Here is a 55,112-nt window from a genome sequence, read left to right on the forward strand (position 1 = left end):
GGCCGCCCGACCGAACCGCCGGCCGCGTATCCGCTCACCTCGTCCCACGAGATCGGCACACCGTCCGCCCGCAGTTTTCCGACGATCTTCTCGGCCCGCTGTTCCCGGTCCTCGCGGAGCCGGGCCAGTTCGCCGGCGAGGACCGGCTCGGCCGGGTCGAACAGGTAGGCGAGCAGGTGCAACGGGATGGCCGGCTCGGCTCCGTGCCAGCGGCAGGAGAGTTCGGCGCCCCGCATCAGGCGCAGGCCGGCGGGGCGGGCGGCGGCGGCCTCGTCCCAGCCGCCGGTGGTGTCGTGGTCGGTGATCGCCATGACCTCCAGCCCGGCGGCGGCTCCGGCCCGGACCAACTCGGCCGGGGTGAACGTGCCGTCGCTGGCGGTCGAATGACAGTGCAGGTCGATTCCGGTCACCGCTGCCACGCTACCGCCGACCGGCCGCTCAGGCGTCCTCTCCCTCGTCGTCCTTGCCGAGGCGGGCCTCCACGGCCTGCGGCTCGTACATCTCCTCGACCACCCGCAGGTACAGCTCGTTGGGGTTGGGCAGGTGCTTGACCTCGCGCAACGCCTGGTCCTGGCCGGCCGACTCGAGGACGAAGGTGCCGTAGCTGAGCATGCGCCCGAGAGCCGACTGTTCGTACTTCATGTCGGTCACCCGCAGGAGGGGCATCATCGCCACCTTCCGGGTGACGATGCCGTTGACCACCATCACCCGCTTGTTGGTGAGGATGAACCTGTCGAAATACCAGTCGAAGACCTTCCAGGCCACCCAGCTGATCACGCCGAGCCAGACCAGCACGGCGACGGTGACCAGACCGTCGAGGTCCTCCTGGCGGGTCAGGAAGCCGGCCAGGTAGCCGAGGGCGAGCGTGGCGGCCGCACCGATGCCGAGCGGCTTGGAGAGGTGGATCCAGTGTCGTTTCCACTCGCCGCGGTACCGCTCGGTGGGGAACAGGTAGCGCGCGACCAATGTGGTCGGTTCATCCTCCAGGGGGAGGAAGCGGCGCGGTCCGCCACCACGGTCGAGCCCTTCCAGCTCCTCGGCGGTGAAGCTGGGCGCCTCGTACTCCTCCGGCTCGTCGTAGACGTCGGAGGGTGAGCGGCGGCGCCCGTACGCCGGGTCGTCCTCGTAGAGGTCGCCCTCGGCGTAGTCGGAGTCGTCGTCGAAGGCCGGGTCGCGGTACCCGTAGCTCTCATCGTCATCCCGAGGGCGACGCGCGCCCTCGCCTCGCGGGTCGCGCGGCTCACCAGGATCCATGGAGAGATGCTATGCGACGAGGTCCGTGAAGAAAGTGCCGAAACCACGCGCGATGTCCGCGATCGTGCCTCCGAGTGACTCGAACACCGCCGCGGCCGAACTCGGGTTGAAGGCGATGAAGAAGATCAAGAATGCAATACCAAGCCAGGTGAGGACCTTCTTGACCATGGGGGCCTTCTCCTCCGGTGCGGGGTACGTTCTGCGCCGCGGCAGTACTGACGGTATCAGCTTCGTCGCTTCGTGTGAACAAAGTGGCCAGAAAGTCGATTGCCATAGCCGCAGGTCACACCTAAGAGTCAGGCACGACCGTGCAGGTACGGCGACGGCGCTCCGAACACGAGCTCGGACGGCACTCCCTCGGAGAGGTCGTGCAGGACGACATGCTCCGCGAGTAGATAGCCCGCGCTCGCGGGCCACGCTACCGCATAGAGCCACATTCCTTTGGCCTCACTCACGTAAGCGCTTCGATCTTCGGGTGACTTGACACACCACAGTGGAGTGGGATGCCCGGCCGCCTTGATCTTCGCATGTGGACCGGCGTGTCCACCCCGGTCGGCCAGCGCCTCGGAGAGCAGGTGACCCGGGTCGAGACCGGGTATGCCGGCGAACCTGGTGCCCAGACCGACACCGGGCTGCTCGGCGATCAGGGCGAGGTCCGCGGGCCCACCGCCGAGCGGCTCGGGACCGCTGCAGGTGAGCACGGTCGCCCGCACTCCGAAGCGCTCGTCGCCGGACCAGCCCACGCCGGTGACCATCCACCCGGAGGGCAGCGGCCAGGGACACCAGAGCGGAATCCGCTCGGCGCTCGTCGCCGACTCCCGCAGCACCGTTCCGACGATCTCCGCACTGATGTGCTCGGCCACATGGAACGGCGGAACGTCGCCACAGTTGTCGCACCGCCAGTTGCTGTGCATCAGGTCCGGCTTCCGAACCTGTGCACCACATCTGGGGCAACTCACCGTGACACCCACACTCCATACCGTGCTGCCCGGGGAAGCCCCCGTCAAGCGAATCGGCAGAAGACGGGCTGATCCGGGTCAGGCCGGAGGCGGGCCGGCGTGCGCCCGGATCCACGCGTGCATGGCGATGCCGCTGGCCACGCCGGCGTTGATCGAGCGGGTCGAGCCGTACTGGGCGATCGAGAAGAGCTGCGTGCACGCCGCCCGCGCCGGCTCGGACAGCCCGGGACCCTCCTGACCGAAGAGCAGGACGCAGCGGCGCGGCAGGGTGACCGTCTCCATCGGCCGCGAGCCGGGCAGGTTGTCGATGCCGATCACCGGCAGGTTCTCGCCCGCCGCCCACGCCACGAAGTCCTCGATCGCCGGGTGATGCCGGACGTGCTGGTAGCGGTCGGTCACCATGGCGCCCCGCCGGTTCCACCGGCGCTGCCCGACGATGTGGACCTCGGCGGCCAGGAACGCGTTGGCGTTGCGCACCACGGTGCCGATGTTGAAGTCGTGCTGCCAGTTCTCGATCGCGACATGGAAGTCGTGGCGCCGGGTGTCCAGGTCCGCGACCACGGCCTCCCGGCTCCAGTACCGGTACCGGTCCACCACGTTGCGGCGGTCGCCCTGCTCGAGCAACTCCGGATCCCAGTGCTCACCGGCCGGCCGCTCACCCGCCCAGGGACCGACTCCGACCTCGGTGGATATGTCCTCGCCCGCCGTCATGGGGCGATAGGCTACCGATTCCGCCGGGGGCGACTCACCCGGCAGGAGACGCAATGAGCGGCGGGGCCCTCCCCGGCACCCGCCGCCCACGCTCTGTTGGAAAAGAGTTTGCCTTACCGTCCGTATCCATGTGAAGGACTTTCAAATGTGAGCCAGCTCACATTTAAGTAACTTAACAGTTAATGCCCCGCCATGGCACCGCTCCCACAGGGCCTCCACAGGCAGGACAAACCACCCATCAAGCCTTGATCAGGTACGGAAACGTCAACACAATCGTGTCAGCAAACAGACACCGAGCGCCTACTTTCGGTTACGATAGGGCGCCCATGGTCGTTTGACGGTCCGGAACCCGAGGGTGCCGTACGCCACGTATGGCGGCGCACAACACGGGAATGACGGATGGGTGCCAGGAGTTCCACCCGACGAAAGCGATTTCCCGCAGACGGAGGCATCATGGCGACGGTTGCGCTGACCGCAGCGAACTTCGACGAGGTCACCAGCCAGGACGGCATCGTCCTGGTCGACTTCTGGGCCAGCTGGTGCGGGCCCTGCGTAAGCTTCGCGCCCACTTACGAGCGCTCCTCGGAGAAGCACCCGGAGATCACCTTCGGCAAGATCGACACCGAGGCCGAGCCGGCTCTGGCGCAGAAGTTCGACATCCGGTCCATCCCCACGATCATGGCGGTGCGCGACGGCATCGTCGTCTTCTCCCAGCCCGGCGCGCTCCCCGCGTCCGCCCTGGAGAGCCTGATCGAGAAGGTCGCGGAGCTGGACATGGACGAGGTGCGCGAACAGCTGGCCGCGCAGCGCAAGGCCAAGGACGCGACGGCCGCCGCGCGCGGCTGACCCGGCCCGACAAAGAAAGACCCGCGAACCGGTTCGGTTCGCGGGTCTTTTTTCGTACGCTCGTTCGAGCAAGGTCATGGACAGGCCCTAGAACGTGTGTTCGAATACCTGCCATGCGATGGTCCCACCTGTCGGCTCAGCCCGGTGACGGCTCGCTCCCGGACAGGGCGGCGCCGGCGGCCCCACCCCTGCCGCTGGCGCTGCCCGGCGCCACCGTGCGCCGGTTCGACACTCCCGGGTTCGCCGGGATGACGTTCTACGAGATCCAGGCGAAATCCCTGATCAACCGGGTGCCCGGCGCCTCACGGGTGCCGTTCGAGTGGACCGTCAACCCCTATCGCGGTTGTTCGCACGCGTGCACGTACTGCCTGGCCGGTGACACCCCGATCCTGCTCGCCGACGGCTCCACCCGGCCGCTGGCGCAGATCCGGCCCGGCGACGCGGTGATGGGCACGATGGGCGCCGGAGCACACCGGCGGTGTGTGCCCACCACGGTCCTCGACCACTGGGAGACCAGCAAGCCGGCGTTCCGGGTGACCCTGGCCGACGGGACCCGCCTGGTGGCGAGCGGCGACCACCGCTTCCTCACCGACCGCGGCTGGCGGCACGTCAGCCCGGCCGAGCCGCACCAGCCGGCGCTCGCCGTCGGGGACCTGATGTTCGGGGTGGGCCACTTCGCCGAGCCGCCCAAGGAGTCGCCCGACTACCAGTCCGGGTTCGTCTGCGGCCTGATCCGGGGTGACGCGTCCGGGCCCGGGGTGGCGGTCGAGGGCGACGCCTGGGTGCGGGCCGACGCCTACCTGGACGACGTCTCCCTCACCGAGGCGGTGCGCTGGCCCGAGCTGCCCAGCAGCGACTGGTTCCGCGGCTTCCTGGCCGGCGCCTTCGGTGCGGTCGGGCGGACCGATCGGCTGGCCGTGGTCCTGGAGAGCACCGACGTCGGCTATCTGCGGTGGATCGTGCACGCCCTGACCCATCTCGGCCTGGTGGCCCGGGGCCCGGGGCCGGTGCGGCCGGGCGCGACCGGCCGGGTGGAGACCGAGCGCCACCTCGACGCGGCACTGCGCTTCCGGCACCTGACCGGCGCCTCGATGGGCCCGCTGGACGCCTCCGGGGTCGGGGTCCGCGGGGAGCGGCGGCTGGCCGTCGCCGACATCGAGGAGCTCGGGCTCACCCTGCCGCTCTTCGACATCTCCACCGGGACCGGCGACTTCATCGCCGACGGGGTGGTCAGTCACAACTGCTTCGCCCGGAAGACGCACACCTATCTGGATCTCGACGCCGGCCACGACTTCGACAGCCGCGTCCTGGTGAAGGTGAACGCCGGTGAGGTGATCCGCCGGGAGCTGGCCGACCCGCGCTGGGCCGGGGCGCCGATCGCGATGGGCACCAACGTCGACGTCTACCAGCGGGCCGAGGGCCGCTACCGGCTCATGCCGGAGATCCTGGCGGCGCTGCGCGACCACGCCAACCCGTTCTCCATCCTCACCAAGGGCACCCTGATCCTGCGCGATCTCGATCTGCTGCGGCAGGCCGCCGAGGTGACCCGGGTGGGGCTGGCGGTCTCGGTCGGCTTCGTGGACGAGGCGGTCTGGCGCTCCGCCGAACCGGGCACGCCGAGCCCGGCCCGCCGGCTGGAGGTGGTCCGGCGGCTGACCGACGCCGGCTTCGCGGTCAACGTGCTGATGGCCCCGATCCTGCCCGGGCTCACCGACACCGACGAGTCGATCGACGAGACCGTGGCCGCGATCGCGGCGGCCGGGGCCGCCGGCGTGACCCCGCTGGCGCTGCATCTGCGCCCGGGCGCCCGCGAGTGGTTCGCGTCCTGGATCGGCCGGGAGCACCCGCACCTGCGGCCGCGCTACCGGGAGCTGTACGGCAACGGCAGCTACCTGCCCCGGGCCTACCAGGACGAGATCGCGGCCCGCGTGCGGATGGCGACCCGGCGGCACGGCCTGCACCGGCCGTCGGCTCCGGCCGGGGCCCATCGGCCGGCCGGTGAGGCACCCCCGGCCGGCCCGGTTCACGACCAGCTCACCCTGCTGTGACGCCCGGCCAGGGCCACGGTGCGGGGCCGGGGAAACCACCCGACCTCGCCCTACCGGACGTGGATAGAGTTCGGGTATGCGGAGCGCTCAGCAGATCCTGGCCGGGGCGAGTGTCATCGCGGTGGTGGGAGCCTCCCGTGATCCCTACAAACCGGCGCACACCATTCCGCTGCAGATGCTCCGGCACGGGTGGCGGATCATCCCGGTCAACCCGTTCGTCGACGAGCTGTTCGGCGTCCCGACCGTGCCCACGCTGGCCGAGATCGACGAGCCGGTCGACCTGGTGAACGTGTTCCGTCCCGCCCGGGACGCCGTCGACGTGGTCCGGCAGGCGGTGGCCGTGAAAGCGCCCGCCGTGTGGTTGCAGAGCGGCATCGTCTCGGCCGAGGCGCGGCGGATCGCCGAGGAGGCGGGGCTCGAGTATGTCGAGGACCGCTGTCTGGCCGTCGAACGGGCGCTGGGACAGCTCACCAGACGTCCCTGACCGGTGCGGGCCGACCGGTCCCGGACGCCGCCGGCGCCCTTCCGGACTTGGCGTGACAGGCCAAAATGGGAGGCCATCGGGTTCCGCGCGGATGGAAGCCGGTCTCACACGACTCCTCCCCGGCAGGTACGGTGCGAGGACTCAAGGAGGACCTCAGATGACCTATCCCCCGGCTGACGGCAACCCGGATCCTTACCAGCCGCCGCAGCCTCCGGCCAATGACCCGACTCTGCAGTACCCGCCGCCGTACTCGCCTCCGACGAGTCCCGCGCCGTCCAGTGGACCCGGTTACTCGCCGGCGCCGGGCTACAAGTCGGCGACGGACGGGACGGGATATCCGCCCGCGGGGGCCGGATATCCGCCGCCGTCGGCCGGGTACGGTCCTCCGCCCGGCTACGGGCCGCCCGGTGCGCCCGGCTACGGTGCGCCCGGCTACGGTGCGCCCTACCCGTACTACGGCGCTCCGCGGCCCACCAACGGCCTGGCCATCGCGTCGCTGATCTGCTCGCTCGCCGGTCTCGTGACGTGCATCAGCGCGCCGGTCGGCGTGGTGCTCGGGCACATCGCGAAGAAGCAGATCCGGCAGACCGGCGAGGCCGGCGAGGGCATGGCCACCGCGGGCCTGTGGGTCGGTTACATCCTCAGCGTGCTGAGCCTGATCGTCATCATCTTCTACGTGGTCGTGTTCGTCTGGGCGATCGCTGACGGCGCCGCGGGCAACACGACGTTCTGATCCGGTACGACACGGTGGACCGGTCCGGCGGACCGGTCCACCTCTGTGTACGGGTCAGCGGAACTGTGCCTCGCGGACGCTGTTGCCGCCGTCGACCACCAGCATCTGGCCGGTGATGTAGGACGCGGCCGGCGAGCAGAGGAAGCTGACCGCCGCGGCGACCTCGTCCGGGGTGCCCGGGCGGCCGATCGGGGTACCCAGACCCTGCTTGATCTCGGTCACCGTCGAGGCGGCCGTGTAGATCGTGCCGGGGGCCACGCAGTTGACGTTGACCCCGTCGGCGACCAGCTCCATGGCCAGCGCCCGGGTCAGGCCCACCACACCGGCCTTGGCGGCCGCGTACGCCGCCTCGGTGGGCAGCGCGTTCACCGGGCCGGCGGTGGCGGCCAGATTGACGATCCGCCCCCAGCCGCGCTCCGACATGCCGCCGACGAACGCCCGGCTGCACAGGAAGGCGGTGCTGAGGTTCCGGTCGATCTCGGCCTTCCACTCGTCGAAGGTGAGCTGGGCGACCGGCCGCAGCACCTCGGGGCTGGCCCGGCTCGCCAGGCCGGCGTTGTTGACCAGCACCTCGACGTCGCCGAGCTGGTCGGCGATCGCGTCGGCCAGGGCGCCGACCTCGGACTCGTCGGTGAGGTCGGCCACGAAGCCGGTCACGCCGAGCTCGGTGGCGCGGTCGTGGATGCGGCGGGTGGTGGACACGATCGCCACCCGGGCGCCGAGGTCACGCAGGCGGCGAGCCGTCGCGTACCCGATCCCGTCCGGGCTGCCGGCGCCCGTGACCAGGGCGACCTTCCCGTCCAGGCGGAGCGTCACCGGGGCGTCGCCGGAGGCCTCGATCTCCGCCTCGACGAGCTCCTGCATGTCGGTTCCGGTCGGGCGGTCGGCGGTTTCGCCGGGTGCGCCGGAGTTCGGTGGTCGGCCGTCGGCCGGGCGTGTGGTGTCGCGCCGGGACGGGCTGCCCCCGGTGGAACGGGCGTCGAAGACCATGCGGCGATCCTGCCTGCTCCAGCAGGCCGGGGCAAACATCGTGTCACTGTGGCGTTCCCCCGGCCGACCGCCCCAGCATCGCATCCGCCCTGGTAGTGACGGCTTTCCGACAGGACTCGAAAAGATCAGTCAGCGGGTCCTGGGGCGAGCGGGCGCACCGGCCCCTCCTCCACGAACACCAGGGGCGCGTCCGCTCCGTAGCGGGCCGGGAACTCCCGGCGGATCCGGTCGATGTCGCGGGTGCCGATCTCCACGCCCATGCCGTCGTGCCGGCTGCCCACGGTCACGATCCGGATGCCGCGGGAGTCCCAGTACGGCAGGTCGGCCACCACGCGGTCGTGCCAGTGGGTGAGCTCGGCGACGGCGTGCGCCGCGTCGCGCACCACGACACAGGTGTCCTCGGCGCTCTGCCGGATGAAGTCGTCGAAGACCTCCGACGGTACGCGGTACACGATCGCCCGTACCCGGAGCTGATCGACCTCGAGCCCCGCGAAGCTGTCGGCGAACCGCTCACGCCCGCCGCGGTCGATCCGCTCGATGGCGGCGGCGAGCCGCTGCGGAGTGACCGGCATGCTCCGCCCGCCGACCGTGCTGAACTGCGCCGGACGGCTGAACTGGCAGCCGGCCGTGCGCCAGCCGCCGGTCGGCCCGGAGTGCTCCCGCGGGTCGCCGCCGTCGATCTCGCCGCAGCCGGGCGCGGTCATGAGGAGCGCCCCGGCGAGCAGGAGCCGGACCAGCCGATCGCAATGCATCGCATCCCCCTTCACTATCGCGTTCCGGCCACCCTCCGCCAGGCGGGCGGCCGCGGCCGCCGAGGGAGGAGGGGCTTCGGCGGGGCCAACGACCGAGCTTCAAGTACTGAATCGGATGAAGGTTGCAATCAGCCCATATTTAGCTGGAAAGAGATTCGGTACGGACCACCCGGGCCGCACCCACGAGGAACACCGCGACCCCGGTCAGCAGCAGCGCCAGCCCCGGCAGGGAGCCCGCCCGCGGCACCTGCCCGAGCCACCACCAGGCGAGGAAGGCCGCGCCCGGCACCTCCAGCAGGATCAGGACGCTGACCGTGGTGGCCGACGTGTGCTGGAGCGCGTAGTTGAACATCGAGTGCCCCAGCAGCTGGGCGCCCGCCACGATGGCCAGGATCGCCGCCCAGGTGCGGCTGTCGTACCCGGTCAGGTCGACGCCGAAGAGCAGGCAGACGGCGAGCAGCACGACGGCGCACGTGCCATAGCAGATCCAGGTGTACGTGGTGGTGCTCAGCCGGGTCCGGGCCCGCTCGCCGAGGGCCGTGTAGACGGCCGCCGCGACCGCCCCGAGCAGTGCCAGCACGTCGGCGAGCACGGCCTGCCCGGACACCCCGACGTCGGCTCCGGTGGCCCAGGCGGCGCCGGCCACCGCCAGCCCGATACCGGTCCACCCGGCCGCCGAGGGCCGCCGGCCCTGCGCCGCCGCGATCAGGCCCTGCCAGACCGGCTGGGTGGCGACCAGCGCGGTCGCGGTGGCCACCGAGCCGAGCTGCACGCTCGGCATCCACGTCGCGAAGTGCAGGGCCAGCGCCAGGCCGGCGAGCACGCAGAGGATCCCGGCCGGGCCGGCGGCGGCCCGGCGCACCTCGGCCCGGCGCGGGCCGAGCGTGATCGGGGTGAGCACGAGCGCCGCGAGGCCGTTGCGCCAGAACGCGATGGCAAGGGCCGGCGCGGCCGCGAAGGCGATCAACGGGGCCGACGAGGAAACGGCCAGCACCGCCACGGTCAGTGCCAAGATCAGGCTCGCCGGTTGACCTGGTGAGCGCATATTCATCCCCGGCCGTCGCTTCTTGCGCAGTCGTCCTGGCGAGTTTGCCACTGTCTATTGGCGGACAGTGACGGAGTCGATACAGTCACCGGCGGTTCACTCCCTGTTTCCGCCCCCCATGTCCTGGAGGCCGATTCACATGCCCGCCTACCGTGCGGTCGTGTTTGACTTTTTCGGCACTTTGACCCGATCTGTCCAGCGCGGTCCTCAGCACGCCGCCATCGCCCGGTCTCTCGGCGCCGACCCGGATGCCGTGGTCGGCGTCCTTGACCGCACCTTCCGGGCCCGGGCCTGCGGCCGTTACGGCTCCGCCGAAGCCACCCTCCGCTGGGTGATCGAGCAGGCCGGTGGCCATCCGCACCCGGGCGCCATCCGCGCCGGGGTGCCGGCCCGGGTCGACGCGCTGCGCGCCGACACCCAGCTGCGGCCGGACGCGGTGAGCGCCCTCGCCGCCGTCCGCCGCCGCGGGGTACGCACCGCGGTGGTCAGCGACTGCACCCACGAACTCCCCGCCTTCCTGCCCGGCCTGCCGGTCGCACCGCTGCTGGACGCCCAGATCTACTCGGTCGAGATCGGCGTGTGCAAGCCCGACCCGGAGATCTATCTGGCCGCCTGCGACGCCCTCGGAGTCTTCCCGGAGGACTGCCTGTACGTCGGCGACGGCGGAAGCCACGAGTTGACCGGGGCGGCGGCGGTCGGCATGACACCGGTCCGGCTGGCCGCCCCCGACCTCGCCAACCATCTGGTCTTCGACGCGGACACCAACTTCGCTGGGCGTACGGTCCGGTCGCTCACCGAGGTGCTGACACTGCTCGACTCGGTGCCCGTACTGGTCTGACGCGGCGTGGGAGGATGGTCCGGTGAGCTCTGGCGTGCTGGAAGAGGCGATCAAGAAGGCCGCGATCGCCTGGATCTCGGTGGGTGACGGGCCGGCCTACGCGCTCTGGTGCATGCCGGTGGAGTCCTCGCTGGCCGTGGTGAGCGGGCCGGGCGAGCAGTTCGCGCCGGGGCTGGCCGAGGCGCAGCGGGCGACTGTGCGGCTCCGCGGCGACCACGGCGGGCTGATCGTGCAGGCCGAGGCCGAGGTGTCCCGGCTTGACCCGGGCTCCGCGGAGTGGGACGAGATCGCTCCCCAGCTGGCCGGCAAACGCCTCAACGCCTCCGGCCCGGCCGAGGAGGTGGTGGCCCGCTGGGCGGCCGACGGCTGCGCGCTGGTCCGCCTCACCCCGGCCGCCGACGCGGCGACCGGAGCCGCCGATCTCCCGGCCGAATCGCAGGCCGCGCCGCCCCGTGAGACCCCGGCCCGCGTCGAGACCCGCCGCCCCTTCCGCCTGCACCGGGTCAAAGGCGCTGACCGGGCCGGGAAACGCTGACCTGGTCAGCCGATGAAGGGCGGGACTGCTATCTCGCCTGAGGCGACCTGCCAGACGTGGCCGGTGACCGTGGCGGAGACGGCGGCGCCGCCGGAGGCCGTGACCGTGCACTCCAGGCGGGACGGGCGCTTCATCTCCACGCCCTGGTGGATGCGGTAGGACGAGACGCCCTCGCCGGGCAGCCGGCCCGCCGCCACCAGCCACACGCCGAGGGCCAGCGCCGCCGAGCCGGTCGCCGGATCCTCGGGCACGGCGCCGCCGGCCACGAAGACGCGGGCGTGCGCCTCGCCGTCAGCCCAGGAGAAGACGCTGATGTCGGTGACCCCGGCCCGTTCCGCCGCGGCCACGTCGACCCGGGCACGGGCGAGCGCTTCCCGGCATACCGGAAGAAGCACCCAGTCCAGGCCGCACCCGGCGGAACGTGGGGCAGCGAGATCGTCACCGGCGTGGTCGGAGGCCGTCAGGCCGACCGCCGCGAGCAGCGGCGCCGGATCGAGCGGCGCGCCGAGCCGGGGTTCGGCGCCGGTGAGCGTGGCCGTGCCCGCGGCCGTCACGGTGATCGGCAGCAGGCCCGCGCCGCACTCCTGGATCACTTCACCGGCCCGGAACATGCCCCGGCGCATCGCGGTGACCGCCACCCCGACGGAGGGATGGCCGGCGAACGGGATCTCGCCCTCCGGGGTGAAGATGCGGGCCCGGTACGTGGCCCCGGACGCCGTCGGAGGCAGCGGGAACACCGTCTCGGAGAGGTTGAACTCGCGGGCCAGGGCCTGCATCTGGGCGGTCGCGAGCCGCGCGCCACCGAACACCACGGCGAGTGGATTGCCGGCGAACGGCCGATCCGTGAACACGTCGACGATCTCGTACGCCAAGGTGGACATGTCCGGACCCTAACCTAGGCTGGGGTCGTGACCATGGGGACGAGGATTTATCTGGCTCGCCTCGCCGGTCTGCCGGTGTTCGACCCCAACGGCGACCGGGTGGGGCGGATTCGTGACGCGGTCGTCCGCCTGCGCACCACCAACCGCCCGCCGCAGATCGTCGGCCTGGTCGCCGAGATGGCGCTGCGGCGGCGCATCTTCCTGCCGATCGGCCGGGTCACCAGCATGGACGCGGAGGCGGTCGTGCTCGGCACGGGCACCCTCAACCTGCGCCGGTTCGAGAAGCGGCCGAACGAGCTGCTGATCCTGGAGGATCTGCTGGACCGCCGGGTGACCGTGGTGCCGGAGCACGGTGAGGGCCCCGTCCACCACGGGATCGTGGTCGACGTCGGCATGGACCTGAACCGGAACACCGAGTGGATCGTCACGCGGATCGCGGTCCGGGAGCTGACCGGGCGGCTGGCCCGGCGCGGGCACGTCTACCAGGCCGAGTACGACCGGGTCCGTGGCCTGGTCGGCCCCACCGACACCCAGGGGACCGCGAACCTGATGGCCGTGCTGGACCAGATGCGCCCCGCCGACATGGCGAACGCGCTGCAACATCTGCCGGACGCCCGCCGCAACGAGGTGGCCGCCGCCCTGGACGACCGGCGGCTGGCCGACGTGCTGGAGGAGCTGCCCGAGCACGACCAGGTGGAGATCCTGGTCGGGCTGGAACGGGAACGGGCCGCCGACGTGCTCGAGCGGATGGACCCGGACGACGCGGCCGACCTGCTCGCCGAGCTGCCGCACACCGAGCAGGCGGTGCTGCTCGACCTCATGGAGCCGGAGGAGGCCGCGCCGGTCCGGCAGCTGATGAGCTACCAGGCGGGCACCGCGGGCAGTGTGATGACCTCGGAGCCGGTGATCCTCACCCCGGACGCCACGGTCGCCGAGGCGCTCGCCCGGATCCGCAACCCCGACCTGTCGCCGGTGGTCGCCGCACAGGTCTTCGTGGCCCGGGCGCCGATGGCCACGCCGACGGGTAAGTACCTGGGCGTGGTGCACTTCCAGCGACTGCTACGGGAACCGCCGGCCGCGATCATGGGCGGGCTGGTGGACAGCGACATAGAGCCGTTACGGACCGAGACCGGGCTGGCCGAGATCACCCGGCGGATGGCGACGTACGACCTGGTGGCCATGCCGGTGGTGGACTCGGCGTACCGGCTGCTCGGCGCGGTGACCGTCGACGACGTGCTGGACCATCTGCTGCCACGCGACTGGCGGGAACATGACGTACACGTGGACGAGCAGGTGATCCCGTGATCGACAGCAGGCGAGGACTGGACCGGCCGCGCGACCCGGGACGGATGCAGTTGCCCCGGTTCGACCCGGAGGCGTTCGGCCGCTGGTCGGAGAGCATCGCGCGGTACATGGGCACGGCGAAGTTCATCGTCTACATGACCGTGCTGATCGCCGCCTGGTTCGCGTGGAACACGCTGGCGCCGGAGAACCTGCGCTTCGACCCGTACACGTTCACCTTCCTCACCCTGATCCTGTCGCTGCAGGCGTCGTACGCCGCGCCGTTGATCCTTCTGGCGCAGAACCGGCAGGCCGACCGCGACCGGCTCGCCATGGAGGAGGACCGGCGGCGGGCGGCGATGCAGAAGGCGGACACCGAGTTCCTGGCCCGCGAGATCGCCGCGCTGCGGATCGCCCTGGGCGACGTCGCGACCCGGGACTTCCTGCGGTCGGAGCTGACCCGTCTCGCGGACGAGCTGGACGAGGCCGCGATGCGCCGCGAGAAGCGCCGTACGGAGTGAGCCTCACCTCAGCGAGAACGGCTCTGACCTCGACGTAGCATGGGCTCCATGTCCGCTCCCGCCAACACGCTCGAGGATGCGATCCAGGCCGCTCTGGCGACCGTGGACGACCCCGAGATCCGCCGCCCGATCACCGACCTCGGCATGGTCTCGGGCTTCACCGTGAGCGACGGCCTGGTCAAGGTCGATCTGCTGCTCACCGTCGCCGGCTGCCCGCTGCGGGACAAGCTGACCAACGACATCACCGCCGCTCTCACGACGATCCCCGGCATCGACCGGGTCGAGATCAATTTCGGGGTGATGACCGACGAGCAGCGCAAGGCGCTGCAAACCACGCTGCGCGGTGGTGGCGCTTCGGCGGAACCGGTCATTCCCTTCGCTCAGCCCGGCTCCCGGACCAGGGTGTACGCGGTTGCCAGTGGAAAGGGTGGCGTCGGCAAGTCGAGCGTCACCGTGAACCTGGCCGCGGCCCTGGCCAAGCGGGGCCTGTCGGTCGGCGTGATCGACGCGGACATCTACGGCCACTCGGTGCCGCGGATGCTCGGTGTGGAGAGCCGTCCGACCCGGGTCGAGGAAATGATCATGCCGCCGCAGTCGCACGGCGTGAAGGTCATCTCGATCGGCATGTTCACGTCCGGCAACGCCGCGGTGGTCTGGCGTGGCCCGATGCTGCACCGCGCCCTGCAGCAGTTCCTCGCCGACGTCTACTGGGGCGACCTGGACGTGCTGCTGCTCGACCTGCCGCCGGGCACCGGTGACGTGGCCATCTCGCTGGCGCAGCTCCTGCCGAACGCGGAGATCCTGGTCGTCACCACCCCGCAGATGGCCGCCGCCGAGGTGGCCGAGCGGGCCGGGGCGATCGCCCTCCAGACCCATCAGCGCCTGGTCGGCGTGGTGGAGAACATGTCGTGGCTGGAGCTGCCGGACGGCTCCCGCATGGAGGTCTTCGGCGCGGGCGGCGGCCAGACCGTCGCCGATTCGCTGAGCACCACCATCGGCGCCCGGGTCGAGCTGCTCGGTCAGATCCCGCTGGACACCCGGGTCCGTGAGGCCGGCGACGGCGGCACCCCGATCGTGCTGGCCGAGCCGGACGCCCCGGCCGCCAAGGCCATCGACGGCGTGGCCGACAAGCTGGCCGTCCGCCGCGAGTCCCTCGTCGGCAAGCCCTTGGGCCTCATGGTGAATGCCAAGCGGGGCTAGACCTCAGGTCGCATCCAGGTCGTAATGCTGCGCCGGTCGAGGAGCCTCGGCCGGCGCGGTGCTTTTCGGGGCGCTCTTGAAGTCGGCCGCCGAGGCGACGTCGGAGAGCTCCGACTTGACCCCGTTGAGGTCCTGCTTCACGTCGTCGAAGAGGCTCTGCAACGGCTTGCGCAGCGCCTGCTCGTCCTCCTCGCTGAGCAGGTGCTTGCGGATGAACGCCTTCGGGTGCAGGTCTTCCAGCTGGATGTCGGTGCCAAGCTCGCGGCTCAGGTCGGACGTCGCGTTCTGCGCCATGTTGCGCAGGCCGCGCAGCATGCGCAGGCCGTCCCCGAGCACCTTGGGCAGGCGCTCACCGAAGATCAACAGCGCGAGCATGAGCAGCGCGCCGATCTCCCACCAGTTCAGATTCTCGAACACGTCCGGCCTCCCCAGCGTTCCGCGCCAAGACTACGCACGCTCGCTGTGTGCGCACAGCCCACCCGGATGGGATCCGGCTGTCAGTTGGTGTCCGCGGCGAGGGTCACCGACACGGACGCGGTCTTGGTGCCGCGGCGGTACTCGACCGCGACCGTGGAGCCGGGCGCGTACTTGCGGACCAGCGCGATCAGGTCGGTGCCCTCCTCGAGCGGATGCCCGTCGAGCTTGGTGATGACGTCGCCGGCACGCAGACCGGCCGTCGCCGCCGGGCCGGCCTGCTCCACCCCGCGCAGCCGGGCGCCGGCCGCCGTCTCGCCGGTCATCACCTCGGCGCCGATGACGGTCCGCCGGGCCTTCCCGGTGTCGATGATGTCCTCGGCCACCCGTTTGGCCTGATTGATCGGGATGGCGAAGGCGAGGCCGATGTTGCCGGCCTCGGTGTCGGCGCCACCGACCGAGCGGATCACCGAGTTGACCCCGACCACCTGGCCGCCCGCGTCGACCAGCGGCCCGCCGGAGTTGCCCTGGTTGACCGCGGCGTCGGTCTGGATGGCCGCGTAGTAGCGGGTGGTGCCGCCCTCCTCGCCGGCCTGGATGGGCCGGTCCAGGGCGCTCACGATGCCCTGGGTGACCGTGTTGACGAGCGCGAGCGGCGAACCGAAGGCGAGCACCGGGTCGCCGACCGCGATGTCGTCGGAGTTGCCGAGCGAGACCGGCGTGAGCCCGCTCTTTGCGACTTTGATCACTGCGACATCGGACTCCGGGTCGCGGCCGATCAGTTTCGCGGGGGCCGTGGAGCCGTCGCTGAAGGAGACCGACAGGCTCTCGTCGGCGCCCTCGACCACGTGGTCGTTGGTGATCACGTAGCCGTCCGTGGACACCACGAAACCGGAACCGATCGCCCCGGTGACCCGGACCGTGACGACGCTCGGCATGACCCGCTCGGCCACGCCGGCGAGCGACTCGGGTGCACGCTGCGTATTCTCCGGGATCTGCTGGCCGGACGCGCCGAGCTGGGTCCCGCCGCTCGCGGCATACCCGCCGCGGACCGCGAAGACGAACCCGAGCGTGCCGCCGATGCCACCCGCCAACAGAGCGGTGACCAGGCAGATCACGATGATCGGGGCATACGACCGGCGGGGCGCGTCGGGATCGGTGACCGGCTCCGGGACCCCTCCACCGGACGGCGGGGTGGGCAGGACCACCGCTGACGGAGCGTACGGATCACGCCACGGGTCCGTCGCCGTGCCGGACCACCAGGGCGAGCCTGGCTCCGGCTCCGAGGACCGGCCGGGAGTCGTGGACTGCGGGGTGCCGTGGGCAGGCGGCGTCGGTGGCCGGCGCCAGTTCCAGCCGTCGGTCACGTCGGTGCCTCCATCCGCTCGCCCGGATCCGCGCTCTCCCAGGATGACACGGATCCGCCGGTACCCACCTTGCCACGGGTCGGCCCGAGCCGGGTGACCCCCTTTATCCATCGACGGCGCAGTGCGTCACCGGAGAACATCGCTCTACTCTCTTATCCGATGTGCGTGGTTCCGCCACGGGCATCACAAACGCTCGTACGGAGGTCGTCATCATCGGTCCCGCTCGTTCATTCGGTCAGCCGGCGGCGCAATCGACGCCGTTCGCCGAGACCTACGCCACCGAGGACCCGGTTCTGCAGACCGCGCGTGCCCTGGCACACGAGCTCGGCCTGCCCTGTGTCTCCCCCGGCGCCGGCTCCGTGCTGCGCCTGCTGGCCGCGGCGGGCAGCGCCAAGGCGGTGGTCGAGATCGGCACCGGTACGGGTGTGAGCGGCATCTGGCTGCTCCGTGGCATGCGCCCGGACGGGGTGCTCACCACCATCGACGTCGAGCACGAGCACCAGCGGATCGCCCGGCGGATCTTCCTGGAGGCGGGGTACGCGTCCTCCCGTACCCGGATCATCAGCGGCCGTGCCCTGAACGTGCTGCCCCGGCTGGCCGACGGCGTCTACGACCTGATCTTCGTGGACGCCGACACCACCGAGTTCGCCGCCTGCACCGAGGCCGCCCTGCGCCTGCTCCGGCCGGGCGGGGTGCTGATCGTGAACGGGGCGCACGCGGGCGGGCGGATCAGCGACCCGTCCGCCCGGGACGTGGACACCCTGACCATCCGGGAGACGGTCAAGGCGATCCGTGAGTCCGAGGACTGGATCCCCGCGGTGATCCCCTTAGGCGCCGGTCTGCTGACCGCTGTCAAGCGCTGAGAGGTAATAAAGCAACCAGGATGCGCCCGTTGGTGGCGAGGGCTCCGAAGACGACCACGGCTTCGCCTAGCCGTTTTCGGCGCCCTCGCCACCAACTCAAAAGGGCGCATCCTCGCCGAGCGCAGCGAGGTAATAAAGCAACGTCCGGGCGCCCCAGCCGGTGGCGCCCTTGGTCAGCTCGCCGTCGGCGGCCTCGGCCCAGCTCGGCGCGGACATGTCGAAGTGCGCCCAGCGGACCGGGCCGTAGAAGTCGCGCAGGAACAGGGCGGCCGTGATCACGCCGGGCCCGGCGCCCGCGTTGATCCGGTCGGCGATGTCGCTGCTCTGGTACTCGATGTAGTCGTCGGCCAGAGGCAGCCGCCACATCCGCTCGCCGGCCGCCTCGCCGGCCGCGGTCAGCGCCGTCACCAGCTCCTCGTCCGGGCTGATCAGGGCGGCTGTGCGCTTGCCGAGCGCCACGGCGTTCGCCCCGGTCAGGGTGGCCAGGTCGATGACCAGGTCCGGGCCGAGTTCGGCGGCCGCGTACGCCAGGGCGTCGGCCAGCACGAGACGGCCCTCGGCGTCGGAGTTCGTGTTCTCGGTGGTCGAGCCGTCGTAGTGGGTGATCACGTCGCCGGGGCGGAAGGCGGCGCCGCCGATCGCGTTCTCGGCGAGCGGCACCAGCGTGGTGATCCGCACCGGCAGGTTCAGGTCGGCGGCCCCCAGGGTGGCGGCGACCACCGCGGCCGCGCCGCCCATGTCCTTCTTCATCAGCTTCATGCTGTCCCGCGGCTTGATCGAGATGCCGCCGGTGTCGAAGGTGATGCCCTTGCCGACCAGGACCACGTGGGTGGTCGCGCCGGGCGGCTGCCAGGAGATCTCGACGAAGCGCGGCGGCGACACCGAACCGCCGCCGACGGCCCGCAGACCACCGAACCGCTCCAGCTCGTCGCCGGCCCGGACAGTCACGGTCAGGCCGGGGCGGCGCGCGGCCTCGGCCACGATCTGGCCGGCGAACCACTCCGGGTTCTTCACCGACGAGGGTGTGTTGGTCAGGTCCCGGGCGAGCCACGTGGCCTCGGCGGTCACGGTCGCGGCCGCCAGGCTCTCCGCGTACGCCGAAGGGTCGTCGAGAACGAGCCGCACCTCGCCGGACCGGGGCGCCTTGACCGCGTCGCGATAGCGATAGCCGCCCATCCAGAGGCCCTCGGCCAGGCCGCGCAGCGCGCCCGGGGCGAGGTCCGCCGGAAGCAGCGCCTCCAGGATCTCGTCGTCGCCGGCCTCCCGCACGATCGCGGCGCCGGCCGCACGCCAGGCCGCCTCGTCCCCGGCGCCGACCCCGGCCAGCAGGACCCGGGACGGCTGCCGTAGCGGGCGCGGGAACACCGTGATCCGGCCCGCCGTATCGGCGCCGTCGGTCGCGGCGACCAGTGCGGACATCTCCGGATCCAGGCCGGGGCCGACCGGGAGGACCCGGGTGTGAGTGTCGTCGGAGACGTCGGTCAATCGGATGGTGAACACGGGAGGATGACCTTTCCCTGAGACGTGGAAAGCCCGCCGGTACGGGCGGTACCGTACCGGCGGGCTCGCGTGAAACGTCAGCCGGCGATCGACTTCAACGCGTCACCCAGCGCGTTGGCCTCGTCCGGAGTCATCTCAACGACGAGACGGCCACCACCTTCCAGCGGGACGCGCATGACGATGCCACGACCCTCCTTGGTGACCTCCAGCGGACCATCGCCCGTCCGCGGCTTCATCGCCGCCATCTTGTCTCCCCTCAGACCTACGTCAGGGTCGGTGGGTTGCCCCACAGCCACTTGCTCCTGGAATGCCAGCAGCCCCGTCACGTGCTCAGCCCCACGCGACGCGGTGCTCGTTTCCGACCGGCGGCCGTACAGGCCGTTTCACGTTTCCACGCGTTGCGGCCCACCGTGCCGATCAAACATTTTCCCTGATGAACACCGGCGAACCCAAACCCAGCCCGGGCGGATGTGACAGCATCTAGCATATCGTCTTTTGGGCTGTCACAATGTGCGGTCATGCAGGCGCGGTCCGCACTCTTCGACCTGTACGGCGACTACCTGCGCGATCGCGGCTCCCGAGCCCCGGTCTCGGCGCTGGTCCGGCTGCTGGCACCGCTCGACATCGCGGCTCCGGCAGTCCGCACCGCAGTGTCGCGAATGGTGCGACAGGGCTGGTTGCATCCGCTCCGGCTGGCCGCCGGACCGGGTTATCTGCTCACCCCGAAGGCCGCGCGCCGGCTCGACGAGGCAGCCGCCCGGGTGTACCGAACCGGTCGCGGTGGCTGGGACGGCCGCTTCGACATGATCCTGCTCCACGAGCCGGTCACGCGGCGGGACGCGCTCCGGCTCACCTATCTGGGCTACGGGTCGCTCAGCGAGCAGGTCTGGGTGGCGCCCCGGGCCTCCGAAGAGGTCGAAGCGCTGCTGGCCGAGGCGGGTGCGGGCCACGAGCGGTTCAGTGCCAGCCCCGCGGCGGACGCCACCGGGATCGTGGACCGGGCCTGGGACCTGGCCCGCATCGGACAGTCGTACCAGGAGTTCGTCGAAAAACTACAACCCGTGGTCAAGGCGATCACTCCACGTAGCACCGACGAGGAGGCGTACGCGGCCCGGTTCCGTCTGGTGCACGCCTGGCGGTCGTTCCTCTTCCAGGACCCGCAGCTGCCCTCGGCGCTGCTGCCCGCGGGCTGGCCGGGCGTCAAGGCCGCCGGATTCTTCGACAAGCACGCCACCCGGCTGCGCCCGGCCGCCGACCGGCACGTGGAACGCTGCCTGCAGTCGGCCACCCGTGGAGCGCGTGTGGGATTCTCGAACCCATGACCGACTCGCTCCTCGTCGACCGCACTGACGCGGTAGTCACCCTGACCCTCAACCGCCCCGACGCGATGAACTCCTTCACCGTCGACCTCAAGGAGGCGTTGCGGGACACCCTCGCCGAGCTGGAGGGCGACCGGTCCTGCCGGGCGATCGTGCTGACCGGCGCGGGCGGCGCCTTCTGCGGCGGCCAGGACCTGCGGGAGCACGCGTCGCTGCTGCAGTCGGGCGCGACCGATTTGAACACCGTGCAGGTGCACTACAACCCGATCGCGCAGCGGCTGGCCAACATGCCGAAGCCGGTGATCGCCGCGGTGGGCGGGATGGCCGCCGGGGCCGGCGCCTCGCTGGCCCTGCTCGCCGACTTCCGTATCGGCGGCCCCCGGACCAGCTTCCTGATGGCCTTCGCCAACGTGGGCCTGGCCGGGGACAGCGGCATCTCCTGGTCGCTGCCGCGGATCGTGGGCCACGCCAAGGCGGTGGAGCTGCTGCTGCTCGCGAAGCCGGTGAAGGCCGAGGAGGCGTCCCGGATCGGGATGCTGACCCAGCTGCTGGACGACGACGAGAAGGTGCTGCCGGCGGCCCAGGAGCTGGCCGCGCGGCTGGCGGCGGGCCCCACGGTGGCCTACGGCGCGATCAAGCGCGAGCTGTCCATCGCCACGGCCGGCACCCTGTCCGACGCCCTGGCGGCCGAGGCCCAGGCTCAGGCGATCTGCGGCGCGACCGCGGACCACTCGGCCGCGGTCAACGCCTTCCTGAACAAGCAGCGCCCGGAATACCAGGGGCGCTAGTCCCAACGCCGTTCAGTTAGGCGGTCCGGGCTGGCGTCAAGGGTGTTGATCAGAAAGTAGGAAGCGGAGTTCCGGTATAGAGGTTTGTCACTCCAAGACAACCCACCCCAGGACTCCGCTTGCTCGATCAGATTGCCATAACCCGCACCGTGACGGTAGCTGCAGGGGTGTTCGCGCCGGGGCATCTGGGCGAGCTGACCCGGCTGATTCCGTTCGAGATGGTCGATGACGTTCTTGCCGCCACCGGGCGGGTGCAGCAGCGGGTACGGCTGCTGCCGGGCCGGGTGGTGGTGTATCTGCTGCTGGCCGGGGTGCTGTTCGCCGAATACGGCTACCTGCAGGTGTGGCAACAGTTGACCGCGGGGCTGGCCGGGTTGAGCCTGGCCGAGCCTTCTTCCAGTGCTTTGCGGCAGGCCCGGCAGCGTCTCGGATCCGCGCCGTTGCGAGCATTGTTCGATCTGCTGCGCGGCCCGGCCGCGACGTCGGCCACCCCAGCGGTCCGCTGGCAAGGCCTGCTGCTGACCGCGGTCGACGGGACGACGCTGTCGGTCGCCGATGCCGCCGCGGTCGGCGTCCGCTACCGCAAACAGCGCGGTAACCACGGCGGGGCCGGCTACCCGACGCTACGGCTGAGCGCTCTGCTGGCCTGCGGCACCCGCTCGGTGATCGACGCCGTTTTCGACCCGCTCGGCACCAGCGAACTCGATCAGGCCCGCGTACTGGCCCGCAGCCTGAAAGCGGGGATGCTGCTGCTGGCCGACCGCAACTACGCTGCCGCCGATCTGGTCAAGACCCTCGCCGCCACGAAGGCCGAGTTGCTGATCCGCTGCAAGAGTGGCCGCCGCCTGCCGGTCATCACCCGGCACCGGGACGGCTCCTGGCTGTCCACGATCGGCACCGTGCGGGTGCGGGTCATCGACGCCCGGATCGCGGTCAAGACCAGCACCGGCACGAGCACCGGTGACTACCGGCTGATCACCACCCTGCTGGACGCCCGCCGACACCCAGCCGGGGAACTGATCACGCTGTATCACCAGCGGTGGGAGATCGAGACCGCCTACCTGGAGCTGAAGTCCAGCATTCTCGGTGGCCGGGTCCTACGCGCCCGTACCCCGGACGGCATCGACCAGGAGATCCACGCGCTGCTGATCGTCTACCAGCTCCTACGCACCGCCATGGTCGATGCCACTGACACCCGGCCCGGCCTCGACCCGGACCGGGCCAGCTTCACCACCGCTTTGATCACCGCCCGCAACCAGGTCATCCAAGCCGCGGGCATCATCACCGACACCGTCGTCGACCTCGTCGGCGCGATCGGCCAGGCAGTCCTGGACCACCTACTGCCCGACCGCCGGATCCGGGTGAAAGCCCGCATGATCAAACGATCGAACTCCAAATACCAGGCCCGCGGCCCGAACATCGACCGGCGCACCTACCAAGCCACCATCGCCATCAACATCATCACCGACGGACCTTGACGAACCCGACGCTGGCCTAACTGAACGGCGTTGGCGCTAGTCCTCGTCGTCTTCTTCCTCGGGGTCCTGGTTCGCCTCGGCCCCGAGGACGAAGGCCTGCATGGCCAGCTCGTCACCGGAGGGCCAGACGTAGGTGGGCAGCTCGGCCGGGCCGAGCTCCAGCACGTGCGACCAGAACTGGCGCACCGCCTCGGCCGGGTTCACCGCCTCGATCGGCATGGCCACGCTCACCAGCCAGGCCTTCCGGTCGGACGGGCCGCCCAGGCGCTCGGCGAACCGCCGGAACGTCGCCTCGTCGACCGGGCCCTCCGAAAGATCGGCCGGAACCGGCTCGTCGAAGGCCCGTCGCAGGTACCACAACGCGAGACCGCCGTCGGTCTTCTCCACCCGGGCCAACGCCACGACCTGCTGTTCGGCGACCACCAGCACCTCGTCGCCGACCGCGGCCCCGGCGGGGCCGCCGGCCACGGTCACCACATCGTGCTGGAACAACCGCTCGGTCGCCCACTGCTCATCCGGAAGAACTACCGACCATCGCGCCATGGCTTCATCTCATCACGGGCACCCAGCAGTCCGTGAGGTGGTCGTCGACCATGCCGGTGGCCTGCATCAACGCGTACGCCGTGGTGGGTCCGACGAACTTGAACCCGCGCTTCTTGAGCGCCTTGGCCATGGCGGTGGACTCGGGCGTGACCGCCGGGACGTCGGCGCGGGTCCGCGGCCGGTCCCGCCCCGCGGGCGCGAACGACCAGAGCAGCTCGGTCAGGTCGACCTCGGCCGCCACCCGGGCGTTGTGCAGCGCCGCGTCGATCTTCATCCGGTTGCGGACGATGCCGGCGTCAGCCATCAGGCGCTCGGCGTCGGCCCCGGTGTAGCCGGCCACCTTGACGATCGAGAAGCCGTCGAAGGCGGCCCGGAACGCCGGGCGCTTGCGCAGGATGGTGATCCAGGACAGGCCGGACTGGAAGGCCTCCAGGGTGAGCCGCTCGAAGAGGGCGTCGTCGCCGCGGACCGGCCGGCCCCACTCGTCGTCGTGATACGCCGTGTAGTCCGGTGAGCCGCCCGCCCAGAAGCACCGGGGCTGCCCGTCGGCGCCGATCACGAGCCCGGTGTCGGTCACGGCAGCCGCCCCTGCTCGACGAGCCGTGCGAAGCGCTTGAGCGCCCCGGTGAAGCCGATCTTGGAGCCCGGCCAGAGAACCGGCCAGGCGACCTTGCCGACCGCGCCGGGCGGCAGGTGGAACCACTCGTGCAGCACGATCTGGGTCCGGTCACCGGACATCGCGGTGCACCGCATCGAGCCGGGGCCGCGCAGCACCTTGCCGCAGTGCACGACGCGGACCTCGTACGGCTCGTTGACCTTGACCACCCGCAGCTCGTCGCGCAGGACCGCCGGGCCGAGCGCGGTGACCGCCTCGACCAGGCTGCCCTCGCCGCCGTCGCCCTCGACCACCCGCACCCGGGTGAACGGGATCCACTCGGACTGCTTCTCCCAGTTCATGAACGCGGCGAAGACCCGGGACGCGGGCGCGTTGACGATCACCTTGGCGGTGAACTCGCCGGAACCCGCCCTAGCCGCGTCACCCAGCCCACTACCTGGGCCGGCCTCCGAGTCGCTCATCGCGCCGCCTCCGCTGCGCTCCAGCGCCGCGACGAGTTGACCACTGAGCCCGATGATTCGCTCGCAAGCTCGCTCATTGCTTCTCCACCGGCTCCTGGCCGGTGTCCATCGGGATGACCGGCGGCTCCGGGATCGGCGGCAGGCCGGCGACCGGGGCCATCGCGGCCTCCCGGGCCTTGCGCAGCCCGTCGGCGTCCTCGGTGCGGCCCTCGCGCAGCGCGGCCACCTCGGCCTCGAGCACGCCGATCAGCTCACCCTTGTAGCCGATGTCGTACGCCGCCCGCTGCAACGCCTGGTCCACCTGCTCCATCCGGTAGCCGCGCCAGACGGAGTCGAACCTGGTCCGGGAGATGTCGTCCTCGCCGAGGGGACGGTCGCTGGGCAGCGGAACCGCGCGACCGTCGGGCTCGACCGGGGTCAGGCCGGGGTCGCTCCCGCTCAGCAGAACGGTCACGCCGAAGACGATCGTCGCGACGACCAGAGCCACGACAATGAAGAGCAGTAGCTGACCCATGCGCACGATGTTGACATGTCCGCATTCCGTAGGCGAGCCCACCACCCATCCGGACGCTCAGGTCCAGGTGAGGATCTTCTTGCGCCAGGCGTACAGGATGCCCAGGGCCAGCACGGCTACGAAGATGCCCATCTCGGCGATGGCCATGCCGCCGAAACCCGGCCGGTCGAAGATCACCGCCCACGGGAAGAGAAATACGGCTTCCACGGCGAAAAGCACATAGAGGTACGCATAGACGTAATACCGGATCTGGGCCTGGGCCCAGTCGCCGCCGACCGGGTCGATGCCGCTCTCGTAGGCGATCCGCTTGCCCGGCGGCTCGGCCGGGTGGGCCGGGCGCAGCAGCCGGTTCGCGCCGAAAGCGGCCACGAACAGCAGCACTCCGGCGAGCAGCAGCAGCCCCATGGTGGCGTACGAACCGAGGTAACCGTCCACGATCGGGGAGCCTATCTGACGCAACCAGTGAGATCTGCTGGCTGGTTGTTCATCGTCACGGCTACCGTGGGCAACGGTCCGCGGCCGCTTCGTAAGGAGCGGCGACGTAGTGTGGAACTGACGATTTGCGGGCCGGCTCATCGACAGTCTTGAAGCCGCCGGACCGCGCCTTATGGAGGTTGAATCGTGGCCGCTCCCGCGAAGCGAGTCGAGCAGCTGGACCGGGTGGTAATCCGATTCGCCGGCGACTCCGGTGACGGAATGCAGCTCACCGGAGACCGGTTCACGTCGGAAACCGCCCAGTTGGGCAACGACATCTCGACACTTCCGAACTTCCCCGCAGAGATCCGTGCACCAGCGGGCACCCTTCCGGGGGTCTCCAGTTTCCAGGTGCACTTCGCCGACTACGACATTCTCACCCCGGGCGACGCGCCGAACGTCCTCGTCGCGATGAACCCGGCCGCACTCAAGGCAAACCTGGCCGACCTGCCGGCCGGCGCCGACATCATCGTCAACACCGACGAGTTCACCCGGCGCAACCTGGCCAAGGTGGGCTACGCCGAGAGTCCGCTGGAGGACGGCTCGCTCGCCGAGTTCGCCGTCCATCCGGTCGCGCTCACGTCCCTGACCCTAGGCGCCCTGGCCGAGAGCGGCGTCTCGAAGAAGGACGGCGAGCGCGCCAAGAACATGTTCGCGCTGGGGCTGCTCAGCTGGATGTACTCGCGGCCGTTCGAGTCCACCCTACGGTTCCTGGAGAGCAAATTCGCCAAACGGCCGGATCTGGTCACCGCGAACAAGACCGCCTTCCAGGCCGGCTGGAACTACGGCGAGACCACCGAGGCGTTCTCGGTGCGCTACGAGATCAAGCCGGCCAAGATGCGGCCCGGCACCTACCGCAACATCACCGGCAACCAGGCGCTCGCGCTCGGGCTGGTGGCCGCCGCCGTGCGGTCGAGGCTGCCGCTGTTCCTCGGCGCCTACCCGATCACCCCGGCCTCGGACATCCTGCACGAGCTGTCCAAGCACAAACGGTTCGGTGTGACCACCATGCAGGCCGAGGACGAGATCGCCGCGATCGGGGCGGCGCTCGGCGCGGCGTACGGCGGGGCGCTCGGCGTCACCACCACCTCCGGGCCGGGTGTGGCGCTCAAGGGCGAGACCATCTCGCTCGCGATCGCCCTGGAGCTGCCGCTGGTGATCGTGGACGTGCAGCGGGCCGGCCCGTCGACCGGCATGCCCACCAAGACCGAGCAGGCCGACCTGAACATGGCACTGTTCGGCCGGCACGGCGAGGCGCCGCTCGCGGTGATCGCGCCGAAGTCGCCGTCGGACTGCTTCCACGCGGCGCTGGAGGCCGCCCGGATCGCGCTGACCTACCGCACCCCGGTCATTCTGCTGTCCGACAACTACGTGGCCAACGGCTCCGAGCCGTGGCTACTGCCGTCCGTCGACGAACTGCCGGACCTGCGGGTCGAGTTCGCCACGGCGCCGAACACCGAGGACGGGCGCTTCCTGCCGTACCTCCGTGATCCGGAGACGATGGCGCGGCCGTGGGCCGTGCCCGGCACGCCGGGCCTGGAGCACCGCATCGGCGGCCTGGAGAAGGCCGACAAGACCGGTGACATCTCCTACGACCCGGCGAACCACGAGTTCATGGTCCGCACCCGGCAGGCCCGCATCGAGGCCATCCCGGTACCCGATGTGGACGTCGAGGACCCGGACGAGAACGCGCAGGTGCTGGTGCTCGGCTGGGGCTCCACCTACGGGCCGATCGGCGCCGCCTGCCGGGCCCTGCGCCAGCGCGGCCTGACCATCGCCCAGGCGCACCTGCGGCACCTGTCGCCGCTGCCGGCCAACCTGGGCGAGGTGCTCGCCGGCTACGAGAAGGTGGTCGTCCCGGAGATGAACCTGGGTCAGCTGGCCGCGGTGATCCGGGCGAGGTACCTGATCGACGCGGTTCCGTTCAACCAGATCAGCGGCCTGCCGTTCACCGCCGCGACGCTGGAGAGCATGCTCGAGGACGTGGTCAAGAATGGCTGAGACGATCGCGCTGAAACTGACCGCCAAGGACTTCAAGTCCGACCAGGAGGTCCGCTGGTGCCCCGGCTGCGGGGACTACGCCATCCTCGCCGCGGTGCAGCAGTTCATGCCGGAGCTGGAGATCCCCCGGGAGAACATCGTGTTCGTCTCGGGGATCGGCTGCTCGTCGCGGTTCCCGTACTACATGAACACGTACGGGATGCACTCGATCCACGGGCGCGCCCCGGCGATCGCGACCGGCCTGTCCGCCTCCCGGCCCGATCTGAGCGTCTGGGTGGTGACCGGCGACGGCGACGCCCTGTCGATCGGCGGCAACCACCTGATCCACGCGCTCCGGCGGAACGTGAACCTCAAGATCCTGCTGTTCAACAACCGGATCTACGGGCTCACCAAGGGGCAGTACTCCCCGACCTCGGAGATCGGCAAGATCACCAAGTCGACGCCGGCCGGGTCGGCGGACTCGCCGTTCAACCCGCTGTCGCTGGCCCTCGGCGCGGAGGCGACCTTCGTGGCCCGGACCATCGACTCCGACCGCAAGCACCTGCAATCGGTGCTGCGGGCCGCGGCCGAGCACGAGGGCTCCGCATTCGTCGAGATCTACCAGAACTGCAACATCTTCAACGACGGCGCCTTCGACCTGATCAAGGACTCGGCCACCCGGGACGAGCACCTGATCCGGCTGGAACACGGCCAGCCGATCACGGTCGGGAAATACAACGTGGTCCATCCGGAGGGCAGCTTCGGCCTGAAGGTGCAGGAGGGCGGCACCCCGATCGTCCACGACGCGACCGTGAGCGATCCGGCCTACGCCTTCGCGCTGACCCGGCTCTCCGGCTCCGACCTGAACACCACCCCGATCGGCGTGTTCCGGAACGTGCGGCGCCCGTCCTACGACCATATCGTCCGCAAGCAGGTGCTCGACGCGAAAGCCCAGGCCACCGGCACCCCCGAGGAGATGCTCGACGGTCTCCTCAACGCCGGTGACACCTGGACCATCCTCTAGCTAGACCGACACCCCGTTGGTGGCGGTCGCCTCGTCGCGGATGTAGACGAGCAGGTCGCCGGTCTCGATGCTGACGGCCTGCTCACCGCCGAGCGGCAGCACCTTGCCCCGGCGGATCAGCGCCACCACCAGGGTGATCAGCTCACGCGGATTACGGCCGACCTCGGCCCGCTCCGCCGAGCGCATCGCCAGCGCCATGCCCTGCCCGGGGGTGAGCAGGTCCTCCACCACGTCGATCAGCGGCGGCGCGGTGGTGGTCAGGCCGAGCAGCCGGCCGGCCGTCGCGGAGGACACGATCACGTGGTGGGCGCCGCTCTGCTTGAGCAGTGCGGCGTTCTCCTGCTCCCGGACCGCCGCGATGATCCGGACCTGCCCGGCGGTCAACTGCCGGACGGTCAGCGAGATCAGAACCGACGACTCGTCCCGGTCGGTGGCGATGATGACCGACTTGGCGTTCTTCACGTCCGCGTCGTTGAGCACCGCCGACCGGGTGGCGTCGCCCTCGATGACGACGAACCCGCCCTGGGTGGCCTGCCGGACGCCGGCCTCACGGTTCTCCACGATGACGATCCGGGACTTGTCGTAGCCCGTCTCCAGCAGCGCGGCGACCGCGGCCCGGCCCTTGGTGCCGTAACCGCAGATGATCACGTGGTCCTTCAACTTGCGCCTCCACCGGCTGACCCGCAGGCCCTTGCGGTACTGGTGGGTCAGCACCTCGAGTGTGGTGCCGACCAGGATGATCAGGAAGAGGACCCGGGCCGGGGTGATGAACAGGACGTTCACCAGCCGGGCCGACTGGGTCGCCGGAGTGATGTCGCCGTAGCCGGTGGTGGAGAGCGACACGACCGCGTAGTAGAAGCAGTCGAGGAGGGTGAGCCCGTCCTCGTTGACGTCGCGGTACCCGTCCCGGTCGACATAGATGATCGCGACCGACAGGAACACCAGGACGCACGCCATCACCAGACGGAAGGCCAGCGCCCGCAACGGCCCCTGTCGGATCAGAGGTAGATGAATCATGGAACCGCCCGCACGCGATCACCCTAACGGTCAAGCTTGAGGTCCTGACTGAAGGACATCACATCCGTCACCGGCCGCGCGCTGGAGGTCCCCGTATGCGCCACATCGCGATGGCCGCGCTGCTGATCGCCGTCCTGACCCCGGCCGTACCGGCACAGGCGTCGATGAGCCGCGCCGAGCTGCTCACCCGTTGGACGCAGCCGACCGAGGCCAGCTACACCGCCTGGAACACCGCGCTGCGCCACCGGGCCCGCTGGGTGTCCTACCGCTTCGACTGGTCCACCGACCTGTGCTCGCGGGCTCTGGAGGCGCCGTTCGGCTTCGACTTCTCCGACGCCTGCCGGCACCACGACTTCGGCTACCGCAACTACCGCGCCGACGGCACCTTCGCCAGGCACAAGGAGCGCCTCGACCTGGTCTTCCGTACCGACATGCGCCGCGTCTGCGACGCACACCGGCCCGCGGCCCAGCGTCCCTGCAACGCCATCGCCTTCGCCTACCACCGGGCCGTGCGTTCCCTCCCGAAAACCTGATTTGGTACGGCGTTCCCCGTCCCCGGCGACAATGGCCGCCCCGTCAGCTCCCGCGATCGGAGCTGCCGTCCCCCAGCCCGTGCCGCCCGTTCCGGGCGTAGATCGGTGGTCCGGCTCTAACGGATGATCTGAGCGAAACGGGCCGCGCCGTCCTCCAGGTCGGGGTGTTCGACGGCCAGGGCCATGGCGACTATCCGGTCGAAGCCGAGGCCTGCACCGTCGGCGTAGGCCGCGTCGAAGGCGGCGTCGCCGAGCGCCGCCCGCAAAGACATCTGCTGGGCCGACCAGAACGCGCCGAACGACTCGGTACGCCGCGCGCCGCGCGCCACCTCCGCGCCGCCGAAGAGCACCGTCGCGGTCGCCGGGTCGCCACCGAGCGCGCAGCGGACCGCGATCGCCGCCACCGCGTCCGCGGCCGCGCCCCGGAAACCGTGCCGCAGCCTCGACCGCAACGCCACCACCAGGTGATCGTGCGCGGCCACCAGGTCGCCCCGGCGCAGCGCCACCATGCCGAGAAGCCAGTCGACGGCCCGGCGGCCACGCGCCTCCGGGCAGATCGCCTCCAGATGCCGGGCCGCGCCGAGCAGGTCGGCCGCCTCGGTGAGCGCGTCCCGTCGCCACAGCAGTTCGGCCAGGGTCAGCACGGCGGGCAGCGCGGCGTTCGGGACACCGGCCCGCTCCGCCTGGGCGATCACCTCGCGACAGCTCTGCTCGGCGGCGCACGGATCGCCCTCCGGCAGCGCCACCCGGGCGGCCCGGACCCGGATCGGCAGCGCCGGGTCGCCGGACCGCCCGGCCGCCTCCTCGGCCCGGGTCAGGAACCGGTCGCGTTCCGCCCGGTCGCCGGTCAGGCCGGCGTGCGTCAGATAGGCGCCGGTCAGGTCGGCGGGCGACACCGAGTCGTCGCCGGGCATCGCACGGTAGAGGGCGGAGAGCAGCTCACGGCCCTTCCGTCCACCGCCGTGCTCACGCCACCACGGATCCAGCACGGCCGCCAGGCGCAGCCCGGCGACCACGTCACCGATCTCGGCGGCCCAGCGCAGCGCGCCCTCCCACTCGGTCACGAAAGGGGCGAACTCGGTGAGCGAGACGGTACGGGCCGGGTCCTCGGCGACCACCGCGACCCGGTCCAGGGTGTGCAGCGACCAGGTGAGATGCCGGCCGCGGACGGACGGCTCGTCGCCGGTGGCCGCGAGACGGCGCAGCGCGTACGCCCGGACCTGGTCGGACATCCGGTACCGCGGGCCGGGGATCACCTCGACCAGCGACTTGTCGGCCAGCTCGGACAGCGCGCTGAACCCCTCCGCGTCGCACCACTCCACCGTCGCGAGATCCACCGGCCCGCCGAAGACCGCGAGCCGGCGCAGCAGATCCGCGGCCCGGCTGCCCAGCGTCCGGTACGACCAGGCCAGATTGTTGGCCAGGCTGGCATGCCGGCCGTCCCCGGCCCCGTCGTTGTCCAGCGCCCCCAGCGGGTCGTCGAGCCGCCGGGCCAGATGCTCCGCCGGCAGCAGCCGCAACCGGGAGGCGGCCAACTGGATCGCCAGCGGCGAGCCCTCCAGCCGCGCGGCCAGCCGGGCCAGCTGCGTGTCACCGTCACCCGGGCGGCCACCCTGCGCGGCCGCCGCACGGTCCCGCAGCAGCGCGAACGCGTCCGCCGGAGCGAGCGGCGGGATCCGCCACACGGTCTCCCCGGCGAGCGCCAACGGTGCCCGGCCGGTCGCCACCACGTCCAGTCGGCGGCACCGGCCGAGCAGGCGGTGCGCCAGCGTCGCGGTCAGGACGGGCGCCGCGTCGCAGGTCTGCAACAGCACCAGCATCCGGCGTTCGGCGCACTGCTCGACCACCGTGTCGATCATCGGACGGCCCGGTTCCGGGCGCAGGCCCAGGGCGACGGCCAGGGCGTTGGGCAGGCCCTGCGCCGCGGTCGCGGCATCGATCGTCCAAACCCCGCCCGGGTACGCCGGAAGCAGCCGCTCAGCCACCGCCAGGGTCAGCCGGGTCTTACCGGAACCGCCCGGCCCGACCACCGTCACCAGGCGGTTGTGGCTGATCAGCTCGGAGAGTTCGGTGATCTCGGAACGCCGCCCGACGAACGGGCTGTGCTCGGCCGGCAGATTGTGCCGGGGCGCCTCGGCGGTCCGCGGGCGCGGAAAATCCCGCTCCAGGCCGGGCGCGCACACCTGGAAGATCCGCTCGTCGTCGTCGAACCCGCGCAACCGGAAGGCGCCGATGTCCAGCAGGTCCACGGTGGCCAGCGTGGCGGCGGCCGCCGCGCCCCCACCGGAGGTGGCGGCGAAGGTGGCGGTCACGGCGAGAGCGGTCGCCTCCGAGCAGAGCACCTGACCGCCGTGCGCGGCCGCCGACACCCGGGCGGCACGGTGGACCTCGGCGCTCGCGTACTCCTGGCCGATCGGAACGGCCCGCCCGGTGTGCAGGCCCATGCGCACTTTAGGAATCGCATCACGGCGTGGCCAGTCGTACGCGGACAGTCGCCGCTGCGCCTCGACACAGGCCGCGACCGCCGCGTCGGCATTCGAGAACGCCACGAAAAAGGAGTCACCCTCCGTAAGGAGTTCAACACCATCAAAATCCTTGAACACAGCGCGTAGCACAGCTCGGTGCGCGCCGAGGACGCTCCGATACGCCTCACCGAGCATCCGAGCCAGTCGCGTCGAGCCCTCGATGTCGGTGAACATAAAGGTCACCAGTCCACTGGGTAGCTCGATCCGTCCCGACACGGTGGAACCTCCGCCCCCTTTGGGAAGTCGCGACACATGCTGCCGTATCTCTGCGTCACCGCCCATCGTAGAAACGGACGGTAATCATTTGCCCGCCACGGCCGACCCCTTACGGAGGACGTCCTGATCGTGGGATCGACCGGAGGCATACGGGACTACGCGTCTCGTAACGAAAGAGATCGAACGCGGAAACGCGGCTGGCGGGCAAAAGCGGCGGGCTGTTCGGGTGTACCCGAACGGGTCACACTTTCGCCACCGCGCGCGAGCGAGACGTCACCGGCCGAAGTCGACACTGACCATGGTCATTCCCTTGCGACGCCATCCCCTCACGGTGCCGTCGTCGTGATGATCTTCCGCGGTAAGCCTCGCCGGATCTTCGTACGTTCGCTGAATATTCACCGCGGTGTCACCCTCACCACGCGTCGCGTCGTCCTCCACATCGGCGTGTCCCGGCGTTTCGCTCACTGCGCATGTGGTCGAGCCGCCCGGACATCGGCCGGGGAGATCCGGTGTGGTTGGGCTCAGCGGGAATGGCGCCGGGACCGCGGGAACTCCGTGCCCGGCCACCGCGCGGCCGGCACGGAGCGGGCGCGCGGTGGCCGATGGGATCAGCAGCCGCAGCCACCGCCGCAGCATCCGCCACCGCCGCCGGCGCCGGCGGACGGGGCCGCTCCACCGCGACCGGTCACGGCGACGGTGGACAGCAACTTGACGGTGTCGCCGTGGCCCTCCGGGCAGGTCGCCGCGGCGGCGGACTCCCGCATCGGGCGACTGACTTCGAAGGTGGCGCCGCAGGCGCGGCAACGGTACTCATAACGGGGCATCCGACCAGCGTAGAGCCCCTGTCCCGGGACGTGTAGGAGGAGATGTCCACAGGGCTTCGGCGGCCTCCCCGGGAATGGTTTCCGGCGGGTAGGGTCGACGCGTGGCGGAGGTGCGGAAGAACCCAGCAGAGCATCCGGAGCTGCGACCCGCGGCACCGCATCAGGGCGGGCCGCTGAGCAGTTCCGGCGCGGCCCCGGAGGAGACGGCCACGTCCGCTCCCCGGTCGTCCACCGATCCGACCGCCACCTCCGCCTCGCTGGACTCGGTCCACGCCCCTTCCGGGTCGTCCGGCCCGGAGAAACCGGGGGCCGTTGGGGAGAAGGCCACCGAGAGCGGCGCGGTTGTGGCCGGCGACGGGGAGAAGAAGGCCGCCGAGACCGGGAAAGCCTCGGACGAAGCCGCGAGACCGGCCAACCCTGCGGAATCGGCGGCGACCGAGAGCGCCGCGCCGGAAAAGGCCCCGGCCGGAGCTCCTGAGGGCGCCGAAGCCGGGAACGCCGAGGTAGCGACGGCCTCGGACGGAGCAGCCAAGGGCACCGAAGCCGGAGGCGCCACGCCAGGCACGACCGCCGACGGAACGGCGAAGGACGCCGAGGCCGCAAGCACGGGCACGACAAAGAGCACCGAAGCCGCGAGCACGGGAACGGCGAAGGAGGCCGAAGCCGGGAAAGAACCTCGCCGGCGGCGGGTTCGGCCGGGGTCTGCCGCCAAGCGGGCCGCGCGCGGGACGGCGGCCTGGGCCAAGGGGCCCAGTGGGCGGGTCGTTCTTCCCGGGGTGTTGCTGGCGGCGCTCGTCGTGCTGGCGGTGACTTCGGGGGCCTATCTCGTGCCCAAGGCGCTCGAGGCGGTGCCCGCGCCCAGCGCGACGCCGGCGTTCGGGGCGGACGGGGCCTCGGTGCCGCCCCCGGTCTGGGCCTCGCCGGGTGGAGTGCCGACCGGTGGGGTCGCCAGCGCGCCGCCCAGTTTTCCGGTGCCGCCCACCGGGATCGGCAGGCTGCCTCAGCCGACGGTCGGCAACACCCGGCCGGCGGATGCGCTGTCGGGCTGGGCGTCGGACATCGGCACCCGGGTGAGCATTCCGGTGGTGGCGGTGCAGGCCTACGTCTATGCCGAGCTGGTCACCGCGCAGACCACGCCCGGCTGCCATCTGAACTGGACGACGCTCGCCGCCATCGGGGAGGTGGAGTCGTCGCACGGCAGTGTCAACGGGGCGGTGCTGGGCGCCGACGGGGTGGCGCTTCCGGCGATCATCGGGCTTCCGCTGGACGGCCAGGGTGGGCGGCAGCTGATCCCGGACACCGACCAGGGCGTGATGGACCTGGACAAGACCTATGACCGGGCGATGGGGCCGATGCAGTTCATCCCGTCCACCTGGAAGGAGACGGCGATCGACGCCGACCGGGACGGTGTGGTGAACCCGAACGACGTCGATGACGCCAGCCTGACCGCGGCCGTTTACCTCTGCAAGGGTGGCCGCGACATGTCCAACGCCGACTCCTGGTGGGACGCGATCCTGTCGTACAACGCGGTCCGGCCGTACGCGGAGAAGGTGTTCCGGATCGCCGACGACTACGGACGCCGCAGCAAGACGTGATCGACACGAATTTCGCGACTCAGCGTGAGCGTAGCTGCACTTTTGCGTGGTGAGCACTTCCCTCAAGGTCTCACAAACGGCACGATGTACCCGTGAGGGTGCGTGAATGGGATCCCCGCTCCGCGTCCGCGGCCGAGGTCCGCTCGCTCGTGGAGACGGTGAACGCGGTCCTGGCGGCCGACCTCCCGGACGATCCACCCTGGCGCGACGTGCAGGTTCGGGACTATTTGGCCGAGACCATGCCGGGCGAGCGCCGGATCACCTGGGTGGCCGAGGACGACCGGCTCCCCGAGGGGGAGAGCAAGATCTTTGCGCATGTCAGCATCCTGCTGCTCGGCGACATCGGGGTGCTCGAGGTGCTGGTCCGGCCCGAGTTGCGGCGCCGCGGCCTGGGTCGGCAGCTGGTGGCAGTGGCGGCGCGCCGGGCCTATCTGGAGGGCTTCTCCTCGATCGGGGTGGAGGCGATCGGCGGCACCACGGCCATCCCGTTCTACGAGTCGCTCGGCTTCGAACGGGAGTATGTGGAGACCCGCGGCGTGCTCAACCTGGACTCGGTGGACTGGCTGGCCCTGGGTGGCATGGCCAGCGGGATCAGCCCCGGCTACCGGATCGAGTACCACCCAGGCGGGCCACCGGACCATCTGCTGGAGGCCTACGCACAGGCCAAGGCGGAGGCACAGCACGACGACGAGGACCTGGAGCTGGCTCCGCGCTCGTCCGATCCGCAGCGGCTTCGCGACTCCATCGAAACGCTCCACCGGCGTGGCCTGAAGCCGTACATCGTGCTGGCCATCCACGAGGCGACCGGTGCGGTGGCCGGGCTGACCGAGGTGGTCGTTCCGGCGCAGCATCCGGAGCGGGCCGACCAGTACGACACGATCGTCGTCCGGGAGCACCGCGGCTACGGGATCGACCGGGCGATCAAAGCGCGGATGCTGTTCGAGCTGCGGGCCGCCGAGCCGACGCTGCGCCAGGTCCAGACGTGGAACGCGCAGCACAACGAGTCGATGCTCAAGGTCAACGCCGAGCTGGGCTACCAGTCCGACCGCGACTGGTACGAGTACATAGCCGACGTGACACAACTGGTCCAGAGCCTGGAGCTGAGCTGAGTTTGATTGCACTGGACCTGATTGCTCCGCTTCGCTCCGCGGCAAAACGCCTTGTAACCGGTGTCGAGGCAGGCGATTTCCCGCCGCAGCACACCCCGCTGCGTCGGCAAATCGCTTGCCTCGACACCGGCGGCGTTTTGCGGGGGAGGTTGAGTGCACCGCCGTAGGGGTGGGGTGGTTTCTTGTGGGTGGGAAGGGTGGCTGGACCACCGATCTACCCCCGGCGGGCGCGGCACGGGCTTGACCCGGCAAGTGCTCGCGGGAGCTGGCGGGACGGCGTTCCTGCTTTGGGGGCGGGGAACGCCGTACCGGGAATGGGTTTGGTCTTTAGAAGCGTGAGCGGAGCAGTTGAGCGACCTCCGTCGCCCAGTAGGTGAGGGTGATCTGGGCGCCGGCCCGCTTGATCGACGTGAGGGTTTCGAGGATGACGCGTTCGCGGTCGATCCACCCGTTGGCGGCGGCGGCCTCTACCATCGCGTATTCGCCGGACACCTGGTAGGCGGCGACCGGTACGGTGACCCGTTCGCGGATCGCGGCGATGATGTCCAGGTAGGGCAGCGCCGGCTTGACCATGACGATGTCGGCGCCCTCGGCGACGTCCAGGTCGACCTCGCGCAGGGCCTCGCGGACGTTCGGCGGGTCCTGCTGGTACTGGCGGCGGTCGCCCTGGAGGGTCGACTCGACGGCCTCGCGGAACGGGCCGTAGAAGGCGCCCGCGTACTTCGCCGAGTAGGCGAGGATCGCCACGTCCTGGTGGCCGGCCGTGTCCAGGGCCTTGCGGATCACGCCGATCTGGCCATCCATCATGCCGGACGGGCCGACCATGTGGGCGCCGGCTTCGGCCTGCGCGACCGCCATGTCCGCGTAGATCGCGAGGGTCGCGTCGTTGTCGACCGTGCCGTCGGCGGCCAGGACGCCGCAGTGGCCGTGCGAGGTGAACTCGTCCAGGCACAGGTCGCCCATGATCACTGTGCTGTCGCCCAGCTCGGAGCGCAGGTCGCGGAGGCCGACGTTGAGGATGCCGTCCGGGTCGAGGCCACCCGAACCGGTCTCGTCCTTGTTGGCGTTGTCCGGCACGCCGAAGAGCATGAGGCCACCGACGCCCGCGCTGACCGCCTCGGTCGCGGCCTTGCGCAGCGACTCGCGGCTGTGCTGGACGACTCCGGGGAGGGAGCTGATCGGCTTCGGCTCGGTCAGGCCCTCTTTCAGGAAGAGCGGCAGGACCAGCTCGGACGGGGCGAGCCGGGTCTCCTCGACCAGGCGGCGGATGGCGGGCGTGCGCCGGAGACGGCGCGGGCGGATGTCAGGGAAGGACATCGGGCGCTCCTAAGCGACAAACGACAAACGACGAGCGACAGGCGATGAGCGACGAGCGACAAGCGGCGGGAAAACGAAGAAGCGCGCCGCTTTCGCAAACGGCGCGCTTCGTTCAGAGGATCAGCGGAATCGGAGGGCGGTCGGGCCCTGCACCTTGGAGCCGCGGCGCTGCTTGGCCGGCATCGCGGCCAGCTTCTCGCGCAACTCCAGTGCGTAGTCCGCGAGGGCCTCGACCAGGTCGGGCACCGAGGCGTTCTGCGGCTGGGTGTCGACCCGGAGGCCGAACTCCACAGCGGTTTCGGCGGTCTTCGGGCCGATCACCGCGACCACGGTACGGGCGTGCGGCTTACCCGCGATGCCGACCAGGTTCCGGACGGTCGAGGACGAGGTGAAGAGCACCGCGTCGAACCCGCCGGACTTGATCGCGTCCCGGATCTCGGCGGGCGGCGGGGCGGCCCGGACCGTCCGGTACGCGGTCACGTCGTCCACCTCCCAGCCGCGCTCGATGAGCCCGGCCGCCAGGGTCTCGGTGGCGATGTCGGCGCGCGGCAGCAGCACCCGGCCGACCGGGTCGAGGATCTCGTCGTGCGGCGAGAACTCGGCCAGCAGGCCGTCGCTGGACTGCTCTCCGGACGGGATCAGCTCGGGCTGGATGCCGAAGGCGCGGACCGCGTCGGCGGTGGCCTCGCCGATGCAGGCGATCTTCACACCGCCGAAGTGGCGGGCGTCGAGGCCGTGCTCGCCGAACTTCTCCCAGACGGCGCGGACCGCGTTGACCGAGGTGAAGATGACCCACGCGTACCGGCCGTCGACCAGGCCCTTGACCGCGCGCTCCATCTGCGCCGGGGTGCGGGGCGGCTCGACCGCGATGGTCGGCACCTCGCACGGGATGGCGCCGTAGGCACGCAGTCGGGCGGACATGGCGCCGGCCTGCTCCTTGGTCCGCGGGACGAGCACCTTCCAGCCGTACAGCGGACGGTTCTCCCACCAGCTGAGGGCGTCACGCTCGGCCACCTCGGCGCCGACGGTGAGCACGACCCGGCCGGTGAAGCCGAGCGCCGCGGCGACGAAACTGTCCACGGTCGAGGTGGTGGTGTACTGCGTCTCACCGGTGCCGTCGCCGGTCACCGCGACCGGGACGCCCGGCTCGACACCGGCGGCAAGCAGGCCGTCACGAACGGCGGCCAGGTCACCGGCGTCCACCGCGACGGCGAAGGAGCCCTTCTGGGCGGCGCCGGCGAGGGCGTCGAAGTCCAGGGTGGTGACGTCGTCGACGTCGGCGGCGATCCGGACGCCGGGCAGCGGCACGCCGGCGTAGGCGGCGACACCCTCGGCCTGCCCGATGCCGGGGATCACCTCGAAGTGCACCGCGGTACGCGCGACCGCCTGCACCTCCTTGACCACCGCGTCGTGGCCGAACGGGTCACCGGCGACCAGGTGCACGGCGGAGAGGCCGGACTTGGCGGCGGACAGCAGCACCTTGGCGACGTCGCCGGGCGCGCCCTCGGCCGGGCTGAACTGCGCGTCCTCCTTGGCGTCGGAGCGGATCGCGCTGAGCAGGGTATCGGGCACGCCGCGGTCGTAGACCACCTGGTCGGCATCGGTCAACGCCGCATACGCGCGGCGGGTCAGCAGCTCCGGGTCGCCGGGTCCGGCGCCGATGAACGCGATGCGTCCGGCTGGCTTACGGGCGGTGCGGGTGGTCATTCTGTGCTCCCCATCAGGGTATCGGCTCCGGCGTCGAGGAGATCGATGGCAAGCGCCTTGCCGATCTCCGCCGCGCCGGCGGGCGTTCCGGTGCGCGACAGTCGGATGGCTCGGACCCCATCCGGGCTGATCACCGCACCGCGCAGGTAGATCTCGTCACCGTCGTCGCCTTCGGCGACTTCGGCGTGTGCCGCGACCGGGGCGGAGCACCCGGCCTCGAGCGTGGCAAGCATCGACCGCTCCGCCAGCACGGCGGCCCGGGTCGGTGCGTGATCGAGAGCGGACAGCAGCTCGATCAGGTCGGTGTCGTCGGCCCGGCACTCCACCGCCAGCGCGCCCTGGGCGGGGGCGGGCAGCATGAGCATCGGGTCGAGCGTCTCGGTGATCTCCGCGGACCGGCCGAGGCGTGCCACACCGGCCCGGGCGAGAACGACGGCATCGAGATCGGCCTCGGGTCCGAGAACCCGGGCGATGCGCGAGTCGACATTCCCCCGAATCGGCGTGACCTGCAAATCTAGCCCCAAAGCGCGGAGTTGCGCGATGCGGCGCACCGCACCGGTGCCGATGGACGAGCCCGGCGGCAGCTCCGCCAGCGTCAGTCCGTCGCGGGCGATCAGGGCGTCACGCGGGTCCTCCCGGGGCGGTACGGCGGCGATGTGCAGCCGTGGGTGCTCGCCGGTGGGGAGGTCCTTGTACGAGTGCACGGCGAAGTCGATCTCGCCGGCCAGCAGTGCGTCCCGGAGTGCGGAGACGAAGACCCCGACGCCGAGCTGGGCCACCGGAGCGTCGGACCGGTCACCGGGGGTGACGATCCGGACCAGCTCGACCGGGCGGCCGGTGGCGGCGGTCAGCGCGTCGGCGACCATCTGTGACTGGGTGAGCGCCAGGGTGCTGCCCCTGGTGCCGAGCCGAAGCGTCACGGTTTTCCCCCGATCTCCGGTACCGCGTTCGCCTGTGTGGCCAGCGGGACGTCCAGGTCGAACAATTCACGGAGCAGGGCCGCGTACTGGTCGCCGCCGGGTTCGGCGGCGAGCTGCCGGACCCGCACGGTCGGCGAGTGCAGCAGCTGCTGGACGACCCGGTGCAGGGTACGGGAGACGTCGCCCCGCTGCTCCTCGGTGAACTCCGGCCGGCGGGCGATCAGCTTGCGCATCTCGGCCGAGACGACCTCCTCGGCCCGGGTCCGCAGGGCGGCCACCGTGGGCGCGATCTCGGCGCCGCGCAGCCAGCCGAGGAAGTTCTCCACCTCGGTGGTGACGATCTGCTCGACGGCCGCGGTCTCGGCGGCGACCGGGTGGGTGCGCCGGCTGGTGGCGAGGCTGTCGATGTCGATGATGTGCACGCCGGGCAGACCGGCGGCGTCCGGCTCGACGTCGCGGGGAACGGCCAGGTCGAGCACCACCAGCTCCTTGCCGACCCGCTCCAGGCGCTGCCGGGTGAGCACGGGCACGGTGGAGGCGGTGGCGCACACCACGAGGTCCACTTCTTTCAACACCGCGTCGAGCTCATCGAAGGGGACGGCGACCGCCCCGTACGCCTCGGCGAGCCGGTCGGCGCGATCGTGGCTGCGGTTGGTGATCCGCAGCGGCCCCACACCGGCCCGGGTGAGCGTGGCCACCGACAGCGCGCCCATCGCCCCGGCCCCGATGACCAGCGCGGAACGCCCGGCCAGGTCGGCGCCGAGGTGCTCGGCGGCCAGGTCGAGGGCGGCCGTCACGACGCTCTGCCCGGCCCGGTCGATGCCGGTCTCGGCGTGCGCCCGCTTGCCGACCCGCAGCGTCTGCTGCATCAGCTCGTGCAGCAGGCGGCCGGCCGAGTCGACCTCGGTGGCCGCGTGGTACGCGTCGCGCAGCTGGCCGAGGATCTGCGCCTCGCCGACGACCATCGAGTCGAGGCCGGAGGAGACCCGGAACGAGTGGCGGACCGCGGCCTCGCCGTAGTGCACGTAGAGGTGGCCGGCGAGCTCGCTGGCGGGGATGCCGGAGTGCTCGGACAGCACGTTGCAGATGTCGCCGAGGCCGCCGTGGAAGCCGCTGACCGCCGCGTACACCTCGACGCGGTTGCAGGTGGAGACGACCACCGCCTCACCCACGTACGGCTGGGCGACCAGGCGTTGCAGCAGACCGGGGACGGAGGGCTCGGGAATGACGAGGCGCTCGAGGACCGCGACGTCGGCCGTGCGGTACGAGGCACCGATGCTCAGCAGGTTCACGAACCGACCGCCTTCTGATCGTCCGGCAGCTTGTCCGGGCTCGCGGCGGCGCCCCGGCCGCCCGGGAGGGCGGTCAGAGACGCCTTGCGGTGCTCATGGAACGAAAGGATCTGCAGCTCGATGGCGAGATCCACCTTACGGACATCGACGTTGGAAGGCACCGACAGAACGCCCGGCGCGAAGTTGAGGATGCTCGTCACACCGGCGGCGACCAGCGCGTCGGCGACCGTCTGGGCGGTGCCGGGCGGGGTGGCTATCACACCGATCGCGATGGACTCGTCGGCTGCGATCCGCTCCAGCTCGTCGAGGTGCCGCACGGTGAGGCCGTTGATCTGCTCGCCGACCTTCTTCGGGTCGGTGTCGAAGAGGGCCACCACCCGGAAGCCGCGGCTGGCGAAGCCCGCGTACCCGGCCAGGGCGTGCCCGAGGTTACCGACGCCGACCAGGCAGACCGCCCGGTTCTCGTCGAGGCCCAGGATGTACTCGATCTGGGCGACGAGCAGGGAGACGTCGTAGCCGACGCCGCGGGTGCCGTACGACCCGAGGTGCGACAGGTCCTTACGGAGTTTGGCGGAGTTGACCCCGGCGGCGGCCGCCAGACCCTCACTCGATACCGTCTCCGCGCCGGTCTCGGCGAGGTGATGGAGGGCGCGAAGGTACTCCGGCAGTCGCGCGATGGTCGCCTCCGGTAGATCCGGGAAGGCCGGGACGCCACCGGCCTCGCCGGGCGTGCTTCCGTGACGCTGCTGACTCATCTGACTCCGTGCCGACGAGGCGAACCTGCGGTGAGCCCTGTCTGTGCGATACCGGTGAAACCCTCGTGGGGTGGCTGTGGTAGCGGGGCTCGTCGGAGTCACAGAGTAGGCGCTTGTGAAGGCGTGCACAAATCGCGATCTTGTCGGGACAATTGGACAAGATCGACCCGGCTGTGTTAGTCGGGCCGACCCGTCGAGTATTACCGCTCGACCCCCGCCAGGGCCACCTGACTCAGAGTGACATGGCCGTCTTTACCGCCTCCACCAGCGTGTCGGCGACCGGACGGCCGGATTCCCGCAGCCGGGCCGGGTGGGTGAATCCGCCCGTGTAGAGGACCGCGCACCCGCCGACCGCCTCGGCCGCGTCCGCGTCGTCCAGCGAGTCGCCGATCAGCACCACGTCCCGCCCGGCAACACCCAGTTCGTCCAGGTGAGCGGCGAGATGGGCGGCTTTGAACCCGCCACCGAGTTCGGCCCGCAGCCCGTCGACGCGGGCGAAGAGGCCGGCCAGCCCGTAGCCCTCGACGGCCGGGATCAGCTCGCTGTGGAACCACATGGACAGCAGCGACTGGCCGCCCGGCCACGTCCTGATCGCGGTCATCGCGTCGGCGGCCAGCGATACGTCGGTCAGCCCCAGGCGGTACGCGTCGTGGAAGATCCGGTCCAGCCGGCCGAACTCCTCGTGGTCGACCGCCCGGCCCAGCATCTCGGCGTAGAACTCGGCGACCGGCCGCCGGAAGGCCCGCCGATGCTCGTCGGCGTCCACGTCGCGGCCGCCCACCGTGGCGAAGGCCGTATTGGTCGACGAGACCACCAGGTGGAGGTCGTCGAGCAGGGTTCCGTTCCAGTCCCAGACCAGGTGCTTTGACGTCACGGGAAGCGAGGCTACAGCCGCGGCTCGCCCGGCTGCCGGGCCAGATCCCGCAGCAGGCGCTCCTCCTCGATGCGCCAGTAGCCGTGCTCCTTGCCGTCCAGCAGCAGGACCGGCACCCGGTCGCCGTAGTCGCGCTCCAGCTCGATCGACGAGTCCACGTCGACCTTCGCCCACTGACCGGGGGCGATCCGGTCCAGCGTCTGCTCGGCCACCTCGCACAGGTGGCAGCCGTCCCGGCTGATCAGGGTGAGTCTCACAGGTCGCCCTTCCGGATCTTCCCGATCGGCGTGCGCGGCAGCGTGGCCACCAGCTCGATGCCGGGCAGCTTGAAGCGGGCCAGCCTGGCGGCGCAGTGCGCCCGCAGCTCGTCCGGGCTCGGCGCCGGCTCCCCGGCGGGCACCACGTAGGCGTGCGGGCGCTGGCCGGTCTCCGGGTCGGGCAGCCCCACCACGGCCACCGCGGCCACCGCCGGGTGCGCGCTCAGCACCCGCTCGATCTCGGCCGGATAGACGTTGAAGCCGTTCACCAGGATCAGCTCGCCGATCCGGTCGACCAGGACCAGGTCGCCGTCGCCGTCGGCGTAGGCGATGTCACCGGTGGGCCACCAGCCGTCCGGGCCGGGGCCGCCGCGCCCGTCCGGCCAGTAGCCGGAGAACAGGTTCGGCCCGCGGACCACGATCTCGCCCGGATCGGTGCCGGCCGACTCCGCGATCTCGAGATCGGCGTCGACCGAGGCGGTGCCGTCGCGCCACAGTTCCAGACCCGAGGGGGTACGCAGGAGCAGCTCGACACCGGGCAACGGGCGGCCGATCGAGCCGCTCTTGTCCCGGTGGCTCACCGCCGTGGTGGTCAGCACCGGGGCGGTCTCGGTCAGCCCGTACCCGATCAGGACGGCCCGGCCGGTCAGCTCCCGGAACCGCGCCGCCACGCTCTCCTCCAGCGGCGCCGCGCCGCACACCGCGGTGCGCACCGCACGCAGCGCCTCCGCGGCGTCGGGCAGGCGCGTCCAGGCCTGGTACATGCCGGGCACGCCGACCGTGACGGTCACCCGGTGACGGGTGATCAGCTCCAGCGAGACGGCCGCGTCGAAGCGCTCGGCCAGCACTCCGGTCGCCGCGTGGTGCGCCACCGTGCCGAGCCCGGTGTTCAGCCCGTAGGCGTGGAAGAACGGCACCGCCAGCAGCACCACGTCGTCCGGGCCGACCACCGGCGGCTCGATCCGGTCGAGCTGCTCGTGGTTCGCGGCGAGCGCGGCGTGGGTCAGCATGGCGCCCTTCGGCCGCCCGCTCGTGCCCGAGGTGTAGAGCAGAACCGCAAGATCATTTTTTCCGGGTACGGCGTCCCGCGCGAATTCCTGGACTCCGCCGGTCAGCGGCTCCTCGACGACCAGGGCGGCCGCCGAGTCGGCGATCGCGTACTCCCGCTCGTCCGCGGTGTATCCCGGACTGAGCGGCACCGCGACCCGGCCGGCCCGCAGCGTCCCGAAGTAGGCGGCCGCGAAGTCGACGGTGTTGCCGAGCAGCAGCGCCACCCGGTCGCCGGGCGCGGTGCGTGCGGTGATCGAGGCGGCGGCCGCGGAGACGCGGCTGTCCAATTCCGCCCATGTGATGACAATGTCCCCGGCGATCAGCGCGGGCCGATCCGGACGTCGTCCGGCGGCCTCGGCGACCGGGTCTCGGGCGGGTTCCTCCACGAGGCCCGAGTCTGGCACAAAGCGCGCCCGACCGGGACGGCGGACAGCGGGTGCGCCGTGTACGCGGCTTGTTCGGCAAAAGTTGACCTTGACGGGCATTGCCGCTTTCGCGTCATTCGCGGCTTTGCGCGTAGCGCACACGGTGTGCGACTCCCCGTGTCCGAACTCGGTGATACTTCCGCACTGTGTAACGAATCCACACCAACGGGTGAGGTCGACCGGCTTTTCAGCGGGTTACCCCACCCCTTTTGTTGTGAAGTGACCACCCTCATCCCGAGGAGGCCGCTGTGCCCCACAAAGCACGGAACCGCAGTGAATCCATGTCTGGCGGGACGGATCCACTGTCGTCGCAGGCCCGCCGGGTTGAGGAGGCGCAGTGACTCATGTGTACGCCGAGGACCCGTACCACCGCGACGTCGTCGCGGCACGGCACGCGCTCTCCGAGGGGCTGAACGCCCTGCGCGGGTCGTCGATCGTGAACGCGCTGCGCGGCGACAGCCCGAAGCAGGCCGGCAGCCGCCGCCCGCCGAACAGCCCGCCCGCCGTGGCGACGCCGAACTCCGGCAACGGGAGCAGGTTCGGCCGCCCCGGCACGAACCGGCCCCCGGCCCAGTCCACCGGCCAGCACTCGAACACCGGCGAGAGCGACACCGTCACCGGTGACCACACCGTGGTCCTGCCGACGCAGAGCACCACCGGACCGCCGACCGAGACGGCCCCGCCGAAGCACCCGGCCCGGCCCGACCGCGGCGACCCGGCGGCCGAGGTGTGGGCGCTGGTCGAACGCGCCCAGGCCGGCGAGGCCGAGGCGTTCGGGCTGATCTACGACCGGTACGTGGACACCGTGTTCCGGTTCGTCTACTTCCGAGTCGGCAACCGTCAGCTCGCCGAGGACCTGACCTCGGACACGTTCCTGCGCGCTCTCAAGCGCATCGGCAGCTTCACCTGGCAGGGCCGTGACCTCGGCGCCTGGCTGGTCACCATCGCCCGGAACCTGGTCGCCGACCACTTCAAGTCCGGCCGCTACCGCCTCGAGGTCACCACCGGGGACGTGCTCGACGCCGACCGCGAGGACCGGGGCCCGGAGGGCAGCCCGGAGTCCGCGGTGGTCGACCACATCACCAACGTGGCCCTGCTCACCGCGGTCAAGCAGCTCAACCCGGAGCAGCAGGAATGCATCGTGCTGCGCTTCCTCCAGGGCTTCTCGGTGGCCGAGACCGCGCAGACCATGGGCAAGAACGAGGGCGCCATCAAGGCCCTCCAGTACCGGGCCGTCCGGGCATTGAACAGGCTTCTGCCGGACGGGTTCCAATCTTGATCCGGCGCTCTCAGATGTCGATCTCCGATACCCGATGGCACCGCCTCGCACCCGTAACCGGGGCCGCGTGTCGCGCGTTTGTCCGGATGCGACCCGGGGCCGTGTCCCACGGTCCGGTCGCCGACGCCGGCCCGCAGGCCGGCGAGACAGTCACGAGCGAGGGGAGGTGCCCACGGTGAGATTCGCCTTTCCGAACTCCCGGAGTGCCGAGCACTTCGCGGAACTGATCGACGACGCCGGCGGCGCCCGTCACCACCACAGCCGTGGCCAGGCCGACGAGGAGCTCCACCGGCTGGTCGCCATCGGCAACCGGCTCTCCGCGGCCCGGCCCGGCGCACCGGTCGACTCCGAGTTCCGCGTCGGCCTGCGCGCCATGCTGGTCGCCACGGCCGAGCGGGACGGCATCGGCCGCACCGCCGTCGAGACCGATCCGGAGCCGGTCGTCGAGACCCGCAACGTCCGGCGGCTCGGCCGCCGGATACGGGCCCGCGGGGCGATCGTGATCGGCGTGGCCGCCGGCGCGATGGCCGTCTCCGGGATCTCCGCGGCCAGCGAGAGCGCCTCACCGGGCGACGCCCTGTACAGCGTGAAGCGGCAGACCGAACGGGCTCAGCTGGCGATCGCCGGATCCGATGTGACCCGGGGCGAGCTGTCCCTGGACTTCGCCCGGACCCGGCTGACCGAGGCGATCGCCATGCAGGGCGACGAGCCCGAGTTCGCGCTGGTGCTGGACGACATGGACGCCGACACCCGCAAGGGCGTACGACTGCTGACCACATCGGCCGTGTCGCAGAAGGACACCACGCCGCTGACCACGCTGGACGGTTTCGCCACCGGGCAGCGCCGCACCTTCACCCCGGCGCTGGAGAAGCTCTCCCCGGCCAACCGGGAGCGCGCCACGGTCTCGCTGGGCCTGCTGGAGGACGTCGCCGACCGCACCGAGGACCTGCGTGCCGGCCTCGCCTGCGACAAGGTGGACCCGTCCGGGTCCGACGCGCTCGGCCCGAAGCTGCACCGCTGCGAGGGCACCGGTGACAGCGGTCCGGATGCCGGTTCGCAGCAGAACGGCACCGGCAAGACGACCGGTAGGCAGCCGGGCCAGACCGCCACGTCCAAGCCCGGCAAGAGCGGTGCCGCCGACCCGGGAAGCACCGGGACGGTGACCGTGCCGGGCACCGGCAAGGCGACCCAGCCGGGAGCGACGCCGACCGGCACGGCCGGGATCACGCCGACGCCGACCACGACCACCGGTCCGGCGGGCACCGCGAACGAGGAAGCGGACGGTGTGCTGGGCGGTCTGCTCGGCGATCTCTTCTAGAACGACGGAACTGGCGAGGGGCGGTGCCGGAGATCATCACTCCGGGGCCGCCCCTCAACCGTCACTATAGGACGGACCGGACGGATCACTCCAGGAATTTGGCACTCGCCGAGGTCACGGACCGAACGGGTCCGGCCGCTTCTCCAGCAGTTCGTGCAGCGTGGCCTGGATCGTCTCCCGGACCTGATCGGCGAGGTTGTAGACGACCAGGGGATCGTCCGCGTACTCCCGCAGGTGGGCGGTCGGGATCGGCGGGCAGAACTGGATCAGCCACTTGCTCGGCAGCGGCACCAGCCCCAGCGGGCCCAGCAGCGGGAAGGTCGGGGTGACCGGGAAGTACGGCACGCCGAGCAGCCGGGCCAGCGGCTTCAGGTCGGCCAGGATCGGATAGATCTCCTCGGCGCCGACGATCGCCACCGGGACGATCGGGGTGCCGGTGCGCAGCGCCGCCGACACGAACCCGCCCCGGCCGAACCGTTGCAGCTTGTAGCGTTCGGAGAACCGCTTCCCGATGCCCTTGAAGCCCTCCGGGAAGACACCGACCAGCTGGCTCGAGTTCATCAGGCGCTCGGCGTCCGGGTTGCAGGCGACCGTGGCGCCGGCCGCACGGGCCAGCTCGCTCATCACCGGCATCCGGAAGACCAGGTCGGCGCCGAGCAGCCGGAGGTGCCGCTGACGGGGGTGCTTGTCGTGCAGCGCGACGGTCAGCATCAGCGCGTCCAGGGCGATCGTGCCGGAGTGGTTGCCCACCACGAGGCCGCTGCCGTCCAGCGGGACGTTCTCGATACCGAGCACCTCGGTCCGGAACCAGTCCCTGTACAGGATCTTCAGCATCGGGTGGAAGACCGCCTCGGACAGCTCGGGGTCGAACCCGAACTCGTCCACCTCGTACGATCCGGCCAGGCGACGGCGCAGGAACGCCAGGCCGCCGGCCACCCGCTGGTCCCAGACGTCCAGGCCGTCCGACGCGGCGACCGCGGGCTCCGGCTCGGGGCTCTCCGGGACGGGGCGGCGGCCGTTCACCCGCCGCACCGGCGCCGGCTCGGGCAACCGGAACTCGGTGTGCCCGGGAAACATGTCCCGATATTCGTCCTGGCTCATGCTCGGTCGCTTCCCGCCGGTGCGGGCTCGGTGGCGGCGGCCCGGACCCGGCGGATGCCGTCCAGAATCGCGTTCTCGGCGGCGGCCAGACGGTCCGCGGTGAGCGTCGAGCCGGCCGCGTGCGCCTGGATGAACTCCTCGAACGCGGCCACGGTGGTCCGCGGGGTGAAGCCGAACTCATTGATCAGCCGGGTGGTGTCCACCACTCGACCGTGCACGAAGAGGTCGATCTGGTCCAGCCCGATCTGCTCGACACCGAGGTTGCGCAGCAGGGCCGCGCCGGTGGAGAGCGCCGGCTCGGGCACCGGCAGGGAGATCCGGCCGGCCCGGCGGACGGCCTGGCTGAGCATCAGCACGCCGGAACCGGCGACGTTGAAGGTGCCCGGATGGTCCTCGGTCACCGAGCGGTGCAGGATCTCCAGCGCGTCCTCGACGTGGACGAACTGGAGCCGGGCGTCACGGCCGAGCACGGTGGGCACCACCGGCTGGGCGAAGTAGCGGGTCAGCGACGTCTCGGCGGACTCGCTGATCATCGGGGCGAACCGCAGGACGGTCGCGGCGACCTCGGGGCGGCGCCGGCGGAAACCGCGGACGTACCCCTCGATGTCCAGGATGTCGCGGGCGAACGCGCCACGCGGAACCGCACGGGGCTCGGTGTCCTCGGTGAACACGGCCGGGTCGCGGAAGGAGGCGCCGTACGCAGCGGTGGAGGAACGCACCACCAGCTTGCGCAGCTGCGGCGCGCCCTGGGCGGCCGCCAGCACCTGCATGGTGCCGATGACGTTGTGTTCCTTCATCGCGGCACGGCCACCGTGCTGCGCGTCGGGCACGCTGGTCACGGCCAGGTGCACGACGGCTTCGGCGCCGAGATCGGCGATGGCCTCGGTGGCCGCGCGCGCGTCGGCCCGGATCCGCTCCACACCGTCGAGCAGGCCGAGAAGGCCCGCCGGCGGGTCATGCGGATCCAGACCGACGACACGGTCGATCTTCGGATCTGCGGCGAGGCGAGCGGCCACCCGAGCGCCGAGATAACGGCTGACTCCGGTGACCACGACAACGCTGGGTGGTGAGGTCACCAAGGGTGCACCTTTCGATGCGCGGCCTCGAACAGGAGGCAAGTGCCGCCGGGAGCCGGGCCATCGGCCCGGCCCGCGGTCACTTGCCGAGACGGCGACGCTGGACGCGGGTCTTGCGCAGCAGCTTGCGGTGCTTCTTCTTCGCCATACGCTTGCGGCGCTTCTTGACCACGGAGCCCATACGAAAAGCCTCTCGAAACACTGATGAATGGAACCGGGAGTGCCCGGGGGCACGGCCGGAAGCCGACTGGAGGGCGCCCGGAGCGGAAACACCGATCCGGGAACCAACCGGTCCAGCGTACCGGCACGTCCCGGTCGGGCCAACAGGGCCCCGGGTCGTCAGGCGCTTTGCGAGAAGGCGCCGCGGAGATACTCGTGTACCGCATGCTCGGGCACCCGGAACGAGCGGCCGACCCGTACCGCGGTGAGGTCACCGCCGTGCACGAGCCGATAGACGGTCATCTTGGAAACGCGCATGAGCGCGGCCACCTCGGCCACCGTCAGGAACCGCACTTCGGCGAGCCGTTCCTCGGTTTGGGCTGGACCCGTCATCTCGTCGCACCGATCCTTTCCCAGGCACGATCCGCCGCGGCCGGAGGCTCCCGGACGCCGCGGGGACAACGTGCGTGTCATCAGAACGGTATCGATACGGCTGTGACCAACGCGATACGTTCCGTGAAATGCCCAGAAAAAGTCAAGCCTGACACGCCGGATGTATGGGGGTATCGCCCAGTTGATGCCGTTATTTGCGAGATGCCACGGCACGGGCCACGAAACCCATGTTCGCCGGGCGATCGGCCAGGCGGCGCATCAGGTAGCCGTACCACTGGTCGCCGTAGGGCAGGTAGATCCGCACCGTGTTGCCTCCCGCGGCCAGACGGCCCTGCTCCTCGGACCGGACCCCGTAGAGGAGCTGGAACTCGTACTCCCCGGTGGACCGGTCGAACCAGCGGGCCCGGTCCTCGGCGATCGCGATGAGCCGTGGGTCGTGAGTGGCCACCATCGGGTAGCCCTCCCCGGACATCAGGATGTTGAGGCAGCGGACGAACGACTTGTCCACGTCCAGCGCCGACTGGAAGGCCACCGACTCGGGCTCGGCGTAGGCGCCCTTGCACAGCCGGACCCGCGACCCGGCCGTGGCCAGCTCCCGGCAGTCCCCCTCGGTACGCCGCAGGTACGCCTGGAGCACCGCCCCGGTCGACGGGAAGTCCCGCCGCAGCTCCATCAGCGTCTCGAGGGTCGCGTCGGTGGTGCTGTGGTCCTCGGCGTCCAGCGTCACCGTGGTGCCCGCCTCGGCCGCCGCGGCACAGATGGCGCGCGCGTGCTCGTACGCCAGCTTCTCGTCGATCCGCTGGCCGAGCGCCGAGAGTTTCACGCTGACCTCGGCGGCGGGCGTCAGCCCGGCGCCGTGCAGACCGGCCAGGATCGCGACGTACTCGTCGCGGGCGGCGACCGCCTGTTCCACCGTCCGGGTGTCGTCGCCCAGATGATCGAGGCTCACGGCGAGGCCGTCGTCGGCCAGCTCCCGAGTGACCCGCAGGACCTCGTCGGCGCCACCGCCGGCGACGAAACGCTGCACGATGCCCTTGCTGACAGGGACGGACTCGACCAGCCGCTCGAGCCGGGCGGACCCGGCCGCGGCGAGAAACAGGGAACGGAGCATGCGCCGAGCGTAACCTCCGGGCGTGTTCCGGATGCCCCGGTGCGCCGCCGATTCGCACCGATGGAGGCAGCACATGTGTGCTGCATCGCCTCCGGTGCCGCTACCGTTGTCGAGTGAACTTCGATGCGTACGCCCGGACGGCGATCGACCTCGTCAACGCCGGTCTGGACGACCTCGCCGGGTTGCGTGCCCTGTTCTCCGACGATCAGGCCTACATGCGCGATCAGGTCGCGGAGAAGGACCTCGTCGCGTTCCGCCGTGCCCAGCGCCGGCTGCGCGAGGTCTTCGAACACGGCACCGGCGGGCAGGACGCCGACGCGGTGCGGGAGCTGAACGGTCTGCTCGAGGCGTACCCGGTGCAGCCACGCATCTCCGGTCACGACGCCAGCGACTGGCACATGCACGTCACCAGCCGCGGCTCCTCGGTGAGCGCCGAATACCTGGCCGGCGCCGTGTGGGGCCTCGCCGTCTGGCTCTGCGAGTACGGCAGCGCCCGCTTCGGGATCTGCGCCGACGAGCGGTGCGGCAACGTCTATCTGGACACGTCGTCGAACAACTGCCGCCGGTTCTGCTCGGAGCGCTGTGCCACCCGCTCGCACGTGGCCGCGCACCGGGCCCGCAAACGGGCCGCGAACACGTCGCTCACCCCCGCTTTATAGCGGGACTGGGTTCCAGGTGGCGACGGGCGAAGGCCAGCGCCTCGCGCAGGTCGGCCTCCCGGGCCGGACGGCTCGCCGCCTTGCGGGTGTTGATCTCCAGTGCCACCGATCCGGTGAACCCCCGGCCGGCCAGCGAGCGCAGCAGCTCGGCGCACGGCTGGTTGCCGCGGCCCGGCACCAGGTGCTCGTCGCGGCCCTCGCCGGTGCCGTCGCCGAGGTGGACGTGACGCAGGCCGGCGCCCATCCGGTCGGCCATCTCCAGCGCGTCGACGCGGGACGCCGCGCAGTGCGACAGGTCCAGCGTGTACGCGTTGAAGCCGGTCTCGGTCGGATCCCAGCCCGGGTTGTAGGGCACCACCCAGCGGCCGGCCATCTTGACCGGGAACATGTTCTCCACCGCGAAGGTCAGATCCGGATGGCGGCCGCGGACCTTGGTGAGCCCCTCGGCGAAGTTGCGTGCGTAGTCGCCCTGCCAGCGGAACGGCGGGTGCACCACCACGGTCGGTGCACCGAGCGTCTCGGCGAGCTGGGCGGCCCGGGTCAGCCGCTCCCACGGATCGGAGCTCCACACCCGCTGGGTGACCAGCAGGCAGGGCGCGTGGACCGAGAGGACCGGCACGCCGTAGTGGTCGGCGAGGCCCTTGAGGGCGCCGGCGTCCTGGCTGACGGCGTCGGTCCACACCATGACCTCGAGACCGTCGTAGCCGACCGTGGCCGCCATCTCGAACGCCGCCGCCGTCGGCTCGGGGAAGACCGAGGAGCTGGAGAGAAGCACGGGTACGCGGGAAGTCACGCTCTTCAGCGTAGCGGCGCGCAACAGGCACGGATATATCCGCTCTAAACGGTCATGATCCACCGGTGCGCGTACGCTGAGCCGGATGAGCCGCACGCCGCCCACCCGGGAAGTACCCCTCGACTTCCCTCGGGAATGGATCGAATTCCTCGACCCCGCCGACGAACAGCATCTGGTCCGGGCCGACCTGACCTGGCTGCTCTCCCGGTGGACCTGCGTCTTCGGCTCCGCCTGCCGGGGCATCCTGCCCGGCCGCGCCGAGGACGGCTGCTGCTCGCACGGCGCGTTCTTCACCGACGCCGACGACGAGAACCGGGTGAAGGCGGCGGCCGCGAAACTCACTCCGCAGACCTGGCAGCACTACCGGCGCGGGTTCAAGAATTACACCGAGGTGGACACGGTCGACGGGACCAAACCCGCCCGGCGGACGGCGACGCGGTCCGCGGACGGTCCCTGCGTCTTCCTCAACGAGGCGGATTTCCCCGGCGGTGGCGGCTGCGCGCTGCACGCCCAGGCTCTGCGGGACGGGGTGCACCCGCTCACCTACAAGCCGGACGTCTGCTGGCAGCTGCCGGTCCGCCGGGAGCAGGACTGGATCACCCGCCCGGACGGGACGAAGCTGCTCCAGTCCACTTTGACTGAATTCGACCGCCGCGGCTGGGGGGCGGGCGGCCACGATCTCGCGTGGTGGTGCACGTCGTCCTCGGAGGCCCACGTCGGGACCGAGCCGATGTACCTCACCTACGCCCCGGAGCTGACCGAGCTAATCGGCAAGGCCGCCTACGAGAAACTGGCCACCGTCTGCGCGGCCCGGATCAAGAGCGGCCTGATCGCGGTGCACCCGGCCACGGCCGAGGCCGGCGCCCCCAAGCGGCGAGGCGGGCGTGAGCCGGCCTCGCCGCCTTTTCCAGGGGGGTCGGGCGACCACTCACGGACGGCCTCCCGATGACTCCATTGTCACGGCGCATGTTGTCATCACGCAAGGGTGAAAATCAGGGCTCGAATTTGTAGCCCAGGCCTCGCACGGTGACGATGTAGCGCGGCGCGGACGGCTCCGGCTCCACCTTGGAACGCAGCCGCTTCACGTGCACGTCCAGCGTCTTGGTGTCGCCCACGTAGTCGGCGCCCCAGACCCGGTCGATCAGCTGGCCCCGGGTGAGCACCCGGCCGGCGTTGCGCAGCAGCAGCTCGAGCAGCTCGAACTCCTTCAGCGGCAGCTGGACGCCGGCGCCGTCGACGGTCACCACGTGCCGTTCGACGTCCATCCGGACCGGGCCGGCGGCGAGCGTCGGGGTGCTCACCTCGGCGGCCTCGGCCCCCTGGCGGCGGAGCACCGCACGGATGCGGGCGACCAGCTCCCGCGGCGAGTACGGCTTGGTGACGTAGTCGTCCGCACCGATCTCGAGGCCGACCACCTTGTCGATCTCGCTGTCCCGGGCGGTGACCATGATGATCGGGACCGCCGAGCGCTGCCGTAGCTGACGGCAGACCTCGGTGCCGGACATCTCCGGCAACATGAGGTCGAGTAGCACGATGTCGGCACCGGTCCGGTCGAACTGCGTGAGCGCGGAGGTTCCGGTCGCGGCGACCGAGACCTCGAAACCCTCCTTACGCAGCATGTACGACAGGGCGTCGGAGAACGACTCCTCGTCCTCGACCACGAGCACGCGGGCCAATGAAGTTCCTTCCGTCGTCGGTGGCCGGGTTTAACGCGGGTTTGCGGGCCTTGCGGCGGAGCCGCCTGGCAGGTTCAGCCCGGCCACACCGGACTCGATCTCAATCGCCGTCGGTGACGACGAGGGGGACTCAGGGGGTCGCGCCGGTAGGCGCAAGGTGAACGTAGAGCCGTCGCCGAGTGAACTGGTCACGTCGACGCGGCCCCCGTGGTTGGTGGCGATGTGCTTGACGATGGCCAGGCCCAGGCCGGTTCCGCCGGTGGACCTGGATCGGGCCTGGTCGGCACGGTAGAACCGCTCGAAGACCCGCTCCACGTCCTGCGGGGCGATGCCGATGCCCTGATCCGCGACGTCGATCTCGAGCCAGTCGTCACTGTGACGCAGGGTGATCGAGACCTTGGTGTCCTCGCCCGAGTACGCGATCGCGTTCTCCACCAGGTTGGTGACCGCCGTGGCGATCTGGCTGTCGTTGCCGTACGCCATGACGCCCTTGGGACCGTCGTAGGTGATCTCGATGCCCTTGGCCGAGGACGTGGTCCGGGTCCGGTCGATCACCTCGGCGATCACCCAGTCCAGCGAGACGGGCTCGGGGTCGGGCAGCGGTTCGGCGCCCTGCAACCGGGTCAGTTCGAGCAGCTCGTTCACGAGACGGCCCATCCGGGCGGACTCGTGGTGGATGCGCTCGGCGAACCGGCGCGCCGCCAGCAGGTCC

General features: G+C 70.9%; 60 protein-coding genes (2 of these 60 running past the window's edge). 22 read left to right on the plus strand and 38 right to left on the minus strand.

Annotated elements, in window-relative coordinates:
- The 5 genes from BJ964_RS07100 to BJ964_RS07120 all read right to left on the minus strand — a co-directional run.
- Window positions 1–410: the start of a PHP domain-containing protein gene (locus tag BJ964_RS07100; RefSeq protein ID WP_188119934.1), read on the minus strand. 442 nt of this gene lie to the left of the window's left edge; the window shows 410 of its 852 coding nt (coding positions 1–410); its start codon is at window positions 408–410; its stop codon lies off the left edge, out of view.
- A 28-nt stretch (window positions 411–438) separates the two neighbouring features.
- Entirely contained in the window at window positions 439–1,254 is an 816-nt protein-coding gene (locus BJ964_RS07105) for a PH domain-containing protein (RefSeq protein ID WP_188119935.1), read from the minus strand.
- A gap of 9 nt (window positions 1,255–1,263) precedes the next feature.
- Window positions 1,264–1,422 carry a hypothetical protein gene (locus tag BJ964_RS07110; protein WP_173476757.1) on the minus strand — a complete coding sequence of 53 codons (159 nt, stop codon included), beginning with the start codon at window positions 1,420–1,422 and terminating at the stop codon, window positions 1,264–1,266.
- 128 nt (window positions 1,423–1,550) lie between these two features.
- Window positions 1,551–2,225: a DUF6758 family protein gene (locus BJ964_RS07115; RefSeq protein WP_307838015.1), complete on the minus strand. Its 675-nt coding sequence runs from the start codon at window positions 2,223–2,225 to the stop codon at window positions 1,551–1,553.
- 66 nt (window positions 2,226–2,291) lie between these two features.
- A complete protein-coding gene (locus BJ964_RS07120) occupies window positions 2,292–2,924 on the minus strand; it encodes a TrmH family RNA methyltransferase (protein ID WP_188119937.1) in 633 nt (210 codons plus the stop codon).
- A gap of 453 nt (window positions 2,925–3,377) precedes the next feature.
- Here BJ964_RS07120 and trxA point away from each other — a divergent pair, with 453 nt between their 5' ends.
- The 4 genes from trxA to BJ964_RS07140 all read left to right on the plus strand — a co-directional run bounded on the left by trxA (window position 3,378) and on the right by BJ964_RS07140 (window position 7,035).
- Window positions 3,378–3,770, plus strand: coding sequence for a thioredoxin (gene trxA / locus BJ964_RS07125; protein WP_188119938.1), 393 nt, complete (start codon window positions 3,378–3,380; stop codon window positions 3,768–3,770).
- Window positions 3,771–3,883: 113 nt separating this feature from the next.
- A complete protein-coding gene (locus BJ964_RS07130) occupies window positions 3,884–5,818 on the plus strand; it encodes an intein-containing Rv2578c family radical SAM protein (RefSeq protein ID WP_188119939.1) in 1,935 nt (644 codons plus the stop codon).
- Between the two features lie 76 nt (window positions 5,819–5,894).
- On the plus strand, window positions 5,895–6,302 hold the full coding sequence (locus BJ964_RS07135; RefSeq protein ID WP_188119940.1) for a CoA-binding protein: 408 nt from the start codon (window positions 5,895–5,897) through the stop codon (window positions 6,300–6,302).
- A 157-nt stretch (window positions 6,303–6,459) separates the two neighbouring features.
- A complete protein-coding gene (locus tag BJ964_RS07140) occupies window positions 6,460–7,035 on the plus strand; it encodes a DUF4190 domain-containing protein (protein WP_188119941.1) in 576 nt (191 codons plus the stop codon).
- Between the two features lie 54 nt (window positions 7,036–7,089).
- Here BJ964_RS07140 and BJ964_RS07145 read toward each other — a convergent pair whose 3' ends face one another.
- From BJ964_RS07145 to BJ964_RS07155, 3 genes are all read right to left on the minus strand, one after another.
- On the minus strand, window positions 7,090–8,025 hold the full coding sequence (locus BJ964_RS07145) for an SDR family NAD(P)-dependent oxidoreductase (RefSeq protein ID WP_188119942.1): 936 nt from the start codon (window positions 8,023–8,025) through the stop codon (window positions 7,090–7,092).
- A 125-nt stretch (window positions 8,026–8,150) separates the two neighbouring features.
- Window positions 8,151–8,777: a hypothetical protein gene (locus tag BJ964_RS07150; protein WP_188119943.1), complete on the minus strand. Its 627-nt coding sequence runs from the start codon at window positions 8,775–8,777 to the stop codon at window positions 8,151–8,153.
- Window positions 8,778–8,916: 139 nt separating this feature from the next.
- Window positions 8,917–9,828: a DMT family transporter gene (locus BJ964_RS07155; RefSeq protein ID WP_188119944.1), complete on the minus strand. Its 912-nt coding sequence runs from the start codon at window positions 9,826–9,828 to the stop codon at window positions 8,917–8,919.
- Window positions 9,829–9,961: 133 nt separating this feature from the next.
- On the opposite strand from BJ964_RS07155, the gene BJ964_RS07160 reads away from it, so the two are divergent.
- Together BJ964_RS07160 and BJ964_RS07165 are read left to right on the plus strand one after the other, a co-directional pair.
- A complete protein-coding gene (locus BJ964_RS07160; protein WP_188119945.1) occupies window positions 9,962–10,660 on the plus strand; it encodes an HAD family hydrolase in 699 nt (232 codons plus the stop codon).
- 22 nt (window positions 10,661–10,682) lie between these two features.
- Entirely contained in the window at window positions 10,683–11,195 is a 513-nt protein-coding gene (locus BJ964_RS07165; RefSeq protein WP_188119946.1) for a hypothetical protein, read from the plus strand.
- A gap of 5 nt (window positions 11,196–11,200) precedes the next feature.
- Here the strand turns inward: BJ964_RS07165 and BJ964_RS07170 are convergent, their stop codons facing one another.
- On the minus strand, window positions 11,201–12,076 hold the full coding sequence (locus BJ964_RS07170) for a PhzF family phenazine biosynthesis protein (protein WP_188119947.1): 876 nt from the start codon (window positions 12,074–12,076) through the stop codon (window positions 11,201–11,203).
- 33 nt (window positions 12,077–12,109) lie between these two features.
- On the opposite strand from BJ964_RS07170, the gene BJ964_RS07175 reads away from it, so the two are divergent.
- The 3 genes from BJ964_RS07175 to BJ964_RS07185 are packed head-to-tail and all read left to right on the plus strand — an operon-like array spanning window position 12,110 to window position 15,078.
- On the plus strand, window positions 12,110–13,381 hold the full coding sequence (locus tag BJ964_RS07175) for a magnesium transporter MgtE N-terminal domain-containing protein (RefSeq protein WP_223149497.1): 1,272 nt from the start codon (window positions 12,110–12,112) through the stop codon (window positions 13,379–13,381).
- Between the two features lie 44 nt (window positions 13,382–13,425).
- Window positions 13,426–13,878 carry a DUF1003 domain-containing protein gene (locus BJ964_RS07180; RefSeq protein WP_223149974.1) on the plus strand — a complete coding sequence of 151 codons (453 nt, stop codon included), beginning with the start codon at window positions 13,426–13,428 and terminating at the stop codon, window positions 13,876–13,878.
- Between the two features lie 48 nt (window positions 13,879–13,926).
- A complete protein-coding gene (locus BJ964_RS07185) occupies window positions 13,927–15,078 on the plus strand; it encodes an Mrp/NBP35 family ATP-binding protein (RefSeq protein WP_188119950.1) in 1,152 nt (383 codons plus the stop codon).
- Between the two features lie 3 nt (window positions 15,079–15,081).
- Here the strand turns inward: BJ964_RS07185 and BJ964_RS07190 are convergent, their stop codons facing one another.
- Entirely contained in the window at window positions 15,082–15,495 is a 414-nt protein-coding gene (locus BJ964_RS07190) for a Sec-independent protein translocase family protein (protein ID WP_188119951.1), read from the minus strand.
- Between the two features lie 80 nt (window positions 15,496–15,575).
- Window positions 15,576–16,859: a S1C family serine protease gene (locus BJ964_RS07195; RefSeq protein WP_188119952.1), complete on the minus strand. Its 1,284-nt coding sequence runs from the start codon at window positions 16,857–16,859 to the stop codon at window positions 15,576–15,578.
- Between the two features lie 293 nt (window positions 16,860–17,152).
- On the opposite strand from BJ964_RS07195, the gene BJ964_RS07200 reads away from it, so the two are divergent.
- Complete coding sequence (locus BJ964_RS07200) at window positions 17,153–17,722, plus strand: O-methyltransferase (protein ID WP_188126829.1); 570 nt, start codon at window positions 17,153–17,155, stop codon at window positions 17,720–17,722.
- A 96-nt stretch (window positions 17,723–17,818) separates the two neighbouring features.
- Here the strand turns inward: BJ964_RS07200 and BJ964_RS07205 are convergent, their stop codons facing one another.
- Both BJ964_RS07205 and BJ964_RS07210 read right to left on the minus strand, forming a co-directional pair.
- The gene (locus BJ964_RS07205; protein WP_229806605.1) at window positions 17,819–19,222 is read right to left on the minus strand and encodes a leucyl aminopeptidase family protein; all 1,404 of its coding nucleotides are present in this window, start codon (window positions 19,220–19,222) and stop codon (window positions 17,819–17,821) included.
- A gap of 77 nt (window positions 19,223–19,299) precedes the next feature.
- Window positions 19,300–19,467, minus strand: a complete 168-nt coding sequence (locus BJ964_RS07210; protein ID WP_014447667.1) for a DUF3117 domain-containing protein — start codon at window positions 19,465–19,467, stop codon at window positions 19,300–19,302.
- 273 nt (window positions 19,468–19,740) lie between these two features.
- Between BJ964_RS07210 and BJ964_RS07215 the strand changes: the two genes are divergently transcribed.
- The 3 genes from BJ964_RS07215 (at window position 19,741) to BJ964_RS07225 (ending at window position 22,807) form a co-directional block, all read left to right on the plus strand.
- Window positions 19,741–20,544, plus strand: coding sequence for a PaaX family transcriptional regulator (locus BJ964_RS07215; RefSeq protein ID WP_188119953.1), 804 nt, complete (start codon window positions 19,741–19,743; stop codon window positions 20,542–20,544).
- A complete protein-coding gene (locus BJ964_RS07220; RefSeq protein ID WP_188119954.1) occupies window positions 20,541–21,329 on the plus strand; it encodes an enoyl-CoA hydratase-related protein in 789 nt (262 codons plus the stop codon). The genes BJ964_RS07215 and BJ964_RS07220 overlap by 4 nt, the downstream gene beginning before the upstream one ends.
- A gap of 149 nt (window positions 21,330–21,478) precedes the next feature.
- Entirely contained in the window at window positions 21,479–22,807 is a 1,329-nt protein-coding gene (locus tag BJ964_RS07225) for an IS4 family transposase (RefSeq protein WP_239163895.1), read from the plus strand.
- A 36-nt stretch (window positions 22,808–22,843) separates the two neighbouring features.
- Here BJ964_RS07225 and BJ964_RS07230 read toward each other — a convergent pair whose 3' ends face one another.
- From BJ964_RS07230 to ndhC, 5 genes are all read right to left on the minus strand, one after another.
- Window positions 22,844–23,350 carry a hypothetical protein gene (locus BJ964_RS07230; RefSeq protein ID WP_188119955.1) on the minus strand — a complete coding sequence of 169 codons (507 nt, stop codon included), beginning with the start codon at window positions 23,348–23,350 and terminating at the stop codon, window positions 22,844–22,846.
- A 4-nt stretch (window positions 23,351–23,354) separates the two neighbouring features.
- Window positions 23,355–23,927: a DNA-3-methyladenine glycosylase I gene (locus BJ964_RS07235; protein ID WP_275407714.1), complete on the minus strand. Its 573-nt coding sequence runs from the start codon at window positions 23,925–23,927 to the stop codon at window positions 23,355–23,357.
- Window positions 23,924–24,427 (minus strand): SRPBCC family protein, encoded by a 504-nt coding sequence (locus BJ964_RS07240; RefSeq protein ID WP_188119956.1) that lies wholly within the window; start codon window positions 24,425–24,427, stop codon window positions 23,924–23,926. Before BJ964_RS07240 ends, BJ964_RS07235 begins: the two co-directional genes overlap by 4 nt.
- Window positions 24,428–24,500: 73 nt before the next feature.
- Window positions 24,501–24,941: a DivIVA domain-containing protein gene (locus BJ964_RS07245; RefSeq protein ID WP_188119957.1), complete on the minus strand. Its 441-nt coding sequence runs from the start codon at window positions 24,939–24,941 to the stop codon at window positions 24,501–24,503.
- Between the two features lie 57 nt (window positions 24,942–24,998).
- Window positions 24,999–25,376 (minus strand): NADH-quinone oxidoreductase subunit A, encoded by a 378-nt coding sequence (gene ndhC, locus BJ964_RS07250; RefSeq protein ID WP_188119958.1) that lies wholly within the window; start codon window positions 25,374–25,376, stop codon window positions 24,999–25,001.
- A 186-nt stretch (window positions 25,377–25,562) separates the two neighbouring features.
- Between ndhC and BJ964_RS07255 the strand changes: the two genes are divergently transcribed.
- Window positions 25,563–27,416 (plus strand): 2-oxoacid:acceptor oxidoreductase subunit alpha, encoded by a 1,854-nt coding sequence (locus BJ964_RS07255; protein WP_188119959.1) that lies wholly within the window; start codon window positions 25,563–25,565, stop codon window positions 27,414–27,416.
- Complete coding sequence (locus BJ964_RS07260) at window positions 27,409–28,419, plus strand: 2-oxoacid:ferredoxin oxidoreductase subunit beta (RefSeq protein WP_188119960.1); 1,011 nt, start codon at window positions 27,409–27,411, stop codon at window positions 28,417–28,419. Before BJ964_RS07255 ends, BJ964_RS07260 begins: the two co-directional genes overlap by 8 nt.
- Here the strand turns inward: BJ964_RS07260 and BJ964_RS07265 are convergent, their stop codons facing one another.
- Window positions 28,420–29,436, minus strand: coding sequence for a potassium channel family protein (locus BJ964_RS07265; RefSeq protein ID WP_188119961.1), 1,017 nt, complete (start codon window positions 29,434–29,436; stop codon window positions 28,420–28,422). It lies immediately after the preceding gene.
- 95 nt (window positions 29,437–29,531) lie between these two features.
- Here BJ964_RS07265 and BJ964_RS07270 point away from each other — a divergent pair, with 95 nt between their 5' ends.
- A complete protein-coding gene (locus BJ964_RS07270; protein ID WP_188119962.1) occupies window positions 29,532–29,969 on the plus strand; it encodes a phospholipase in 438 nt (145 codons plus the stop codon).
- A gap of 116 nt (window positions 29,970–30,085) precedes the next feature.
- Here the strand turns inward: BJ964_RS07270 and BJ964_RS07275 are convergent, their stop codons facing one another.
- From BJ964_RS07275 to BJ964_RS07285, 3 genes are all read right to left on the minus strand, one after another.
- Complete coding sequence (locus BJ964_RS07275; RefSeq protein WP_229807097.1) at window positions 30,086–32,668, minus strand: ATP-binding protein; 2,583 nt, start codon at window positions 32,666–32,668, stop codon at window positions 30,086–30,088.
- Window positions 32,669–32,983: 315 nt separating this feature from the next.
- Window positions 32,984–33,175, minus strand: a complete 192-nt coding sequence (locus BJ964_RS07280; protein WP_188119964.1) for a hypothetical protein — start codon at window positions 33,173–33,175, stop codon at window positions 32,984–32,986.
- A 143-nt stretch (window positions 33,176–33,318) separates the two neighbouring features.
- Complete coding sequence (locus tag BJ964_RS07285) at window positions 33,319–33,534, minus strand: FmdB family zinc ribbon protein (protein ID WP_188119965.1); 216 nt, start codon at window positions 33,532–33,534, stop codon at window positions 33,319–33,321.
- Window positions 33,535–33,635: 101 nt separating this feature from the next.
- On the opposite strand from BJ964_RS07285, the gene BJ964_RS49045 reads away from it, so the two are divergent.
- Both BJ964_RS49045 and BJ964_RS07295 read left to right on the plus strand, forming a co-directional pair.
- On the plus strand, window positions 33,636–35,129 hold the full coding sequence (locus BJ964_RS49045; RefSeq protein WP_188119966.1) for a lytic transglycosylase domain-containing protein: 1,494 nt from the start codon (window positions 33,636–33,638) through the stop codon (window positions 35,127–35,129).
- A gap of 92 nt (window positions 35,130–35,221) precedes the next feature.
- A complete protein-coding gene (locus tag BJ964_RS07295) occupies window positions 35,222–36,238 on the plus strand; it encodes a GNAT family N-acetyltransferase (RefSeq protein WP_188119967.1) in 1,017 nt (338 codons plus the stop codon).
- A gap of 327 nt (window positions 36,239–36,565) precedes the next feature.
- Here the strand turns inward: BJ964_RS07295 and hemB are convergent, their stop codons facing one another.
- The 8 genes from hemB to BJ964_RS07335 form a co-directional block, all read right to left on the minus strand.
- The gene (gene hemB / locus BJ964_RS07300; protein WP_188119968.1) at window positions 36,566–37,555 is read right to left on the minus strand and encodes a porphobilinogen synthase; all 990 of its coding nucleotides are present in this window, start codon (window positions 37,553–37,555) and stop codon (window positions 36,566–36,568) included.
- A gap of 120 nt (window positions 37,556–37,675) precedes the next feature.
- A complete protein-coding gene (locus BJ964_RS07305) occupies window positions 37,676–39,262 on the minus strand; it encodes a bifunctional uroporphyrinogen-III C-methyltransferase/uroporphyrinogen-III synthase (RefSeq protein ID WP_188119969.1) in 1,587 nt (528 codons plus the stop codon).
- A complete protein-coding gene (hemC, locus tag BJ964_RS07310; protein ID WP_188119970.1) occupies window positions 39,259–40,182 on the minus strand; it encodes a hydroxymethylbilane synthase in 924 nt (307 codons plus the stop codon). Before hemC ends, BJ964_RS07305 begins: the two co-directional genes overlap by 4 nt.
- Window positions 40,179–41,474, minus strand: coding sequence for a glutamyl-tRNA reductase (locus tag BJ964_RS07315; RefSeq protein ID WP_188119971.1), 1,296 nt, complete (start codon window positions 41,472–41,474; stop codon window positions 40,179–40,181). The genes hemC and BJ964_RS07315 overlap by 4 nt, the downstream gene beginning before the upstream one ends.
- On the minus strand, window positions 41,471–42,229 hold the full coding sequence (locus tag BJ964_RS07320) for a redox-sensing transcriptional repressor Rex (RefSeq protein ID WP_188119972.1): 759 nt from the start codon (window positions 42,227–42,229) through the stop codon (window positions 41,471–41,473). The genes BJ964_RS07315 and BJ964_RS07320 overlap by 4 nt, the downstream gene beginning before the upstream one ends.
- Window positions 42,230–42,461: 232 nt before the next feature.
- The gene (locus BJ964_RS07325) at window positions 42,462–43,103 is read right to left on the minus strand and encodes an HAD family hydrolase (protein WP_188119973.1); all 642 of its coding nucleotides are present in this window, start codon (window positions 43,101–43,103) and stop codon (window positions 42,462–42,464) included.
- Window positions 43,104–43,114: 11 nt separating this feature from the next.
- Window positions 43,115–43,360: a glutaredoxin family protein gene (locus BJ964_RS07330; RefSeq protein WP_188119974.1), complete on the minus strand. Its 246-nt coding sequence runs from the start codon at window positions 43,358–43,360 to the stop codon at window positions 43,115–43,117.
- Window positions 43,357–44,796, minus strand: a complete 1,440-nt coding sequence (locus BJ964_RS07335) for a class I adenylate-forming enzyme family protein (protein ID WP_229807096.1) — start codon at window positions 44,794–44,796, stop codon at window positions 43,357–43,359. The genes BJ964_RS07330 and BJ964_RS07335 overlap by 4 nt, the downstream gene beginning before the upstream one ends.
- Before the next feature lie 376 nt (window positions 44,797–45,172).
- On the opposite strand from BJ964_RS07335, the gene BJ964_RS07340 reads away from it, so the two are divergent.
- Window positions 45,173–46,114, plus strand: coding sequence for an ECF subfamily RNA polymerase sigma factor, BldN family (locus BJ964_RS07340; protein ID WP_188119976.1), 942 nt, complete (start codon window positions 45,173–45,175; stop codon window positions 46,112–46,114).
- Between the two features lie 175 nt (window positions 46,115–46,289).
- A complete protein-coding gene (locus tag BJ964_RS07345; RefSeq protein WP_229807095.1) occupies window positions 46,290–47,432 on the plus strand; it encodes a DUF5667 domain-containing protein in 1,143 nt (380 codons plus the stop codon).
- Window positions 47,433–47,546: 114 nt separating this feature from the next.
- On the opposite strand, the gene BJ964_RS07350 is transcribed toward BJ964_RS07345, so the two are convergent.
- The 5 genes from BJ964_RS07350 to BJ964_RS07370 all read right to left on the minus strand — a co-directional run bounded on the left by BJ964_RS07350 (window position 47,547) and on the right by BJ964_RS07370 (window position 51,272).
- Window positions 47,547–48,533 (minus strand): lysophospholipid acyltransferase family protein, encoded by a 987-nt coding sequence (locus BJ964_RS07350; protein ID WP_188119978.1) that lies wholly within the window; start codon window positions 48,531–48,533, stop codon window positions 47,547–47,549.
- A complete protein-coding gene (locus tag BJ964_RS07355; protein WP_188119979.1) occupies window positions 48,530–49,612 on the minus strand; it encodes an NAD-dependent epimerase/dehydratase family protein in 1,083 nt (360 codons plus the stop codon). The genes BJ964_RS07350 and BJ964_RS07355 overlap by 4 nt, the downstream gene beginning before the upstream one ends.
- Before the next feature lie 76 nt (window positions 49,613–49,688).
- Window positions 49,689–49,790, minus strand: coding sequence for a 30S ribosomal protein bS22 (locus BJ964_RS07360; protein WP_007465623.1), 102 nt, complete (start codon window positions 49,788–49,790; stop codon window positions 49,689–49,691).
- A 158-nt stretch (window positions 49,791–49,948) separates the two neighbouring features.
- A complete protein-coding gene (locus BJ964_RS07365; protein ID WP_183222523.1) occupies window positions 49,949–50,161 on the minus strand; it encodes a helix-turn-helix domain-containing protein in 213 nt (70 codons plus the stop codon).
- Window positions 50,162–50,351: 190 nt separating this feature from the next.
- A complete protein-coding gene (locus BJ964_RS07370) occupies window positions 50,352–51,272 on the minus strand; it encodes a proline dehydrogenase family protein (RefSeq protein ID WP_188119980.1) in 921 nt (306 codons plus the stop codon).
- A gap of 113 nt (window positions 51,273–51,385) precedes the next feature.
- Between BJ964_RS07370 and BJ964_RS07375 the strand changes: the two genes are divergently transcribed.
- Entirely contained in the window at window positions 51,386–51,931 is a 546-nt protein-coding gene (locus BJ964_RS07375; protein WP_188119981.1) for a CGNR zinc finger domain-containing protein, read from the plus strand.
- On the opposite strand, the gene BJ964_RS07380 is transcribed toward BJ964_RS07375, so the two are convergent.
- Entirely contained in the window at window positions 51,915–52,724 is an 810-nt protein-coding gene (locus BJ964_RS07380) for a sugar phosphate isomerase/epimerase family protein (protein ID WP_188119982.1), read from the minus strand. The two genes, BJ964_RS07375 and BJ964_RS07380, sit on opposite strands and share 17 nt — an antisense overlap.
- An 85-nt stretch (window positions 52,725–52,809) precedes the next feature.
- Between BJ964_RS07380 and BJ964_RS07385 the strand changes: the two genes are divergently transcribed.
- On the plus strand, window positions 52,810–53,673 hold the full coding sequence (locus BJ964_RS07385; protein WP_188119983.1) for a hypothetical protein: 864 nt from the start codon (window positions 52,810–52,812) through the stop codon (window positions 53,671–53,673).
- Window positions 53,674–53,716: 43 nt separating this feature from the next.
- Here BJ964_RS07385 and BJ964_RS07390 read toward each other — a convergent pair whose 3' ends face one another.
- Both BJ964_RS07390 and BJ964_RS07395 read right to left on the minus strand, forming a co-directional pair.
- A complete protein-coding gene (locus BJ964_RS07390; RefSeq protein ID WP_183222518.1) occupies window positions 53,717–54,400 on the minus strand; it encodes a response regulator transcription factor in 684 nt (227 codons plus the stop codon).
- Between the two features lie 30 nt (window positions 54,401–54,430).
- Window positions 54,431–55,112, minus strand: the 3' portion of a protein-coding gene (locus BJ964_RS07395; RefSeq protein WP_188119984.1) for a sensor histidine kinase. Its footprint extends 644 nt past the window's final position; the window shows 682 of its 1,326 coding nt (coding positions 645–1,326); its start codon lies beyond the right edge, outside the window; it ends in the stop codon at window positions 54,431–54,433.

It is taken from the genome of Actinoplanes lobatus (assembly GCF_014205215.1).
GTDB classification, from domain to species: Bacteria; Actinomycetota; Actinomycetes; order Mycobacteriales; family Micromonosporaceae; genus Actinoplanes; species Actinoplanes lobatus.

Excerpts from the sequence above, each read along its gene's own strand:
- BJ964_RS07105 (WP_188119935.1), bottom strand. The coding sequence starts at position 1,254 with ATGGATCCTGGTGAGCCGCGCGACCCGCGAGGCGAGGGCGCGCGTCGC.
- BJ964_RS07110 (WP_173476757.1), bottom strand. The coding sequence starts at position 1,422 with ATGGTCAAGAAGGTCCTCACCTGGCTTGGTATTGCATTCTTGATCTTC.
- BJ964_RS07120 (WP_188119937.1), bottom strand. The coding sequence starts at position 2,924 with ATGACGGCGGGCGAGGACATATCCACCGAGGTCGGAGTCGGTCCCTGG.
- trxA (WP_188119938.1), top strand. The coding sequence starts at position 3,378 with ATGGCGACGGTTGCGCTGACCGCAGCGAACTTCGACGAGGTCACCAGC.
- BJ964_RS07130 (WP_188119939.1), top strand. The coding sequence starts at position 3,884 with ATGCGATGGTCCCACCTGTCGGCTCAGCCCGGTGACGGCTCGCTCCCG.
- BJ964_RS07135 (WP_188119940.1), top strand. The coding sequence starts at position 5,895 with ATGCGGAGCGCTCAGCAGATCCTGGCCGGGGCGAGTGTCATCGCGGTG.
- BJ964_RS07140 (WP_188119941.1), top strand. The coding sequence starts at position 6,460 with ATGACCTATCCCCCGGCTGACGGCAACCCGGATCCTTACCAGCCGCCG.
- BJ964_RS07145 (WP_188119942.1), bottom strand. The coding sequence starts at position 8,025 with ATGGTCTTCGACGCCCGTTCCACCGGGGGCAGCCCGTCCCGGCGCGAC.
- BJ964_RS07150 (WP_188119943.1), bottom strand. The coding sequence starts at position 8,777 with ATGCATTGCGATCGGCTGGTCCGGCTCCTGCTCGCCGGGGCGCTCCTC.
- BJ964_RS07155 (WP_188119944.1), bottom strand. The coding sequence starts at position 9,828 with ATGAATATGCGCTCACCAGGTCAACCGGCGAGCCTGATCTTGGCACTG.
- BJ964_RS07160 (WP_188119945.1), top strand. The coding sequence starts at position 9,962 with ATGCCCGCCTACCGTGCGGTCGTGTTTGACTTTTTCGGCACTTTGACC.
- BJ964_RS07170 (WP_188119947.1), bottom strand. The coding sequence starts at position 12,076 with ATGTCCACCTTGGCGTACGAGATCGTCGACGTGTTCACGGATCGGCCG.
- BJ964_RS07175 (WP_223149497.1), top strand. The coding sequence starts at position 12,110 with ATGGGGACGAGGATTTATCTGGCTCGCCTCGCCGGTCTGCCGGTGTTC.
- BJ964_RS07180 (WP_223149974.1), top strand. The coding sequence starts at position 13,426 with ATGCAGTTGCCCCGGTTCGACCCGGAGGCGTTCGGCCGCTGGTCGGAG.
- BJ964_RS07185 (WP_188119950.1), top strand. The coding sequence starts at position 13,927 with ATGTCCGCTCCCGCCAACACGCTCGAGGATGCGATCCAGGCCGCTCTG.
- BJ964_RS07210 (WP_014447667.1), bottom strand. The coding sequence starts at position 19,467 with ATGGCGGCGATGAAGCCGCGGACGGGCGATGGTCCGCTGGAGGTCACC.
- BJ964_RS07215 (WP_188119953.1), top strand. The coding sequence starts at position 19,741 with ATGCAGGCGCGGTCCGCACTCTTCGACCTGTACGGCGACTACCTGCGC.
- BJ964_RS07220 (WP_188119954.1), top strand. The coding sequence starts at position 20,541 with ATGACCGACTCGCTCCTCGTCGACCGCACTGACGCGGTAGTCACCCTG.
- BJ964_RS07230 (WP_188119955.1), bottom strand. The coding sequence starts at position 23,350 with ATGGCGCGATGGTCGGTAGTTCTTCCGGATGAGCAGTGGGCGACCGAG.
- BJ964_RS07240 (WP_188119956.1), bottom strand. The coding sequence starts at position 24,427 with ATGAGCGACTCGGAGGCCGGCCCAGGTAGTGGGCTGGGTGACGCGGCT.
- BJ964_RS07245 (WP_188119957.1), bottom strand. The coding sequence starts at position 24,941 with ATGGGTCAGCTACTGCTCTTCATTGTCGTGGCTCTGGTCGTCGCGACG.
- BJ964_RS07260 (WP_188119960.1), top strand. The coding sequence starts at position 27,409 with ATGGCTGAGACGATCGCGCTGAAACTGACCGCCAAGGACTTCAAGTCC.
- BJ964_RS07265 (WP_188119961.1), bottom strand. The coding sequence starts at position 29,436 with ATGATTCATCTACCTCTGATCCGACAGGGGCCGTTGCGGGCGCTGGCC.
- BJ964_RS07270 (WP_188119962.1), top strand. The coding sequence starts at position 29,532 with ATGCGCCACATCGCGATGGCCGCGCTGCTGATCGCCGTCCTGACCCCG.
- BJ964_RS07275 (WP_229807097.1), bottom strand. The coding sequence starts at position 32,668 with ATGTTCACCGACATCGAGGGCTCGACGCGACTGGCTCGGATGCTCGGT.
- BJ964_RS07285 (WP_188119965.1), bottom strand. The coding sequence starts at position 33,534 with ATGCCCCGTTATGAGTACCGTTGCCGCGCCTGCGGCGCCACCTTCGAA.
- hemB (WP_188119968.1), bottom strand. The coding sequence starts at position 37,555 with ATGTCCTTCCCTGACATCCGCCCGCGCCGTCTCCGGCGCACGCCCGCC.
- BJ964_RS07305 (WP_188119969.1), bottom strand. The coding sequence starts at position 39,262 with ATGACCACCCGCACCGCCCGTAAGCCAGCCGGACGCATCGCGTTCATC.
- BJ964_RS07320 (WP_188119972.1), bottom strand. The coding sequence starts at position 42,229 with ATGAGTCAGCAGCGTCACGGAAGCACGCCCGGCGAGGCCGGTGGCGTC.
- BJ964_RS07350 (WP_188119978.1), bottom strand. The coding sequence starts at position 48,533 with ATGAGCCAGGACGAATATCGGGACATGTTTCCCGGGCACACCGAGTTC.
- BJ964_RS07360 (WP_007465623.1), bottom strand. The coding sequence starts at position 49,790 with ATGGGCTCCGTGGTCAAGAAGCGCCGCAAGCGTATGGCGAAGAAGAAG.
- BJ964_RS07365 (WP_183222523.1), bottom strand. The coding sequence starts at position 50,161 with ATGACGGGTCCAGCCCAAACCGAGGAACGGCTCGCCGAAGTGCGGTTC.
- BJ964_RS07370 (WP_188119980.1), bottom strand. The coding sequence starts at position 51,272 with ATGCTCCGTTCCCTGTTTCTCGCCGCGGCCGGGTCCGCCCGGCTCGAG.
- BJ964_RS07385 (WP_188119983.1), top strand. The coding sequence starts at position 52,810 with ATGAGCCGCACGCCGCCCACCCGGGAAGTACCCCTCGACTTCCCTCGG.